This window comes from Kitasatospora fiedleri (genome assembly GCF_948472415.1).
Taxonomy (GTDB): domain Bacteria; phylum Actinomycetota; class Actinomycetes; order Streptomycetales; family Streptomycetaceae; genus Kitasatospora; species Kitasatospora fiedleri.
In genome coordinates, this window is sequence record NZ_OX419519.1 from 4,777,034 (window position 1) to 4,833,055 (window position 56,022).

The following is a 56,022-nucleotide window of genomic DNA, read 5'->3' on the forward strand; positions in this document are numbered from 1 at the left end:
CGGCGTCGACGATGATGTTGAAGAAGACGATCAGGGTGGCGGCCACCACCGTGACGCCGACCAGCAGCGACAGGTCGGAGTCGCGGAACGAGTGGATCGCCAGCTCGCCCAGGCCGTGCAGGCTGAAGGTCGTCTCGGTGATGATGGCGCCGCCGAGCAGCACGCCCAGGTCGATGCCGAAGACGGTGACGATGGTGCCCATCGCGCCGCGCCAGGCGTAGCGCATGAAGACCGAGGTGCCGGACATGCCCTTGGCCCGCGCCGTCCGCACGTAGTCCTCGGACAGCTGCTCGACCATCGAGGAGCGGGTCATGCGGGTGTAGTTGGCGGTCCAGATCAGCGACAGCACGATCCACGGCACCAGCAGGCCGCCGGCCCAGCCGATCGGGTCCTTGGTGAACGGCACGTAGGTCGGCAGGTCCAGCAGGTTGGTGCTGTAGCACAGCGCCCAGAGCGCGAGCGGACCGGCCACGTAGATCTGCATCGAGGAGGCCAGCAGCGAGAAGGAGCTGGCGACCTTGTCGGCGGCCTTGCCCTGCTTGTGGGCGGCCAGCATGCCGGTGCCGACGCCGACCAGCAGGAAGATGATCGCGGAGCCGACGGTCAGCGACAGGGTGGTCGGGAAGCGGTCCGCGAGGATGCCGCCGACCAGCTCCTTCTTGTCGAAGGAGTAACCGAAGCACGGGGCGCCGCAGTGGGTGCCGTTGAAGGTGCCGCCGGTGAAGATGGTGCTCAGCCAGTTCCAGTACTGGACCGGCCACGAGTGGTCGAAGCCCATGTCGTGCCTGATCAGGGCGAGGTTCTCGGGCGTGCAGGTCTTGCCGCAGTAGAGCCGCGCCGGGTCCGCCGGGATCGCGAAGAACAGCGCATACGTGATCATCGAGACGATCAGCAGGATGACGAGAGCGCCGAGGGTTCGGCGGACGAGGAATCGGAGCATCGGACGGGCTCTCCTGATCGGGGCGGGACACCGGCAGATCGTGCCGGTGTCCCGCCGTGAGCTACTGCTCGGTGACGACTACTACTTGACGTAGATGTTGAGCGGGGACTGCAGGCCGGCCAGGGTGTCGAAGGTGACGCCGCCCAGGCCCGAGCCGTAGAGGCTCAGCGAGCGCTGGTAGACGTCCGGGATCGACAGCGCCTTGTCCTGGAGCTTCTTGTCGAGCGCGGCCCAGGCCTTGCCCTGCTCCACCGGGTCGGCGATCTTCGCCGCGGCGTCGATCGCGGAGTTGATCTCCGGGTCGTTCACGTGGGCGTAGTTCGCGGCACCGTCGGCGATGGCGCGGCCGTCCCAGACCGGCTGCAGCGAGGTGTAACCGGTCGGCCAGTCGGCGCCCCAGCCGCCCCAGTACAGGTCGTACTCGTTGTTGACCAGGCCGATGGCGTCGTAGTAGGTCTTCGCGTCCAGCGGCTTCGGAACGAACTTGAAGCCGGCCTTCTCCAGCGCGTCGCGGATCGCCTCGGTGATCTTCTGCTGGAGCGGGGTGTTGTTGTACGCGTAGACGATGGTGGTGCCCACCGCGTTCGCCTCGGTCAGCAGCTGCTTGGCGGCGTCCGGGTCGCCCTGCGGCTTCTTGAGGATGCCGTACGGGTCGTAGGACTCGTAGCCCAGGACGGTCGGGCTCATGTACGAGGTGGCGTAGTCACCGTAGGAGGTGCCGCCGGACAGCTGGCGGGTCTGCTGGTGCGGGAACGCCTTGATCAGCGCCTCGCGGACCTTCTGGTCCTTGATGCGGGTGTTGTTGATGTAGTAGTAGTCGACGTACGGGGTCAGGCCCTCGAGGGTGCGGGGCTTGAGCTTCTCGTCCGCCTTGACCTGGTCGATGTACGACGGGTACACGGTGTTGTGGAACGAGAAGGTGGTCTTGTCGTCGCCGTTGTCCGCCATGAAGCGCTCGGTGGACTGCTGCGCCTGGACACCGAAGGTCATGTGCCACTTGTCCGGGTAGGCGTTCCGGATCGGGTCGGTGGCCGGGTCCCAGTTGGGGTTGCGCTCCAGGTCGAGCGAGCGGTCGGTGACGTGCTCGGTGATCTGGTACGGGCCGGAGGAGAACGGCTTCTTGTCGTACTCCTCCTTCGTGTCGTTGGCCTTCGGCACGATGCCGTAACCGGTCATCGCCAGCGTGAAGTTGGCGTCCGGGTGGACGTCCGCGAAGGTGATGACCACGGTCTTGGCGTCCGGGGTCTGGACGGCGTCCAGCTCCTTGCCGCCGTAGGGGCCCTCGTACGCCTCGCGGTACTTGTCGCCCGAGATCCAGGTCTGGATGTAGGTCGGGCCGGCCTTGATGAACGAGGCGTAGGTGCGCTCGATCGAGTACTTGATGTCGGCCGAGGTGATCGGGCTGCCGTCCTGCCACTTCACGCCGTCCTTCAGCGTGAACTTCCAGGTCTTGCCGCCGTCGGTGGTGGAGCCGGTGTCGGTGGCGAGGTCGCCGACGAGCTTCTGCGAACCGTCCGGGAGGGTCTTGTAGCCCGTCAGCTGGCGGGTGAACAGCAGCGAGACCTCGGCGTTGTAGTTCATGTAGATCTGCGCCGGGTCGAGGTGCGAGAAGTCGTCGCGGTCGATCATGTTGACCGTGCCGCCCTTCTTCGCGCCGTTCTCGGGGGCGGCCGGGCCCTTCGAGTCGTCGGCGGTGCCGACCGAGATCGAGGTGGCCTTGACCGGGGCCTTGGAGGCACCCGCCTTGCTGCCGTCGCTGTTGCTGTGGCCGCTGGAGCACGCCGTGGTGACGGTCAGGGCCCCGGCCACCAGAATGGCGGCGGCGAGCCGCGTCTTGCGAGAGCTCATCTTCATCCTGCCTGGAATAGTTGTACGGAATCTTCGTGGGTGTGCCCGGGGCCTGGCTTTCCCGTCCCCCGGAGTCTTGAGGGTCTGTCAGCGGTTGGTCTTCGGGTCGAACGCGTCCCGGACGGAGTCGCCGAGCAGGTTGAAGGCCAGAACGAACACCACCATGGCGAGGCCCGGGAAGAGCAGGAAGGTGACGTCGGTCCGGAGGAAGCCCGAGGCGTCGGCGATCATGCGGCCCCAGTCCGGGACCGGCTCGGACACACCGACACCGAGGTACGAGAGGCCCGCCTCGGCGGTGACGAACGCCGGCAGGGCGAGGGTGGACTGCACCAGGATCGGGGTCCACAGGTTGGGCAGGATCTCCTTGAAGATGATCCGCATCGGGGAGGCGCCGGTGACCTTGGCGGCCTCGATGAACTCGCGCTCGCGCAGGGACAGCGACACACCGCGCAGGATGCGGGCCAGGCCCATCCAGCCGAGCAGCGACAGCACGATGGTGACCGAGACGAACGGCAGCCACTCCGGCACGCCCTGGTCGGGCTTGACCAGCAGGCTGGTGACCACCGGCATGGTGGCGATCAGGAAGATCTGCGACGGGAACGACATCAGCACGTCGATGATCCGGCCGATGAAGTAGTCGAACTTGCCGCCGAGGTAGCCGGCCGCGATGCCCAGCGCGACACCGATCACGGTGGTCAGCAGCGAGGTGGCGACGGCGATGATCAGCGAGGTGCGGATGCCGTAGATCAGCAGGGTGAACACGTCGCGGCCGAGGCCCGGCTCCAGGCCGAACCAGAAGTCGCCGCTCATGCCGCCGTTGGGCCCGGTGGGCAGGCCGGAGTCGGTCAGCAGGCTGACGTCCTCCTGGCCGTAGTGGGTCTTCGGGTCCTTGCCGTACAGCATGGAGATGACCGGCGCGAGGATCGCCACCGCGACGAAGAACAGCACGACGCAGGCGCTCACCACCCCGGTGCGGTCACGGAGGAAGCGGCGCCACATCAGCTTCCCGGGAGAGAGGCCGCGGAAGCCCGGATCTGCGGGCGCGTCGGCCGTGGCGTTGTCCGCGAGGTCCGACGTCGGCCCGGGACGGGAGGTGTCCCCGTCCGTCGTGGCCCCAGTAGGCGTCGTCATGGTGCTAAAGCTCCCGACCGTGGTCCGTGCAGAAGCAAGGAGTAAGAACTTGGATGAATGGACTCTTGCAAGTCGTTTATCGAACGTCAAGAGTTCCTCAGTTGTCGACGGCCCATTTCCTCCTTCGTGCTGGAATGTCAACCACTTCGTAGTTCTCGAACTCTTGACACCGACTCGGCGAGACGGTCAAAACCGGACAAACGGCGTCAATGATCGTTCACATGTCCGTAACGATGCACGGCCGGCTCCGCTATCAGGACGTCGAGTTCGAGACCGTGTCCGGATGACGCGCGTAGAGCAAGTGTCCGGTTTGACGCCATTCACCGCAAATGGCGGGCGCAATTGAGTGTCCGATAATCGGACGCCGGTGTTTTCGGGCATGCCTCAGCGAATTCATGGGTAGGGGTCACCCAATTCGGGCGGCCCGCGGGGAACCGCCCGACTGGCATTTTCTCGCCATTGGCGGGACTTCGCCGCGGCGTTACCGCCGGCAGTTGTCGCTCCGTCCGCCCGGCGTTCTCGTGGACCGCGGCACCGGGCTCGGCGGGACCGGTCCGGCGGCCTCCCGGGCCCCGCCGCCGCCGACGGAGTCCGGGGTGGGACCGCGCGGACACGACGTGGGGCGCGGCGCCGCCGCCGTGGCGGTCAGGGCGCGCGGGAGGGAGCGGGGTCTCGGCACGCGGCACATCTTGCGTACCGGCGAACTGACTTGTCGACCTGCCGCGGATCAAGTATTGGTAACGCCGCGTGGCCGCGCGGTTGCGGCGCCCGGTTCGCCCTGTTCCGTGACGCCAGTGGCGAGGATTCGCCAGTGGGGCCGGGGCGCCCGTCCGGCGCCCCGGCCCCACCGGTGGATTGACGGCCCGTCAGGCCGGGATCTTGACCGTGCGGTCCTTGCCGGTCTTCGAGACGCCCTGCGCGATGGCGTCCGCCACGTCCTGCGCGGTGATCGCCGTCTGCTGGCCGTTGCGGGTGGTCTTCAGCTTGTCGAAGGTGGTGCCGACGGCGGCGGACAGCTTGTCCAGGTCCCACTTGAGGCCCACGGTGCCGGACGCGTCCGGGGCCAGCACCAGCGCCTTGGCGGCGGTGTTGCGGCCGAAGGCGAACTGCTTGGTGCCCGAGGTGACCGTGACGTTGCCGTTCAGCACCTGCTTGCCCAGGTCGTCGGCGGCGGCCTGGAGCACGTCCTGGCCGACCTTCGGCTGCGCGTCGGCGACCGGCAGCACCACCTCGGCGTCCGCCCGGCCGGCCGCCCGGCCGCGGTACGCCTGCTCGACCAGGTCGGCGGCGGCCGCCGAGTCCAGCGCCTTCCCGCCGGCGCCCGGGACGACCTCGGTGCCGCCCGCCTCGGTGAAGCGGACGTAGCCCTCCTGGAGGCTCTGCCCCGACTTGGCGCCCAGGTCGTCCAGGGCGGCCTTCAGCTTCGCCCGGTCGACCCGCACCACCGGTTCGACGGCCTTGGCACCGCCGGTCAGCGAACCCAGCACCTCGACCGGGTCGTAGCTGTGCTTGGTCAGCGCGTCCACGGTCGCCGTGGTGTCGAAGCTCAGCCCGGCGCTGGCCGGGTCCAGGGTGACCGACTGGTCGCCGATCTTCACCTTGAGCGGCTGCTGCCCGGCCTTGCCGACCGAGCCGTCCAGCGCGGTCACCGCCTGGTCGCGGGAGTCGCCGCCGATGTCGGTGCCCAGCACCGTGGTGCCCTTGGGGATGTCCGACTGGTTCATCATCAGGCCGGCGCCGTACGCCGCCGCGCCGAGGAACAGCACGCCGCCCAGACCGGTCACGAGCAGCTTCCTGCCGCGACCGCCCTTCTTCTTCGCGGCGGGCGCCGGCTCCTTCCGCTCGGCGGGCGGCCGGGGCTCGGCCGGGGCGTCCGGGGCCGGGGCCCGGGACGGTTCGCGCTTGGGCGTCGCGGCCCGCGAGCCGCCCGGGAACGGCTGCGCGGCGGGCAGGTCGGCGAACCGGCCGCCGCCCTCGCCGGCCGGGCGGGGCCGGGACTCCTCGGCGAACGGGTCGCCGCCGTCCGGGGACTTCAGGAACAGCTGGGTGGTCGGCGGGTCCGATATGCCGGCGCCCGGGGCCGGCTCGTCGCCGGTGACCGGGTCGAAGCCGCCGATCTGGGTGTCCTCCGGCTCCCCGGCGGCCTGCGGCGGCTCCGGGCGCTCGCCGCCGCGCGGCCCGGGGTCGGCGGTGGCGAACGGGTCGGCGGCGAACTGCTCGGCGGCGAACTGCTCGGTGGCGAACGGGTCGGCGGCGGCGAACGGGTCGGCGCCGGTCCGCGGCCGGCCCTGGCCGGGGTGCGGGGCCGCGAACGGGTCCTCGGCGGCGGCCGCGGACGGGCCCGGCTGCTGGGGCCGCTGCGACTGAGGCGGCTGCTGGGACTGCGGCTGCGGCTGGGACTGTGGCTGCGGCTGGGCGAACGGGTCCTGCGGGCCGCCCTGCCGGGCCTGCGGCTGCTGCCGCTCCGACCGCCGGGGCTGCTGCGCGGCGAACGGGTCCTGGGCGAACGGGTCCTGGGCCGCCTGGGCCGCCTGGTCCGGCGCGAACGGGTCCGGCGCGGCGGCGGTCCGGAAGGGGTCGCCCTGGTGCGGCAGCGGGTGGCCGCCGGTGCGCGAGGACGCCGCCGGGTCGGCCGGGGCGAACGGCGAGGCGGGCGCGCCGGACGGGCGCGGCGCGGGCTGCTGGGCGGCCTGCGGGGCGGCCTGCTGGCCCCCCGGGGCACCCTGGGCCGGCCCCGCCGGGGCGGCGGCGGCCGGGGCGGGCTCCGGACGGCCCTTCTGGCGCGGCTTGAACCACTCGCCGGTGGACTCCGACTCGGACGGCTTCGCCGCCTTCGCCGCGGACGGCTCCTGCCACTCCGGCGGCAGGGTCGGCGGGACGGCGGTGCGCGCCCCGCCGTCCATCACGCCGAGCACCGGGTCGCCGGCGCCGCCGCGGTGGCGCGGCCCGGGCGGCTCGGCGGGCGGCTCGTCCTTGACCTTGCTCTGCACCACGACCGGCGGGATCGGCCGCGAACCGGGGATGTTGATCCGCACCCGGGTGGTCAGCGTGGTCTCCGTGGTCTTCGGCGCGGCGGCCTCGTCGGAGCGCGGACCGGGAGCGGTCCGTCCGGCGGCCGGGTCCGCGCCGAGCCCACCGGGCAGGCCGGTGCCGTACGGCGGGGTGCCCGACGGGTACGCGTCGGGGCCGCCGCGGCGGGGCTGCGGATGGGCGTTGTCAGATTCGCGGCTGCTCAATGCTGCTCTGCTCCGGGTTCGCGGCCGGGCCGGCCGGGCCGTCCGCTGCGTATGGGGCGGGGACCGCCGGACGGCGGCCTGCGGCCGTGCGGCGGGCCGACCGGCCCCGGGGACATCGGCTGTTCACATGTCGGCTGCGGCGAGCGCCCCGCCACGCGAGTGGTGCCGAAGCTACCGTCCGACCCGGCCGGGCCGGACAGGGGGGTGGTCCGCCGGGGCACCACCTTACCGACAAGGCATCCGGGCCGGAGGACGACCGGGGCATCCCGGTGGCCCCCCGGCCCGCCGTGCGCTAGCGGCCGCCGTCCTTGACGGGCCGTCGGGGCTCCGGCGCCGGTACGCCGAACAGGAACCCGGAGCGGGTCGGCAGGGTCGCGCAGACCACGCCTAGCACCGCGCCGCCGAACAGGTACAGGTACGCGGACGGAGTGGCGGAGAGCACCAGGTCACCCTCCGGACGGGGCGCCAGCAGCACCGCCAGCACCACGAACCAGCCGCCCAGCGCGACGCCCGCGCCGAGCTTGGTGCCGGTCGCCCGCAGCCCCCCGTAGAACAGCCCGGCGCAGGCCGCCAGCGACAGGACCACGCCGAAGCCGCCCCACAGGGTCTGCACGAAAGCTCCGCACACCGACACCGCGGCGCCGAGCAGGAACAGCACGACGTACACCGCGATCCGGACGCCGCGCGGCGGCATCGGCTCGGCCAGCCGCTGCTCGCGGGTGCCGAGCAGGAACTGCGGGAGCCTCACCGCTCCACCCCCGCGAACAGGTCGGTCTCCGGGTCGCCGAGGCCGGGCGCGCCGCGCACCAGCTCGTAGTACTCGGTGGCCAGCAGCGGCTGCCCGAGGCCGTTGCTGAGCGCGAAGTGGCGTCCGTCCACCGTGATCTGGGTGGCGTGCGCCCGCATCGCGGCGGCCTTCGCCCCGGCGTGCGCCGCGTTGTCCAGCACCGTGGTGACCACCTTGTCGTCCACCACGCCGGGAATCTGTTCGACCGGGGCGGTGCCCTCGAACGGCGCCTCGGCGGCGGTCTCCGCGAGCGCGGCCTCGATCACCGAGCGGGGCACCCGGTTGTAGTAGACCTTGGCGATCCGCCAGGGCGCGCCCAGCTCCGGGCGGAAGTCCGGGTCGGCGGCCAGCTCGTAGCCGCGCAGCGCCACCCGGTGCGCCTGGATGTGGTCGGGGTGGCCGTAGCCGCCGTTCTCGTCGTACGTCACCAGCACCTGCGGCCGGACCTCGCGGACCACCCCGGCCAGCAGGCCGGCCGCCTCGTCCACGTCCGCCCGCCAGAAGCAGGACGGGTCGTCGTTGTCCGCGACGCCCATCATCCCGGAGTCCCGCCAGCGGCCCGGGCCGCCCAGGAAGCGGTGGTCGGTGACGCCCAACGCGCGCATCGCGGCGGCGAGTTCGCCGATCCGGTGGGCACCCAGGGCGTTGTCGCGGCCCTGCTCCAGGTGGGCCAGCTCCGGCGGGATCACCTCACCGCCCTCGCCCAGCGTGCAGGTCACCAGGGTGACCCGGACGCCCTCGGCCGCGTACCGGGCCATCGTGGAGCCGTTGTTGATCGACTCGTCGTCGGGGTGGGCGTGCACCAGCAGCAGCCCGCGCGAGTCGGCCGGGGGTACGGAGGTCATGCCCGGCAGCTTACGGCCAGGCCGCGGCCCGCCCGGAGGGGGACACCCCGGGCGGGCCGCGCACGATCCGGCGCTGCGCTAGAGGTCCAGGCCGTTGAGCATCCCGGCCAGGTTGGACGTCACCTGCTGGATCGTCGGCGCGATCGAGCTGGACGCCAGGTAGAAGCCGAGCAGCGAGCACACCAGCGCGTGGCTCAGCTTCAGGGTCGACCGGCGGACCAGCACCACGACCACCACCAGCATCAGCACGACGGCGGAGACGGACAAAGCCATGACGGCTCACACCCTTCCTCGGGTGCGCTGCCCCGGGGCGGGGCAGCGGGCGGAACGATGGTCCAGACATACCCGATGAGTGACGTCGGGGTGACGTTCCGTGAGGCGGCCCGGGGTGTCGCGCCGCCCGGTCCGGCCCGCGGCGCCCCCGGTCAGCGGCCCTCCGAACGGTCGTACGCCTCCTCCGGGCGGGCTGCGCCGTCCGGGTGATCACTGGCCGGCGGGGCCGTAGGGTCGGGCCCATGACGACCGAGAAGCCGCAGGACACCTTCCCCCGGCAGTACGCCCGCACCGGGCGGTTCACGGCGGGCGCGCCCCGCTCGTTCAGCGTCACCCCGGACGGCGCCGGGGTGCTGTTCCTGCGCGCCCGCGGCGACGGGCGGCACGGCAACCTGCTGTGGCGGCTGGACGTGGCCACCGGCGCCGAGCGGGTGCTCGCCGACCCCGGAGAGCTGCTCGGCGGCGGCGCGGAGGAGCTGTCCGCCGCCGAGCGGGCCCGCCGCGAGCGCAGCCGGGAGACCTCCGCCGGGATCGTCGGCTACACCCTGGACGCGGCCGGGCGCACCGCCGCCTTCGTGCTCTCCGGGCGGCTGTTCGCGGTCGACACCGACAGCGGCGCGACCCGCGAACTGCCCGCCGCCACCCCGCTGCTGGACCCGCGGCCGAGCCCGGACGGCACCAAGGTCGCCTACGCCACCCCCGGCGGCGAGCTGCGGGTGACCGCCGCCGACGGCAGCGGCGACCGGCTGCTGGCCGGGCCGGAGGCGGCCGGGGTCAGCTGGGGGCAGGCCGAGTTCATCGCCCAGGAGGAGATGGGCCGTGACCGCGGCCACTGGTGGGCCCCGGACGGGAGCGCGCTGCTGGCCGCCCGGGTCGACGACACCCCGGTGCGCCGCTGGTGGATCGCCGACCCGGCCAACCCCGGCCGCCCGCCGGTCGAGGTCGCCTACCCGGCGGCCGGCACGCCCAACGCCGAGGTCGGGCTCTGGCGGCTCGGCCTGGACGGCACCCGCACCGAGATCCGCTGGGACCGGGCGGCGTACCCGTACCTGGCCCGGGTGCACTGGTCGGCCGGCGGGCCGCCGCTGCTCCAGGTGCAGGCCCGCGACCAGCGCGAACAGCTGGTGCTGGAGGCCGACCCGGCCACCGGGGAGACCACGGTGCTGGTCACCGAGCGGGACGCGGACTGGCTGGAGCTGTTCGCCGGGTCACCGGTGCGCCGGGCCGACGGGCAGCCGGTGCGGATCACCGACCGGGACGGCGCACGGGTCCTGACCGTCGGCGAGCGGGCGCTCACCGACGCCGGGCTGCACGTGCGCGCGGTGCTCGGGACGGACGGCGAGCGGGTGCTGTTCACCGCCTCCGCCGGGGCCGCCGAGTTCGAGCGCCGCCCGCCAGGCTGGCTGGGCGTCTTCGAGGCCGGGCCGGACGGCGTCCGGGAGGTCGGCGAGGGCGCGCTCGGCGCGGTGCGCGGCGGCGGCACCACCGTGCTCACCACCGCCCACCCGGCGCGGCCCGGCACCACCGTCACCGTGCACCGCGCGGGCGCCGAACCGCTGGTGATCGCCTCGCACGCGGCCACCCCGCTGCTGGCGGCCCGGCCGGTGTTCCGGTTCGCCGGCGAGCGGCGCATCCCGTGCGCGGTGCTGCTGCCCACCGGCTACGACCCGGACGCGGACGGGAAGCTGCCCGTCCTGATGGACCCGTACGGCGGCCCGCACGGGCAGCGGGTGGTGCGGGCGCACAACCCGCACCTGGTGTCGCAGTGGTTCGCCGACCAGGGCTTCGCGGTGATCGTCGCGGACGGGCGCGGCACCCCCGGGCACAGCCCCGGCTGGGAGAAGTCGATCAGCCGGCGCACCGCCGAGGTCTCGGTCCGGGACCAGGTCGACGCGCTGCACGCGCTCGCCGAGCAGTTCCCGCTCGACCTGGGCCGGGTCGCGATCCGCGGCTGGTCCTACGGCGGCTACCTGGCCGCCGCCGCGGTGCTCCGCGAACCGGACGTCTTCCACGCCGCGGTGGCCGGCGCGCCCGTCACCGAGCACGACCTGTACGACACCCACTACACCGAGCGCTACTACGGCGACCCGCGCACCGAACCCGAGTCGTACCGGGCCAACTCGCTGGTGGAGCTGGCCCCTTCGCTGCGCCGGCCGCTGATGATCGTGCACGGCCTGGCCGACGACAACGTGGTGGTCGCACACAGCCTGCGGCTGTCCACCGCGCTGCTCGCGGCCGGGCGCCCGCACACCGTGCTGCCGCTGTCCGGGGTGACCCACATGACCCCGCAGGAGCAGGTCGCGGAGAACCTGCTGCTGCTCCAGGTGCGCTTCCTGAAGGACGCGCTCGGCCTGGCGTGACCGCCCGGTCCGTGACATCCGTCATGCGGAGGTCACGACGGCGCGCACTGCCGCGGACACCCCCGTCCCGGGGAGTCTGGAGGAGTCGGAGAGAACGGCTCTCGAAAGGACTTGGTTCGGATGACGACGGGAACGGGGGAGGTCGCGGCCTTCCGGAACGTCAGCAAGAGCTACGGCCGGGTGAAGGCGGTGAACGGCCTCGACCTGGTGCTGCGCCCGGGCGAGACGGTCGCCCTGCTCGGCCCCAACGGGGCGGGCAAGTCCAGCAGCCTCGACCTGCTGCTGGGCCTGCGCGAACCGGACAGCGGCACGGTCGAGCTGTTCGGCGGCACCCCGCGCGCGGCGATCGCGGCCGGCCGGGTCGGGGCGATGCTGCAGAGCGGCGGCCTGATGACGGACGTCAAGGTCCGCGAGATCGTCGAACTGGCCTGCAAGGTGCACCCCCGCGGCCACGGCGTCGACGAGGTGCTGACCACCGCCGGGATCACCGAGATCGCCGACCGGCGGGTCGACAAGCTCTCCGGCGGCCAGGAGCAGCGCGTCCGGTTCGCCCTCGCGGTGGCCGGCGCCAACGACCTGATCGTCCTGGACGAGCCCACCACCGGCATGGACGTCTCGGTCCGCCGCCAGTTCTGGGAGGCCATGCGGGCCCAGGCCGACGCCGGCCGCACCGTACTGTTCGCCACCCACTACCTGGAGGAGGCCGACTCCATCGCCGACCGGGTCCTGGTCCTGCACAAGGGCCGCCTGATCGCCGACGGCTCCTCCGCCGAGATCAAGGCCCGGGCCGGCGCCCGCCGGATCGGCTTCGAACTCCACCCCTCCGACGGCGGCGCCTTCGACGAGGCCGTGCTGCGCGCCCTGCCCGGCACCGTCGGCCTGGACGTCAGCACCCGCGCCGACGGCGTGCGCACCGTCCGGATTCGCTCCGCCGACGCCGACGCCGGCGTCGCCGCGCTCTACAAGGCGGGCCTGTACCCGCGCGGGTTGGAAGTCACCAGCCTCGGCCTGGAACAGGCCTTCCTCACCATCACCGGCGAGCAGGACCGCAACGAGAGCGAAGAGGAGAACGCGCGATGATCACCCTGGTCAGGCTGGAGATCCTGCGCACCCTGCGCAACAAGCGGTACCTGATGTTCACCGTGCTCTACCCGGCGCTGCTGTACGTCTTCTTCATCAGCGCCTACGGCAGCGGCGGCACGGTGGCCGGCGGAGTCTCGGTCAAGTCGTACTTCATGGTCTCGATGGCCACCTTCGGCGCGGTCGGCGCCGTGCTGACCGGCTCCGCGCAGCGGATCTCGCTGGAGCGCAAGAGCGGCTGGACCCGCCAGCTGCGGCTCACCGCCCTGCCCGGCCGGGCCTACACCCTGGGCAAGATCGCCGCCTGCGCGGCCACCACGCTCCCCGCCATCCTGGTGGTCTTCGTGATCGGCGCGATCGAGGGCGTCGACCTCACCGCCGCCCAGTGGCTCGGCCTGGGCGTCGCGCTCTGGCTCGGCAGCTTCGTCTTCGCCGCGCTCGGCGTCGCCCTCGGCTACGCCGCCCAGCCGGACGCGATCCAGCCGGTCGTGATGATCGTCTACATGCTGATGGCGCTGTTCGGCGGCACCTGGTTCCCGGTCAGCGACTCGCTGAAGACCTACGCCCGGTTCAACCCGGTCTACGACTACAACCAGCTGGCCTCGTTCATCCACGGCCAGGGCGTGGCCGGCCTCCCGATCGCCGCGCTCGCCGCCTTCCTCGCGGTCTTCACCGCCGCCGCGGCCTACCTGTACCGCAAGGACGCCCAGCAGGCATGATGGCACCCATGCAGACGCCCGCACCGGCCCGCCGTCCCGACCGCAACGGGGAGGACGGGCCGGACGGCCGTTGGACCACCTACCCCGGCGCGCCGGTGGACACCAAGCGCCAACTGATGGTCAAGCTCGCCTGGACCTCGGTGTGGGCGTTCTACCTGGCCTACCCGCTCCAGGACCTGGCGACCCGGCAGCACACCCGGTCGGCGACCGTCGCCGGCGCCGTCGCGCTGGCCGTCTTCCTGGCCGCCTACCTGACCGTCGTGATCGTCCGCAACCGCCGCGGCCACCCGGCCCGGCAGTACCTGCCGCTCGCCCTGATGGCCGCGATCGCCGTCGGCACCTCGTACACCCTCGGCGAGTCCTGGCTGACCCTGTTCACCTACACCTCGGTGTGCGCCGCGGTCACCTTCCCCGGCCGGCTCGGCATCGTCGGCGTCCTCGCCACCACCGCCGTCTTCGCCCTGGTCGGGCTGACCAGCCGCGCCGACGTCGAGACCATGGTCAGCATCGGCCTGCCCTGCGTGCTGGCCGGGCTCGCCATGCTCGGCATGCAGCGGCTGGTCACCACCATGCGGGAACTGCGCGAGGCCCGGGCCGCCGTCGCCCACCTCGCCGCCTCCGAAGAACGGCTGCGGCTGGCCCGCGACCTGCACGACCTGCTCGGCCACTCGCTCTCGCTGATCGCCATCAAGGGCGAACTCACCGGACGCCTGATGGACGCCGGCAAGACCGCCGACGCCCGCGCCCAGGTCGCCGACATCGAACAGGTCGCCCGGCAGTCGCTGGCCGACGTCCGCAGCGCCGTCAGCGGCTTCCGCCGCCCCACCCTGCCGGTCGAACTCGCCGCCGCCCGCACCGCGCTGGCCGCCAGCCAGGTCGCGCTCGACGCCGACCCCCGGCTCGCCGAGGACCACCCCGGCCTGGGCCCCGAGGAGTCCGGCGTGCTCGCCTGGGCGCTGCGCGAGGCCGTCACCAACGTGGTCCGGCACGGCGCCGGCGCCACCCGGTGCGGCGTCCACCTCGACGAGACCTGGGAGGAGGACGGCCGCTACGCCGTCCTGGAGGTCGTCGACAACGGCCCCGGCCCCGGCAAGTCCGCCGCCGGCAACGGCCTGTCCGGCCTCGGCGAGCGGCTGGCCCAGGTCGGCGGCCGGCTGGAGACCGCCGCCGCCAACCGCGGCAAGGGCTTCCGGCTGCGCGCCCTGGTCCCGCTGCGGCCCGGCCCCAGCGGGGAATAGGCTGCCCGACGTGACGGACGGAACGGATGCGCGACCGGTGCGGGTGCTGCTCGCCGAGGACCAGGGCATGGTGCGGGAGGCGCTCGCCGCGCTGCTCTCGCTGGAGGGCGACCTGGAGGTGGTCGCCCAGGTCGCGCGCGGCGACGAGGTGGCCGCGGCGGTGACCGCGCACCGGGTCGACGTCGCGGTGCTGGACATCGAGATGCCCGGCATGACCGGCATCGACGCCTGCGCGGAGGTCCGGAAGGTCCGGCCGGGCACGAAGGTCGTCATCGCCACCACCTTCGGCCGGCCCGGCTACCTGCGCCGGGCGATGGAGTCCGGGGCGGACGCCTTCCTGGTCAAGGACGCCCCCGCGGCGGAACTCGCCGAGGCCATCCGGCGGGTGCTGCGCGGCGAGAAGGTCATCGACCCGACGCTGGCCGCCGCGGCCCTCTCGGAGGGCGCCAACCCGCTCACCGGCCGCGAGCGCGACGTGCTCGCCGCCGCCGCGGACGGCGCGGTCAACGCGGACATCGCGGCCCGGCTGCACCTCTCCGAGGGGACGGTGCGCAACTACCTGTCGATGGCGATCCAGAAGACGGCCGCCCGCAACCGCGCGGAGGCGGTCCGGGTCGCCCGGGAGAAGGGCTGGCTGTAGGTCCGCCTCCGCCTTCGACCCCGCCCCGGGCCCGCGCCCGGCCGGAGCCGCTCAGTTGAGCCGGTGCCGGGCCGACCTCGCCTCCAGCCGGACCTTCGCCGCGCTCTCCGGATCGAAGGCGTCCAGGATCTTCGCGTAGTCCTCCATCTCGGCGGCGCCGCCCAGGAAGTCCCCGGTCTTGACCAGCAACTCGGCCCGCTCCAGGCGCAGTTGCGCGGGGTGGCGGGGCAGCAGCAGGGCCAGTTCGGCGGCCCAGAGCTGGGTGCGGGCGTGCTCGGGGCGGTCGGCGGCCCAGCGCCGGATGTTGCCCAGGACGCGCAGCACGGTGTCCAACGGCTGCGCCGGGGTGAGCAGTTCGGGGGAGAACGGGTGGCCGGAGGCGGCGACCAGGCGCTCCACGTCGGAGACGTCGAGCAGCCGGCCACCGTGGAACGGGTCGGCCAGCACGTACTCGTCGCCGCCGCCCGGATCGCCCACCGCGACGATGAAGTGGCCCGGCAGCGCGATGCCGTACACGGTCAGCCCGGCCCGGGCGGCCACCGCCTGCCAGACCAGCGAGAGCATGATCGGCAGCCCGCGGCGGCGGCGCAGCACCTCCGGCAGCAGCGAGGACTCCAGCCGGAGGTAGTCGGACTGCCGGCCGTGGAAGCGCTCGCGCCCGCCGAGCACCGCCGCGAGCAGCGCGGCGGTCTCCTCCGGGCCGCTCGGACGGCGCTCGGCGACCGCCTCGCGGATGGCCGCGGCGTGCCGGTCCAGGGCCGCCTGACAGGCCGTCAGGAGGGCGTCCGGGGACGGCTGTTCGGCACTGTCGCCGGGATCGCCGAGGGTGTGCTCGGCGGCGGCGAGCAGGCACAGCAGCACCGGGTCGGGGTGTTCGCCCCGGGCTTCGGTGCGGAAGCGGGTTCTGCTCTGCTCGGTCACTGCGGCCTTCGGTTCAGCAGCGGTCGTGGCTCACTACAGGTGGTGCACGCTACCGCTGGGGAAGGCGGGCGTAGTGGTAAGTGTGACTGGTCGCGAAGCCCAGCCGGTCGTACAGCGCGATCGCGCCCCCGTTGTCCGCCTCGACCTGCAGGTACCCGCCGGTGGCGCCCTCCTCGGCGGCCCGGGCGGCGAGCGCGGCCAGCACGGCGGTGGCCAGGCCGCGGCGGCGGGCGGCCGGGGCGACCTCGACCGCGCCGAAGCAGGCCCAGGCGCCGTCCACCACCAGCCGGCCGATGGCCAGCGGGGTGCCGTCCGGGCCGGGGACGCGGGCGAACCAGACCGAGGGGCCGCCGTGCATCACCGCGGTGGCGGCCGCCTCCAGGGCCGGGTCGCCGCCCACCCGGCGGTACAGCGCCAGCCACTCCGGCCCGGCGGTGCGGGCGAGCCGGACGTCCGCCGGGCGACCGGCCCGGGCCAGCCCGCCGAGCGGGGCGGTGCGCACCAGGGTCGGGGCGAGGGCCGCGCCGAGCCGGTCCAGCTCGGCGGCCAGGTCGGGCGGCGAGCCGGGGGAGACCACCTCGACGTACGCGGGCAGCGAACGGGCCGCGTACCAGTCGCGCACCCGGTCCAGCGCCGCGTCCAGCGGCAGGCCCGGGTCGCCCAGCGCCTGCACCGAGTTGGCCCGCCGGGTGAACCCGGCCGAGGCGCGCAGCGTCCACCCGCCCAACTGCTCCTGCTCGACGGCGGGCCAGCCGCGGGCGGCGATCCGCTGCAGCTCGACCGGGCCGGTCGCGGGCGCGGCCAGCCGCCGGGCCGGGAACGCCGGGACGGGCTTGCCGGCCACCAGCAGCCCGGCGGCGAAGCGCACCGGCGCGCCGCCGCGCGGCTCGACCGTCAACCCGTCGCCGTCCCACGAGGTGAGCACGCCGATCGCGTCGCGGAACACCGGACGCCCGTCCGCCACGCCGTCGACACGCCGGACCGACACCCGTCGTCCCACGTCAGACGGGCCTATCCGGACCTCCGGACGGGCCTCCCACGGCACCGGGCCGACCATGAACCGCACCTCCTGTGCATTTGCGTGCCCCGACCCGCGATACTAGGGGCGGGCATCGGCGACGCCGCGCGCAAAGCGCGACCGAGTAAACAGTAGGGCGGCAGCCCTTCCGAGGAGGAACGACAGCGTGACCTACGTCATCGCGCAGCCTTGTGTCGACGTCAAGGACAAGGCGTGCATCGAAGAGTGCCCCGTGGACTGCATCTACGAGGGCGAGCGCTCCCTCTACATCCACCCGGACGAGTGCGTGGACTGTGGCGCCTGCGAGCCGGTCTGTCCGGTCGAGGCGATCTTCTACGAGGACGACACCCCGGAGGAGTGGAAGGACTACTACAAGGCGAACGTCGAGTTCTTCGACGACCTGGGCTCGCCCGGCGGCGCCTCCAAGCTCGGCCTGATCGAGCGCGACCACCCGTTCATCGCCGCGCTGCCCCCGCAGAACGCCGACCACTGATCGGTGGCATCCACGCTGTGAGCACGAACGACAGCACGCACGCGCCGTTCCCGGGCCACCCGGGGGCGGCGCGCCGCGTCTCCGACCGCCTGCCGGTCTTCCCCTGGGACCGGCTCGAACCGTACAAGCGCACCGCCCTGGCGCACCCGGACGGGCTCTGCGACTTCTCCGTCGGCACCCCGGTGGACCCGGTGCCCGAACTGGTCCAGCGGGCGCTGGCCGCGCACACCGACACGCCCGGCTACCCCACCGTGTGGGGCCCGCTGTCGCTGCGCGACGCGATCGCCGGCTGGCTGGGCCGCCGCTGCGGCGCCGAGATCGGCCCCGAGGCGGTGCTCCCCACCGTCGGCTCCAAGGAACTGGTGGCCTGGCTGCCCGGCCAGCTCGGCCTCGGCCCCGGCGACCAGGTCGCCTACCCGAAGCTCGCCTACCCCACCTACGAGGTCGGCGCGCTGCTGTGCGGCGCCGAGCCGGTCGCGTACGAGGACGTCGACGAGCTGGACGGCTCGAAGGTCCGGCTGCTGTGGCTGAACTCGCCGTCCAACCCCACCGGACGGGTGCTGGACGCCGCCGAGCTGCGGCGCGCCGTCGAGTGGGCCCGGGAGCACCGGGCGCTGCTGGTCAGCGACGAGTGCTACCTCGAACTCGGCTGGGAGGCCGAGCCGGTGTCGGTGCTGCACCCGTCGGTCTGCGGCGGCTCGCACGAGGGCCTGCTGGCCGTGCACTCGCTCTCCAAGCGCTCCAACCTGGCCGGCTACCGGGCCTCCTTCGCGGCCGGCGACCCGGTGGTGGTCCGCGAGCTGCTGGAGGTCCGCAAGCACGGCGGCATGATCGTGCCCGCGCCGGTGCAGGCGGCCACCGCGGCCGCCCTCGCCGACGACGCGCACGTCGCCGAGCAGCGGGCCAGGTACGCCCAGCGGCGCAGCGCCCTGCGGGCCGCGCTGGAGGCGTACGGGTTCCGGATCGAGCACTCCGAGGCGAGCCTGTACCTGTGGGCGACCCAGGACCGGCCGTGCTGGGAGAGCGTGGCCGAACTCGCCGAGCTGGGCGTCCTGGTGGCCCCCGGCGACTTCTACGGCCCGGCCGGCGACCGGTTCGTGCGGGTGGCGTTCACCGCCACCGACGAGCGGGTGGCCTCGGCCGTGGAGCGGCTCAAGCGCTAGGCCCGGTCCGGCCGCGGGCACCGCGGCACGACGGACACGCGGGAGGGGGCGGAGCCGGCCGGCTCCGCCCCCTCCCGCGTGCGTGCGCCGGATCAGCCGATCGGCAGGCCGCCGCCCTGGATGCCGCCGAGCAGGCCGCCGACCGGGCCCAGCGCGCCGGTCAGGCCGCCCAGCGGGCTGTCGCCGCCCAGCGAGGGCACGCCGCCGAGGCGGTTGGCGGACTCGTGCTCGGTCAGGCCCGCCAGGGTGCCCGCGACCGGCAGCGACTGGACGGCGCCGGTGACCGGGCCGAGCTTGTCGGCGGCCGGCAGGCCCTGGGTGAGCTTGTCGGTGGGCAGGCCCCGGGCCACGGTGGACAGCGGGGTGCCGGTGACCTTCTGGGTGGCCGGGACGACCTTGTCGGTGACGGCCGGGGCGACCTTCTCCTCGACCGCCGGGGCGACCCTGTCGGTGAGGGTGTCGAGCGAACCGGTCAGCTGGCCGGCCTTGCCGAGCGGGCCGAGCTTGCCGAGCGCGTCGTCGGTGGAGGGCAGGTTGTGCGCGACGGTGTTGCCCGCCGCGTCGGCGGCCGCCGGGCCGCCCGCCGCCAGGGTCGCGGCGCCGGTGGTGCCGACCACGTGGCCCAGCTCGTGGGTGGCCCCCTGCACCGCGTCACCCGAGTTGGGGACGTCGGCCAGCTTGGTCACGCCGGCGCCCAGGTCGGTCTGCGGCACCACCTCGGTGGCGGAGGCGGCGCCCGCGGCCGCGAGCGGCGCCGCGGTGGCGGCGACGAGCAGCGCGGCCTGGGCGATCCGGCGCGTCAGGGGGAAGGACATGGTGCTCCTAAGAAGTGAGGTCGACGGTCCGCCGGGCGGCCGGCGCGGGGCCGGCCCGTCCGGCGGGCGACGTGTATGACCGCAAGAGCACCGGGAAGGTTTCGGCCGGTCAAGGTCAAGGGTTGGCAAAGATCGGACGATCCTTTTTCGGTCCGCGCGCACCCCCCGCCCCGGCGGCCGCCGGTGCAGAACCGTCACTTCCCTGCTGCGCCACGCCTCCGGGCCGGGGTGGCGCGCCGGACGCGGGACCGCCCGCCAGGAGGGCCGCCGTCAGCGGGAGTTGACCCGAATCACCCGGTGGGCGGTCACCCGCGCACCAGTGCGTCAACGCACCGTCGGACCGTCACTTCCCCTTGACCGGCTCGCCCAGCGTCACCAGCACCCGGTCCGACGGCGCGCCCGCCAGCGGCTTCCAGCCCTGCCCCGGCCTGTCCACCCGCCACACCCTGCCGTCGTATGCGACCTGGCCGATGCCCAGCGCGGCGGCCTGCGCCACCGACCAGTGCGCCAGCGCCCAGCCGGTCTGCCCCGCCCCGCCGGCGCCCGCCGTGCTCGCGGTCGGCTGCGGGGTGAGCGCCAGCACCTCGCGCGGGTCCTTGGCCGCCTTCTCGGCGCCCGCCACCGTCACCGCCTTGCCGAACTCCCGGCGCACCCGGTCCGACAGGTTCGCCGCGGTCGGGGCCGGCTCGGTCGGATCGGTCGGGACCGGCGCGGGCAGCGCGTGCACCACGCAGTCCAGCGCGGCCGGTTCGCGGCCGGTCAGCACCGAGGCCAGCAGCGCCGCGTTGTCCTCGTGCTTGGCGTACGCCTGCGGGTAGCCGCTGCGCTGCACCTGCTGGGCGGCGTCGGTCAGCGGCATCTGCGCGTACCCGTTCACCTTCACCAGCGCGTCCAGGAACTTGTCGGTCGAGTAGACCGGGTCCATGATCTGGTCGACGCTGCCCCAGCCCTGCGAGGGGCGCTGCTGGAACAGGCCCACCGAGTCCCGGTCGCCGCCCGCCAGGTTGTGCAGCTTCGACTCCTGGATGGCGGTCGCCAGCGAGATGGTCACCGCCCGCTCCGGCAGGCCCCGGGCCATCGCCACCGCCGTGATGGTGGCCGCGTTCGCCGCCTGCGGCAGCTCCAGCGTCCCCGAGCCGGCCGCGGTGGTGACCTTGCAGCCCTCGGCCGGGGGCGCGAGCTTGTCCCGGTTCAGCCACACCACCAGGCCGCCGACCACCGCCAGCGCCAGCACCCCGACCAGCACCCGCCGCCACGGCCGCCGCCGGCGCGGCGCCCCGTACCCGTCGTCGTACGCGGCGTCGTACCCGTCGTCGTACCCGTCGTCCGCGGCGTCGTACCCGGCGTCCTCGGCCACGGTGGCCCCTTTCCCTGGTGGTGCGGTCGCCGCGGTCCCGGCCCGGCGCGCGTGGTTCGCGGACACCGTAACCGCTCGGACGGCCGTACGGGTCCGCGCGGTTGCGCGGGCGCCCGCGCGGCGGTCCGGCGGCTCGGTAGGGTGGCCGCCATGAGCAGCCCGAACGAGCCCCTCGACCTGACCCTCGACGGCGGAGCGCTGACCGCCCGCCTGGTCGACTTCCCGTCCGTCAGCGGTGAGGAGACCGCCCTGGCGGACGCCGTCGAGGCCGCGCTCCGGGCCTTCCCGCACCTCACCGTCGACCGCCACGGCAACAACGTGGTCGCCCGCACCCACTTCGGCCGGGACGAGCGGGTGGTGCTCGCCGGCCACCTGGACACCGTGCCGATCGCCGACAACGTGCCCTCGCACGTCGAGGGTGACCTGCTCTACGGCTGCGGCACCTCCGACATGAAGTCCGGCGTCGCCGTGCAGCTGCGGCTCGCCGCCACGCTCACCGAGGCCAACCGGGACGTCACCTACGTCTTCTACGACTGCGAGGAGGTGGAGGCCACCCGCAACGGCCTCGGCCACCTGTTCGCGACCCACCCCGACTGGCTGGCCGGGGACTTCGCCGTCCTGATGGAGCCCAGCGGCGCCGTCGTCGAGGGCGGCTGCCAGGGCAGCCTGCGCGCCGACGTCACGCTCACCGGCGTCCGGGCCCACGCCGCCCGCGGCTGGCTCGGCGACAACGCCATCCACAAGGCCGCGGAGGTGCTGCGCCGGCTCGCCGAGTACCAGCCGCGCCGGGTGGAGATCGACGGCCTGGAGTACCGCGAGGGCCTCAACGCCACCCGGATCGACGGCGGCGTCGCCGGGAACGTCATCCCCGACGAGTGCACCATCCACGTCGCCTTCCGGTTCGCCCCCGACCGCACCCTGGAGCAGGCCGAGGAGCACCTGCGCGCGGTCTTCGAGGGCTACCGGCTCGACATCGCGGACGCCTCGCCCGCCGCGCTGCCCGGCCTCGGCCTGCCCGCCGCCCGGGCCTTCCTGGCCGCGGTCGGCGGCGAGCCCCGGGCCAAGTTCGGCTGGACCGACGTGGCCCGGTTCTCCGCGCACGGCGTCCCCGCCGTCAACTACGGCCCCGGCGACCCGAACCTGGCCCACAAGCGGGAGGAGCACTGCTCGCTGAGCGCGATCGCGGAGGTCGAGCAGCGGCTGCGGGACTGGCTGAGCCGGTAGCCGGTAGCCGGTAGCCGGTAGTCGGCGGGGCGGACGGGGAGCGGCGGGGGCCGAACGGGCGCCCGGTCGGTGGTCGTCCGGGTGGCCGGCGGGGGCCGAACGGGGGCCGCGCGAGCGGAGGTTCGTCCGACCCCCGCCTGCGCGACCACCGTTATTTACCTCGGATCGTGCCTCGTCAGGCGTAGTGTTCCGACATGACAGCCAACGGAGATGAACCCGTCCGCCGGCAGAAGAAGCCGTGGCCCGAGAAGCGCAAGGGCCCCGTCCTGCTGCGGCGCGACCAGGTCGAGACGAGCACGACGGACCAGCGGCTGCTGGACACCACCGGGCCGTCCGACTGGTTGCACACCGACCCGTGGCGGGTGCTGCGGATCACCTCGGAGTTCGTCGAGGGCTTCGGCGCCCTCGCCGAACTCCCCACCGCGATCAGCGTGTTCGGCTCCGCCCGGACGCCGGTCGGCTCGCCCGAGTACGAGGCAGGGGTGGAGATCGGCCGGGCACTGGCCGAGGCCGGCTACGCGGTGATCACCGGCGGCGGCCCCGGCGCGATGGAGGCCGCCAACAAGGGCGCCACCGAGGCTGGCGGGCTGAGCGTCGGCCTGGGCATCGAGCTGCCGTTCGAGCAGGGCCTGAACGAGTACGTCGACCTGGGCCTGAACTTCCGCTACTTCTTCGTCCGCAAGACGATGTTCGTGAAGTACGCCCAGGGCTTCGTGGTGCTCCCCGGCGGACTCGGCACCCTGGACGAGCTGTTCGAGGCGCTCACCCTGGTGCAGACGAAGAAGGTCACCCGGTTCCCGGTGGTCCTGTTCGGCAGCGCCTACTGGGGCGGCCTGGTGGAGTGGCTCAAGTCCACCCTGGTCGCCCAGGGCAAGGCCAACCCCGCCGACCTCGAACTGTTCTACGTCACCGACGACGTGTCCGAGGTGCTGAAGGCCCTGGACGCCGCGCGGGGGCCGAAGGGCACCCCCGCGTAGCGCGCGGGACGACGGGCCTTCAGGCCAGCCCCCGGCGGGCCACCGCCGGGGGGCGGGTGCCGCGGATCGAGGCCACCATGTCCAGCACCTGCCGGGTCTCGGCGACCTGGTGCACCCGGTAGACCCGGGCGCCCAGCCAGGCCGAGACCGCCGTGGTGGCCAGGGTGCCGAGCAGGCGCTCGTCCACCGGCTTGTCCAGGGTCTCGCCGACGAAGTCCTTGTTCGAGAGCGAGACCAGCACCGGGAAGCCGGTCGCGGTCATCTCCGGCAGACGGCGGGTCGCCTCCAGCGAGTGCCGGGTGTTCTTACCGAAGTCGTGCCCCGGGTCGATGATCAACCCGTCGCGGCGCACGCCCAGTTCGAGCGCCCGCTCGGCCAGGCCGACGGTCACCGCCAGGATGTCCGCCATCACGTCCTCGTACCCCACCCGGTGCGGGCGGGTGCGCGGCTCGGCGCCGCCCGCGTGCGTGCACACCAGGCCCGCGCCGTGCCGGGCCGCGACCTCGGCGAGCTTCGGGTCGAAGCCGCCCCAGGCGTCGTTCAGCAGGTCCGCGCCGACCTCGCAGACCGCCTCGCCGACCTCGTGCCGCCAGGTGTCCACGCTGATCACCGCGTCCGGGTGGCGCTTGCGCAGCTCCGCCACGAACGGCACCGTGCGGCGCAACTCCTCCTCCACGGTGACCTCCTCGCCCGGACCGGCCTTCACCCCGCCGATGTCCAGGATCGCGGCGCCCTCGGCCACCGCCCGGTCCGCGGCCGCGAAGGCCGCCTCGTCGGCGAAGGTCGCCCCCCGGTCGAAGAACGAGTCCGGGGTGCGGTTCACGATCGCCATGACGACCAGCTCGTCCGGGCCGAACTCCCGTGTGCCGAGGCGTAGTGCCACCGGTGTCTCCTCCTCAGCGCTCCCGGGTGCAATGATGGGCCCCGGCCTGTACCGGGACCATGATCCCACCGTAGCCCTCGCGGGCGGGCCGAAGCCGACCGGGAACTGCCGGGAACTGACGGAGGACAGCTCGTGTTCGTGGTGATCGTGATCGCGATGGCCCTGGTGGTCGGCGGCGCCGCAGTGGTGGCGCTGGGCGGCGGCGGAACACTGCCGGAGGCCGAGCACGACCGGCTCACGGTGCGCCTCCCGCAGGACCGCGCCCTCAGCCGCACCGACGTCGACGAGCTCCGCCTCCCGATGGCGCTGCGCGGCTACCGGATGGACGAGGTCGACGACGTGCTCGACCGCCTCGGCGCGGAACTCGCCCTCCGGGACGCCCGGATCGCCGAACTGGAGGCCGTCGGCGTGGTGCGCGGCTCGGTGGCGGCGGCCGAGGGCGCGGCGGGCGCGGCGGGTGCGGCGGGTGCGGCCGGGGAGCCGCTGCCGGGGCTGGAGGCGTTCACCACCGTCCTGGAGAAGGAGCCGCAGGGCCCGGCGGTCGGCGAGGTGACCGAGGCCGCCGAGACCGGCGAGACCGGCGAGACCGGCGAGGCCGGCGAGCAGGGCACCGACGTGGTCGCGGACGAGGACGGCGCCACCGCCGCCGAGCACAAGGGCGACCGCGCGTGACGGGTGCGGTCCTCGGGGCCGACGGGCTGCGGCGCTGCGGCTGGGGCGACTCGGCCGAGGACTACCGGGCCTACCACGACACCGAATGGGGCCGCCCGGTCCACGGCGACCTGGCCCTGTTCGAACGGATCTCGCTGGAGGCGTTCCAGTCCGGGCTGTCCTGGATCACCATCCTGCGCCGCCGGGAGGGCTTCCGGGCGGCCTTCCACGGCTTCGACCCCGCGGCGGTCGCCGAGTTCGGCGACGCGGACGTCGAACGGCTGCTGGCCGACACCGGGATCATTCGCAACCGGGCCAAGGTCCTGGCCACCATCGCCAACGCGCAGGCCGCCCGGACGCTGGCCGACGGCGAACTCGACGCCCTGATCTGGAGCCACGCCCCGGACGGCGACCGCCCCGCCCCGCCGACCCTGGCCGACGTACCGGCCGTGACACCGGAGTCCACGGCACTGGCGAAGTCCCTCAAGCGGGCCGGCTTCCGCTTCGTGGGCCCGACCACCGCGTACGCGCTGATGCAGGCGTGCGGCCTGGTCAACGACCACCTCGCGGACTGCCACGCCCGCTAGCCCCTACGCCCCGGGACCGCCCGGGCGGCCACGCCCCGCCGTGAGCGGATCTCACCGAGGGTGCCGTTCTCCTTCGCGCGGTTCCCCGCGCCCCTGGCGGGGTGCGGGGGGTGCGCGGGGCTGCTCTCTTAGTTCTGCGGGCCCCGCGGGGGCGGTCAGCGGCCGACGAAGGCGGGCTTCTCCTTGGCGAGGAAGGCGTCGACGGCGATGCGGTGGTCCTCGCTCTCGCCCGCGAGGGTCTGGAGTTCGTCCTCCTTGTCGAGCAGCTCGTCCAGGGAGTGGGAGGCGCCGTAGGCCAGGGACGCCTTGATCGCGCCGTAGGCGACCGTCGGGCCGTTGGCCAGGGTGAGGGCGAACTCGTGTGCGGCGGCGGCGAGTTCGGCGGCGGGCAGGACGCGGGTGGCGAGGCCGAGGGCGAGCGCCTCCTCGGCGCGGATGGTGCGCGGCAGCATCAGCAGCTCGGTGGCCCGGGCGTGGCCGACCAGGCGGGGGAGGGTCCAGGAGGCGCCGGAGTCGGCGGTGAGGGCGACGCCGGCGAAGGAGGTGTTGAAGCCCGCGGTGTCGGCGAGCAGCCGGAAGTCGCAGGCGAAGGCGAGCGAGGCCCCGGCGCCGGCGGCGATGCCGTTGACCGCGGCGACGGTGGGCTTGCGCATCCCGGCCAGGGCCCGGACCAGCGGGTTGTAGTGCTCGGCGACGGTGCGCAGCGCGCCCTCGCCGGTCTCGCGCTGGCGCTGGAGCAGTCCGACGTGCTCCTTGAGGTCCTGGCCGACGCAGAACGCCTTGTCGCCGGCGCCGGTGAGCAGCACGGCCCGGACCCCGGGGTCGGTCGCGGCGGTGGTGACGGCGTCCCGGAGGGCGACCTTGGTGGGGACGTCGAGGGCGTTCATGGCGGCGGCGCGGTCGATGGTGAGGACGGCGAGGGCGCCGTCGCGCTCGTAGCGCACGGTGTCGGACATGGTGAGGGCTCCCGGGTCGCGGTGGCTGTCGTGGGCCAGCATGCCGGAGCGCGGGCGGGCGGGGGAGTGTGAGGTGGCGCACCCCCGGCGGGCGTGTCGGACTGCGCGGGGATGCGGCTTTCGGCAGGTAATCGGGGCTTTTCGGCTGGTTGGAGAAGTTTGACGCAGAGAGTGATGTTGGTCATCCAGCCGTCGCATGCGGGATAATGGCTTCCGATCAATGCGTTCGATACCGGCGGTGGACGGACTGTCCGGTGCGTACCTGAACGGTTGCAGGAAGGGGAACGAGCATGGCGGCCATGAAGCCGCGGACGGGTGACGGCCCGCTGGAGGTCACCAAAGAGGGGCGGGGCATCATCATGCGAGTTCCGCTCGAAGGAGGCGGGCGCCTGGTGGTGGAGCTGACGCCCGACGAGGCGGACGCTCTGGGCGAGGCCCTCAAGAAGGCCTGCGGCTGATCTGCAGGTGGTGACCCCGCATCTCCCCGGGCGATCGGCGAGGTGCTCGACGGGCCCGGCTCCCCGCTGCGGGGGCCGGGCCCGTTCCGCATCGCCCGGGCCCTGCCGCCCCGGGCCCTGCCGCCCCGGACCGGTGCGGAACGGCCGTACCGGCCCGGTCAGCGCTTGACGGCGCAGAGCAGCCCGTCGGAGACCGGGAGCAGGGCGGGCAGCAGGATCTCGCTCTCCCGGATGTCGGCGACCAGGTCGCGCACGGCGCGGGTCTGCGGGTCGTCGAGTTCGGGCTCGGCCAGCCGGCCCTCCTGGAAGACGCCCTCGAAGCAGACCACGCCGCGCGGCCGCAGCAGCCGCACCGCCTCGGTCAGGTGCAGCCGGGAGTCGGCCGGGTCGCCGTCGCAGAAGACCAGGTCGTACTGGCCGTCGGCGAGCCGGGGCAGCACGTCCCGGGCCCGGCCGGGGATGCAGCGGACCCGGTTGCCGGTGAACCCGGCGGCCCGGTACGCCTCGCGGGCGTACTGCTGGCGCACCGGTTCGGAGTCGACGGTGGTGAGCACCCCGTCCGCGCGCATGCCGCGCAGCAGGTAGACGCCGGAGACGCCGGTGCCGGTGCCGACCTCGACCACCGCCTTGGCGTCGAGGGCGGCGGCGAGCAGCCGGAGCGCGGCGCCGCCGCTGGGGCCGATCGCGCGTATGCCGGTGCGGGCCGACTGGGCCCGGGCGTAGGTCAGCACCGCGTCCTCGCCGACGTAGGTGTCGGCGAGGGCCGCTCGCTGGGGCCCGAACTCGGTGATGGCTGCCTCTTCCGGAGCGCCGGTGCCGACCCAAGTCGACAAATTCCAGCGACAGACTACTGGCCGCCCGGGAACCGCGTTCGACGGCTGGCCGTTGGACTGCTACGGGCGGCCCGACCGCCCGGGGCGGTCGCTGTTCGACGGCTCTTATCCGGGCTTGACGGGTGAGGTGGATATGGTGGTGGCTCTGCTGGGCAGAAGAGCCGACCGAGGAGGTGTGGCCGAGGGCGACGTCCCTGTGCAGCGGCACTCCCGCGGCCTCACGTCGATCCGCACGCCGAAGCCCGTGATGAACCAGTCTGTGCACTCCCCCCTGGACAAGTCGACCGCAGCCGACGACACGGTGGCCGGGGCCGCCGGCACGCTCGCGTCCTTCGCGGAGGGGCCCGACGCGCAGAGCTGGACGCCGCCCAGCTGGGAGGAGATCGTCGAGGCGCACAGCGCCCGGGTCTACCGCCTGGCGTACCGGCTGACGGGCAACCAGCACGACGCCGAGGACCTCACCCAGGAGGTCTTCGTCCGGGTCTTCCGCTCGCTCTCCACCTACACCCCCGGCACCTTCGAGGGCTGGCTGCACCGGATCACCACCAACCTGTTCCTGGACATGGTGCGCCGCCGCCAGCGGATTCGCTTCGACGCCCTCGGCGAGGACGCGGCGGAGCGCCTGGCCAGCCGCGAGCCCAGCCCCGCCCAGCACTTCAGCGACACCCACTTCGACGCGGACGTCCAGCAGGCGCTGGACACCCTCGCCCCGGAGTTCCGCGCCGCCGTGGTGCTCTGCGACATCGAGGGCCTCTCCTACGAGGAGATCGCCGCCACCCTCGGGGTGAAGCTCGGCACCGTCCGCAGCCGAATCCACCGCGGCCGCTCGCACCTGCGGGCGGCCCTCAAGCACCGGGCGCCGAACGCCGCCGCGGGCCGTTCGCGCCGGGGCGGCTCCGCCGAGCCCGTGCCGGTCGGCGCCGAGCAGGCAGTCAGCGACCGGAGGGGGTCATGAGCGATCGCGCCCCCGAGCGCGCGGACGCCACCGGCCGCTCGCGCTGGGCGCCGCTGCGCCGCGCCGAACAGCCGGCCCCGCCCGGGCCCGAACCGCGTCCGTCGGCGGTCCGCCCGGTCGAACCGGCCGCCGAGGAGCACCACCTGGGCGAGCGGCTGTCCGGCTACCTGGACGGCGAGCTGGGCCACGACGCCCGCGAGCGGGTCCAGGCCCACCTGGCGACCTGTCCGGACTGCCTGGCCGAGGCCGAGCAGGCCCGGTCGGTCAAGCGCGCGCTGAGCGAAGCCGGCACGCCCGGCCCGTCGGCCGCCCTGATGGCCCGGCTGATGGCCGTCGCCGCGCTGCCCGAGGACCAGGCCGGTCCGGACGGGCCGACCGGCGGCGCCGGTGGGTCCGGCGGTTCCGGCGGCGTGTTCGGCGGCAGCCGGCTCACCGGCGGCTCCTTCGGCCGCGGCGCGGGCTTCGGCGGCGGCGCGCTCGGCGCGGACGCCCCGATACCCGGCATCGACCCGCGGGCCGGCCTGTTCGGCACCCGCCCGTCCGCCCTGCCGGGCCGCGAGCCGGACGCCGACCTGCGCCCGCTGGCCGCCGGGCTCGGCGAACTCCCGGTCTCCCGCCCGGCCGCCCGCGGCCGCCGACTGGTGTTCGCCGCCGCCGGGGCGTTCTCGGTCGCCGCCGTCACCCTCGGCGGGGTCGGCAGCGTCACCGCCGGCCAGAGCCCCAGCCGCCAGCCCACCAGCGTCACCCCGGTCGGCGGGGCGGTCGTCCCGGTCAACGCCCAGCAGCCGGTGGACGTGCAGGAGTACCTGCTGCGCGCCCGCTACCAGCTCAGCACGCCCACGCCCACCGGTGACCCGAGGCAACTCCTGCGCTAGCCTGCCTTCACCGGCACGCCGTCGACGCCGGTCACCCGGGTGGTCTTTACCACGGTTTCATCCACCGGGGGCCGGGGGAACGGCCGCCCGCGTTTACCCTTGTGATTCAGCGATGTCGGGTGCTGGGAGTTCAGGTGTTCGGAGACATAGGCGGACTGGAGGTCGTGACGGTCATCGTCATGGCCATCGTGATCTTCGGCCCGGACAAGCTCCCCAAGCTGATCCAGGACACGATGGGCTTCATCCGCAAGGTCCGCTCCTTCGCGGACAGCGCGAAGGAGGACATCCGCAGCGAACTCGGGCCGGAGTTCCAGAACTTCGACTTCGAGGACCTCAACCCGAAGACCTTCGTCCGCAAGCAGCTGCTCGGCGACGGCGACGACCCGCTGGGCCTCAAGGACCTCAAGGACAGCGTCGACCTCAAGTCCGCGCTGAACGGCGACCCCGCCCCGACGCCCACCGCCTCGGTCGACTTCGCCAAGAGCGCCACCGCCGGTGCCGGCCCGGCCCTGGCCGTCGGGGAGCGCCCCCCGTTCGATCCCGACGCGACCTGACACCGCCCGCGCCCGGCTACCCCCTCCGGCCCTTCCGACGCCCCGTCCCACTCCGGTAGGACGGGGCATCGCCGTCCGCGCCGCTATCGTGTCCACTGCCCCTCCCGGACGGCGGACCTGTGGGTTCCGTCACGCCTGGCCGTGTCCGGCCCGGTTCTTCCGGCCGGAAGGGCCCGGGTGCGCGACCATGGAGCGCCCGGGGAGCACAGCTGAGGAGGCCCGCAGTGGACGTCACGCACCGTACGGGGAGCATCGCCGCCGCCCGCCGCGCCATCGACCCGCTGGCCGGCTACCGCGCCGCCGACTTCCCCTGGTACGGCCTGGACGAGGGCTGGACCGGCCGCCGCTGGCTCGGCCAGGTCGGCACCGGCCAGCGCGGCACCGAGCCGGGCCCCCCGACTACGGCACCCTCGGCCACGGCGACGAGCCCGCCCGCGGCCCCGAACCGCGCGACGCCCGCCGCTTCGCGGTGGTCGTCACCGTCGCCCGCCGCGAGGTCCGCCGCAGCGCCGACGACACCGGCACCCTGGAGGCCACCTCCGCCTCCTCCGCCGCCTGGCTGGCCGGCTCCGGCCTGCTCACCGCCACCTGGCCCGGCAACCTCGACCGCACCCTGCGGCAGAACTGGCTCGACCAGCAGTCCGCCCTCGCCTGGGACCTGGCCGACGACCTCGACGGCCCCGCCTGGTCCTCGCTCACCCTCCCGGTCAACGGCCTCCCGCAGCCCTTCCGCTACCGCGAGTCCGAACACGGCTGGGTCCTGGCCGGCGAGGCCCCCGGCGTGCTGATCGGCGCCTACGGCCGCTCGGTGTCCGCGTACGGCGTCGGCTTCACCGCCGTCGCCGACCTGGGGACGTACAACGGCAAGTAGGCTCCGGCCGGCCCCGCGGAGCAGCGGCAGGAGCCGTCGTCCGGCCGGCTGATCCAGCCGCCCCCGCACTCCGGCACCGGAGCCGGAGCCGGCACCACCGCCCGGTGACTCCCGGGGAGCGGCAGCGTGGCGGCGAGCACCGCGATCCAGCCGCGGCGGCTGCCGGACCGGGTGGCGAGCACCCCGGCCGCCGGCACCGGCAGCACGCCCGGGGCCGGCACCGCCGCCGTCCGTCCACACCCTGTGGACAGTCCCGCCCGCCCGACTGATCGACCGACCAACCGACCGGTTCCGGAGCCGCACCGTGCAGATATCCTTCGCCACCGCCCCCGGCCACCCCGGCCGACCGAACGAGGACCTCGTCCTGGCCGGCCCCGACACCGTCCTGGTCCTCGACGGCGCGGGCCTCCCCGACGGCACCGCGACCGGCTGCGCGCACGGCGTCCCCTGGTTCGTCCGCACCCTCGGCACCGAACTGCTCCACCGCACCCTGGACGGCACCCGACCCCTGGCGGACTGCCTGGCCGACGCGCTCGCCGCCATCGCCCGGCGCCACGGCCCCGCCTGCGACCTCGCCCACCCCATGACACCCACCGCCGCCGTCGCCCTGCTGCGCCGCACCGAGGACCGCGCCCAGTGGCTGGTGCTCGCCGACTCCACCGTCCTGCTCGACCTCCCCGACGGCCTGCGCGCCGTCTCCGACCACCGCGTCGGCGAGGTGACCGACCGTCAACTCCGTGACCTCGCCCACCGCCTGGACGGCCTCCCCGCCGCCGACCGCCGCACCCTCCTCGCCGACGCCCAACGCCAGGCCATGAACACCCCCGACGGCTACTGGGTGGCCGGCCCCGACCCCGCCGCCGCCCACCACGCCCTCACCGGCACCGCCCCCTGGCCCGACCTCCGCTCCGCCGCCCTCCTCACCGACGGCGCCGCCCGCCCCGTCGACGACTTCGCCACCACCGACTGGCCCACCCTCCTCACCCTCCTCCAGGACACCGGCCCCCAGTCCCTCATCGACCACACCCGCACCCTCGAACACACCGACCCCCACCACACCCGCTGGCCCCGCACCAAGACCCACGACGACGCCACCGCCGCCCTCCTCCGCCGCCCGCACCAGACCAAGGAGACAGCCAGCCAATGGACCAGTACGAAAGCCACGTCGGCGCAGCCAGGCAACTGCTGACCGAATCCCACCGCCGCCGCAACGGCCACTTCACCCCCGAACAGGCCGCCGCCTTCGCCCAGGTGGAAGCCCTCCTCGCCATCGCCGCCGCCATCCGCACCCACCCCACCACCTCCATCACCCACGCCGCCGCCCAAACCGCCGCCATCACCGCGACCCCGCCCACCCACGCCCCGCAATGACCGCCCCGACGTGCCCCCACCGACGCACCGCCCGACAACGACGAGATGACTGCGGACCACCCCCCCGACGGTCAGGGCAGTGGCCGGCGGAGGCGCGACGGGCCGGAGAACCCGACCGTCAGCACTTGTCCCACTCAAGCGGTCGGCGTTCTGACCAGGCATTTCTTATCCCTGGACGGCCTGCTGGGCCGTTGTGGGGCTGTCCGTCTCTCGATACCGCTTACGTGGCTCGACGGGCTCGCCGAGAGTCATGCGCCCCTGACAACGTCACTTACGGAGAGGTCCACAGTGGCCGGGTCGCCCAGGATGTCCACGATCACCTGCACGCGGCTCCGGTCGTGGTCCACGGCGCGCACCGGTCCGAAGTAGCCGACGAACGGGTCGTCCGTGATCGTGACCCACCGCTCGACTCCGTCACCGAAGACGTGATCGATAGTCGCAGCCTCCGCTTCGTACTGCTCGGCATCAGGTGGGGGCTGGCGCGGAGCGTGAAGCCAGGGTCGTGGTGCCCGAGGTACTGAGCGAAGGAGCCGTCAGGGCCGAGGGCCTGTCCGCGCAGTGCGACCTCACCGACCCGAACAACCCGTCCAGCACGGTCGCCATCGTGCGCGAGCACCACGGGCGGTTGGACTGCCTCACCTTCGCTGACTCCCCGATCGTGGTTCGCACACGCGGTGGCGAGGCGACGACCGTGCTCGATGACCGGACGTTCCACCTGCCCGCCTACGACCACGACTCCCTGAGCCTCCTGCGCACCACGGACGAAGGCTTCTGGGTCGCCAGCACCAAGCCGGAAGCCGCGGACCGGGCCGTGACGGCGAGCTTCCCCCTGGCGGACGTCGAGAGCTTCGGCATGGTCACCGACGGCGTCTCGCGGCTCGTTGAGCGCTACGGCTGGAGCTGGGAGCGGTTGCTGGACACGCTCGCCAAGCAGGGCCCCGAACAGGCCGTCCAGGCCATCCGCGACGCCGAGTTGGCCACCGAGCCGGGTACCTTCCGGGGCAAGCGCCACGATGACGTGACAGCCGTCTACGGCCAGCCCGAGCCCGGCGGGGAGTGGATCAAAAGGCAGAGGTAGTAGAGCTGTTACGAGTTTCGCTACTTCATCAAGGCGCGCACAGCGCGCCAGCGCGCGGCCTGGCCGCTTGCCGACGCTCCGGATCTTCGCCCCGCTCCAGTGGCGCCCGACCGCGCCGGCGGACGGACGGCAGAAGAGGGCTGAGCCCAGAACCCCGCCGTGGCTGGGGGCGGGCGGCTCCACGGTTTTACCCACCTGCCAGGACCGGGCCCAGCACCGAGCAAGAACGGGGGGCCACTCGGCCAAATTGCGGTCAGGCCCAAAAGCCCTGACCGAGTCGCAACAGCTTACGGCCCCCCGATCATGCTCGACCCCAGATCAGGCAGGACACCGGCCAAAACCGCTCCACCGCCCGCAGCTTAAGCCAGCGGCTTCGATGCTCGTTAATTCACGATTTTGGTGGAAGTTTGGAGATGCTTTCATGCGCGAACCAGAGTCGCTTCAATGCCATAAGGACCGTCATGATGAGGTGGCTGAATAGAAACGTCAGGAACCCTACCCATATTGCGCCCAGTGGATCCGTGGATTTATGGGTGGCGGCGGCTGAAACAACTGAGACGATTAGGGCTAGCCCAACTGTTACGGACCATCCGATATTTGAAAACAGTTCCCGAACCTGCCGAATTGCAAGGTGATCGGGCTCGAGCCCTTCGTCTCTCCTGACCTTCAGGCTTAGGGTGAATACATTGGTGAGTAGGCCAAATAGAAGGCCTGTAAAGATTCCAACTCCACCAATGAACTGCGAAACGTTGGTGAGATGGAAGTGTCCAGTTTTCGCGGCAATTCCGCAGGCGATTGCCAAGCCAGCGGGAATGACCAAGAACGCAATGTAGTCCGATGCCATGGGCTTTCCGGTGATTGCGTTACTGTAGGTTTTAAAGTTTGCGCGTGCAATGTCCCAGACGCTCCACTTGGCGCTCACGCTATTCCCTCCAGGCTTGGCGTCTCGGTCTACGCCTGCCAGTCCCCCCGGCCGACGCCCATCAGGTCTAGTGAAGCACCTACCTCTGACAGAACCTCTCGGCGAAACGTCTCGTCACTAGGGGATGATCCCGACGGAGATTCGATCGGGTACATGAAGCGAGGAAATTCTCTTCCGACGATAATTGTCCGAGACTTCCCCTCTCGCATGATCTCAAGGTGTACCTCGGATGGCTCAGGGAGGCCCTCCACGGAAAAAACTGTTCCGGGCGGGAGCTTCTTTTCGAGGGCTCGATCAATCCAGGTTTTTGCTAGACGCATGCCGCGACCGCTCTTGGCGGTAAATTCCATTGTCCGGACTCCGACCGCATTGTCAGTGTCTTGAACCTGGACGACATACTTGATTTCTCGAAGTTGCGACTGCTCGATGAACTCGTTCCAGGCGTCAGTGTTCTGAAGGGGCATTTTTTCAAGGATCAGCCCCTCGCTTTCATACTCTTTCCGAAACCATTCACTCAGTGAATTCCACAGGGAAGTCATTGAGGATGTGTTTCCGACCGTCTCGGTTGCCCAAATTGCACTAAAACCAGAGCGGGGAACAATAATTCCTTGCCGCAAGGGGTAAGCGGGGGCATCGTCGCTACTGATAGGGTAGGCGTTGCTTCCTGTTGATGTATCTACCACCTGGCCAGTGGATCCAAAGTGCCCAGACTCAACGGTAGGCCAGATTATCCGCCCGGTGGTTTCGATCCCCATCAAGCGAATGTAGTGCTCGCTCCGATCGATTTTAATTCCCGTGGTACCCATCTCGTTTTCCATAAATTTCTGGATCACTTCGATTAGGTCGTGCTTGCTGGGGTTGAACTCGGAGACGAGCCTGAAAGAATCTTTCTTGCGGAGCGGCCGGATCTTAATCTCGTACAAGCAGAACTGGTAGTTTGGCACGCTTTCCTCCGCATCCGTGGCCCTGGGCCGATTATAGAGAGGTGGCACCTCCTCGTATAGCTCGGCGCATCTACCTAATTGCAGCATGGACATGATCGCATTCTGTGGCTTGCCGTGCCACGGCGATGTCATGTTGGTTGGGGAGGGGAAGGAACGCGGGCACCACCAGTGAACAGAGTGGCAACTGCCACTTAGGCTACCGAGCTGGCGCTGATTCTCCCGCCCAACGCCAACGGCCCCGGTGTTTTAGTCCCGGGGCCGTGTGTGGGCCGTATGAGGTCAACCAGCGCCAACCAATATTGACAGTTGGTGACGGCAAACGGGCTGGTCAGCGGGTCGGGAGAGTATCCCGCTGCTGGCCAGCCCGTTGCTCGATCAGAACTTGTTCTTCGGGGTCAGCCCCAGGGAGAGGCCCGAGAGGCCGCGCTGGCGGCCGGAGAGTTTGCCGGCGATGGTGCGGAGGGCGGAGCCGGCGGGGGAGTCGGGGTCGGTGAGGACGACCGGGCGGCCGTCGTCGCCGCCCTCGCGGAGGCGGATGTCGATGGGGATGGAGCCGAGGACGGGGACGGTGGCGCCGACGGTGCGGGTGAGGGCGTCGGCGACGGTCTGGCCGCCGCCGGTGCCGAAGACGTCGATCATCTCGTCGCAGTGCGGGCAGGGCATGCCGGACATGTTCTCGATGACGCCGACGATCTTCTGGTGGGTCTGGAGGGCGATGGTGCCGGCCCGTTCGGCGACCTCGGCGGCGGCCATCTGGGGGGTGGTGACGATCAGGATCTCGGCGTTCGGGACGAGCTGGGCGACCGAGATGGCGATGTCGCCGGTGCCGGGGGGCAGGTCGAGCAGGAGGACGTCGAGGTCGCCCCAGTAGACGTCGGCGAGGAACTGCTGGAGGGCGCGGTGCAGCATCGGGCCGCGCCACACCACGGGGGCGTTGCCCGGGGTGAACATGCCGATCGAGATGACCTTCACGCCGTTCGCCGACGGCGGCATGATCATGTCCTGGACCTGGGTCGGCCGGCCCTCGACGCCCAGCATCCGGGGCACGCTGTGGCCGTAGATGTCGGCGTCCACCACGGCGACCTTCAGCCCGTCCGCGGCCAGCGCCGCCGCCAGGTTGACCGTCACCGAGGACTTGCCGACGCCGCCCTTGCCGGAGGCCACCGCGTAGACCCGGGTCAGGGTGCCGGGCTTGGCGAACGGGATCTCCCGCTCCGGGGCGCCGCCGCGCAGCAGCTGGGAGAGCTCGCGGCGCTGCTCCTCGCTCATCACGTCGAGCTCGACGGCGACCGAGGAGACCCCCGGCACCGCGGAGACCGCGTCGGTGACCCGCTGGGTGATCGTCTCGCGCATCGGACAGCCGGAGACGGTGAGGTACACCGCGACCTTCACCGCGCCGCCGTCGCCGATCTCGACGGACTTCACCATGCCGATCTCGGTGATCGGGCGGTTGATCTCCGGGTCGTGGACGTTCGCCAGGGCTTCCCGGACGGACTGCTCCGTCACCCCGGTCGCCACCTCTGTCTCGTTGGCCATGTGTTGATGGTACGGCGCGGCGCCCGGCCCCCGACTCGTCGGTAGCGTGCCGCCGGTCACAGCGTGTCGGCGGACTCCCGGCGCTCGTCGATCTCCTTGAGCAGCGCCTGAAGTTCGGAGCGGATGCCGCCCAGTTCGGAGCTGATGAAGGCGCGCGTGGCGACCTCGCCCAGGCCCTGGCGCAGCGCCGCGACCTCGCGGGTCAGGTACTCGGTGTCGGCGATGTTCCGGTCGCTGCGGGCCCGGTCCTGCTCCATGTTGACCCGGTCGCGGTCGTCCTGCCGGTTCTGCGCGAGCAGGATCAGCGGGGCCGCGTACGAGGCCTGGAGGGAGAGCATCAGGGTGAGGAAGATGAACGGGTAGTCGTCGAAGCGGACGGACACCGGGAGCAGGGTGTTCCACACCACCCAGGCGATGATCACCACCGTCATCCAGACGATGAACCGCCCGGTGCCCAGGAAGCGCGCGATCCGCTCGGAGAGCTTGCCGAACGCCTCCGGGTCCCAGGCCGGCAGCCGGATCAGCCCGGGCCGGCCGGTGCGCGGCTGGTCGAGCCGGGAGCGCGGCCCGCCGCCCGTCGAGGGCCGCTCCTCGCGGCGGCCGCGCTGCTCGCGGGCCCGCAGTTCGCGCAGCTGGCGCAGTTCGCGCAGCTCGCCCTGGATGCGCTGGCCCGAGGTGCTGTCGCCCTGGCGCTTGCGGTCAGCGTCCACCGTGCACCTCGCTCGTCTCCGTGTCGGTGCCGTGCGCCGCGTCGATGCCGTGCGCCGTGCCCTCGCGCCAGTCCTCCGGCAGCAGGTGGTCCAGCACGTCGTCCACGGTGACGGCGCCCAGCAGCCGGTCCTCCTCGTCGACCACCGGCGCCGCCACCAGGTTGTACGTGGCCAGGTAGGAGGTGATCAGCGGCAGCGGGGTGTTCGGCGGCAGCGGGTCCAGGTCGTCGTCCACCATCGAGCCGACCAGCGTGTACGGGGGTTCGCGCAGCAGCCGCTGGAAGTGCACGGTGCCCAGGTACGTCCCGGTCGGTGTCTCGTTCGGCGGGCGGCACACGTACACCTGGGCGGCCAGCGCCGGCTTGGTGTCCGAGATCCGCACCCGGGCCAGTGCCTCGGCCACCGAGGCGTCCGGTTCCAGCACGATCGGCTCGGTGGTCATCAGCCCGCCCGCGGTGTCCTCCTCGTACGAGAGCAGCCGGCGCATCTCCTCCGCCTCGGCGGGCTCCATCAGCCGCAGCAGGCGCTCGGCGTCCGCCTCGGGCAGTTCGGAGAGCAGGTCGGCGGCGTCGTCCGGGTCCATGGTCTCCAGGATGTCGGCGGCGCGCTCCTCCTTGAGCTTGCCGATGATCTCCACCTGGTCGTCCTCCGGCAGCTCCTCCAGGACGTCGGCCAGCCGGTCGTCGTCGAGGGCGGCGGCCACCTCGGCCCGGCGCTTCGCCGACAGGTGGTGCATGACGTTCGCCAGGTCCGCCGGGCGGAGCTGCTCGAAGGTGGCCAGCAGGTTGGCCGCGCCCTGGCCCTCCTCGGTCAGCGAGAAGCCTGTCACAGCCGACCAGTCGAGCAGCAGCTGCTCGCCCTTCGCCTTCCGCAGCCGTCCGGCCGGCCGGCCCGCCTGGACGAACACCTTGTCGATCTCCCACTCGCGCAGCCGGGTCTGCACCATCGCCACGTCCAGGACGGTCACCTCGTCGGTGGTCTTGGTCCGGGTCACGGTGCGGTCGAGCAGCTCGGCCAGCACCAGCGTCTCGGACGGCCGCTGCTCGAACCGGCGCATGTTCAGCAGTCCGGTGGAGAGCACCTGTCCCGACTCCAGGCTGGTCACCCTGGTCATCGGCAGGAAGATCCGCCGCCGCCCGATCACCTCCACCACCAGCCCCAGCACGCGGGGCGGCCGCCCGCCCAGCCGCAACGAGACCACCACGTCCCGGACCCGCCCCACCTGGTCCCCGTTCGGGTCGAACACCGCGACACCGGAGAGGTGGGAGATGAACACCCGGCTGCCAGGCCCCGCCATACGAGACTCCCTCCGGGGAAGCGGACACAATCCCCCAAATCTAGCCGGGCGGGGGAGGGGAGGCCGTCAGACGCGAGCGGGAGGGGGCGAAACCGGACGGGGCGCGGGGAGCGAGCGGCGGGTGTCAGCGCCCGCGCCGCTTGAGGAGCAGCTTGGGCAGCCCCGCCGGGACCGGCCGCCGGGTGGTCGCGGCGGTGGGCAGCGGCGCGGCGGCGAGGTCGTCGTCGGGGAGCGGGGCGAGCGGCGCGTCGACGGGGGTGAGGCGCAGGACGTGGCACTCGCGGGCCCAGCGCTCGCCGATGGTGTCGGTGTCGGGGGCGTTCAGGCGCTTGCCCTTGAGCTCCTCGACGGCGCCGTCCCAGGCGGGGGTGCCGGGGTCGAGGCGGGTGACGGTGGCGGTGAGGGCGACCAGGCGGCCCCACTTGTCCTTGCTGCGCAGCGTGATCGCGGCGGAGGTGCCGGCGGCGAGCCCGTGCAGGGGCTGTTCGGAGCCGTCGCCGACCACGACGACCGCGCCGTCGTGCCAGGCGTGCCAGAGCGGGCGGGCGTGCGACTGTCCGGCGGGCCGGACCCAGAGCAGTCCGGACTTCTTGGCGGCTTCCTCCACCAGGGCCCGGTCGAGGAAGTCCGTCGGGCTCGCGGTCGTCGTACGCTCCATGCCGCACAGCGTACGGCCTGGGCCCGCGGCGGCCGGTCCCATCCCCCGGACGACAGTGCCGTCAGCGCCGGACAGCCCTTACCGTAGAGGCCGTCCACCCCGTCGCCCGAAGGAGCGCCGTGACCGCCGCCGTCAGCACCACCGCCCCCGCCGCACCCCCGGCGCCGGGAGAGCGGCGGCACCTGCCGCGCACCGACCTGCTGCTGCTGGCGGTGTCGATCGCGGGCATCTCGCTCTCCGCGCCGCTGATCAGCGCGACGGCCGCGCCCGCGCTGGCCATCGCGTTCTGGCGCAACGGCATGTCGGTGGCGGTGCTGGGCCCGTACGCGCTGTGGCGGCACCGGGCCGAGCTGCGCGGTATCCCGCGGCGGGCGCTGCTGCTGGCGGTGGCGGCGGGCGTGCTGCTGGCGCTGCACTTCGCGCTGTGGATGCCCAGCCTGCGGATGACCTCGGTCGCGTCGTCCACGGCGCTGGTGACCACCACCCCGCTGTGGACGATCCTGCTGATGCGGCTGTCCGGGGTGCGGGCGCCGCGGCTGGTCTGGCTGGGCGCGGGCGTGGCGTTCGCGGGCGTGCTGGTGCTGACCGGCGTCGACCTGACGGTCTCGGCCCGGGCCCTGCTGGGCGACTCCCTGGCGCTGGCGGCGGGCGCGGCGGCGGCCGGGTACATGCTGCTGGGCGCGGAGGTGCGGCGGACCGTCTCGACCACCGCGTACACCCTGGTCTGCTACGCGACCTGCGCGCTCGCGCTGCTGGCGGCCTGCCTGCTGACCGGCACCCGGCTGGGCGGCTGGCCGGCCGGCGCGTGGTGGCAGATCTTCCTGCTGATGGTGACGGCGCAGCTGCTCGGCCACTCGCTGAGCAACCGGGTGGTGCGCACCCTGGGCCCGTCGGTCACCTCGACGGCGATCCTGCTGGAGACCCCGGGCGCGGCGCTGATCGCCGCGGTCTGGCTGGGCCAGTGGCCGCCGGTCGCCGCCTACCCGGCGGTGGGGCTGATCCTGCTGGGCCTGGTGCTGGTGGCCCGGGCGGAGCGCCGCTGACGCCCCGCCCGGCCGCCCGCCGCCGTCACAGCCAGCCGTTGCGGCGGAAGCCCCGGTACATGCCGACGCAGATCACCACGATCGCGCCGAGCACGGTCGGGTAGCCGTAGGTCGACTTGAGCTCCGGCATGTGCTCGAAGTTCATCCCGTACACGCCGGTGATCATGGTGGGGACGGCGAAGATCGCGGCCCAGGCGGTGATCTTGCGCATGTCCTCGTTCTGGGCGACCGAGACCTGCGCCAGGTTGGCCTGGAGCAGCGAGTTGAGCAGCTCGTCGAAGCCGTGCACCTGCTCGCTGACCCGGGCCAGGTGGTCGGCGACGTCCCGGAAGTACTTCTGCATCTCCGGGTCGACCAGCCGCCCGGTGGGCTCGGCGAGCTGGAGCATCGGCCGCAGCAGCGGGGTGACGGCGCGCTTGAACTCCAGCACCTCGCGCTTGAGCTGGTACACCCGGCCGACGTCGGCGCCGCGCCCGCCCTTGTTGGCGAACACGTCGAACTCGATCTCGTCGACGTCGTTCTGCAGCCGGTCGGCGACCAGCAGGTAGTTGTCCACCACGTGGTCGGCGATGGCGTGCAGCACCGCGGCCGGGCCCTTGGCGAGCAGGCCGGTGCCCTCGTCGTCGGCCTCCAGGCGGTGCCGCAGGGTGCGCAGCGAGGAGTGCGCGCCGTGCCGGACGGTGATCACGAAGTCCTGGCCGGCGAAGACCATCAGCTCGCCGGTCTCGACCACCTCGCTGGTCGGGGTGAGCTGCTCGTGCTCGACGTAGCGGACGGTCTTGAACACCGCGAACAGCATGCCGTCGTACCGCTCGACCTTGGGGCGCTGGTGCGCGTGCACCGCGTCCTCCACGGCCAGCGGGTGCAGGCCGAAGCGCTGCGCGATGCCCTCGAACTCGGCCTCGGTCGGCTCGTGCAGGCCGATCCAGCTGAACGAGCCGGGGCCCATCTGCTGCGCGGCCTTCACCTGCCGGGCGGCCTCGCGCGGGCTGCACGTCTCGGTGGCCCGCTTGCCCTGGTGGTAGACGGCGCAGTCCACCACGGCGGACGGGGTGTCGCCGGGCTTCGACTCGAACGAGTCGCCGACCCGGCGGCGGGCTGGACGGACGACGGCGGCGCGCAGGTTGTGCATCATCGACATGGCACGGGCTCCCTAGGGCCGGACCGGCGCGCCCCGGGACGTACCGGGGGAACGCGACGGCGGAAAACACCGGTGGACACGCCGGGGCTGAAGAAGTGTCAGAAAGCCGTTCGCTGGGCGGGTTTCGTCGGATCAGGCCCGGGGAAGGTGCTCTCTCGGCCGCGCGCGACGCTGCGGGGACCTGGTCAGCCGCGGGGGCGGCGGGCCGGGGCGGGCCGGAGAGAGCTGCCGGTACTGCATGGTCGACTGCTGTCCACCGTGACCACCTCCTCCACGCCGGGGCCCGCGCGGGGGCCTTCGCGGCCCCGGTTCGCGTTCACGAGGCCGACCGCTCACATTAACAGCTCTTCCCGGAGCCGCGCCCGGCATTCGCCGTCCCCCGGGTAAAGGTCGCGCCAAGGTTCCGGACGGCGCGCCCGCGCTAAGGTCGCCGCATGGCGCACGACTTCCCGCACTTCGGCGACTTCTCGCAACCGGACGGCCACGCCGGCCCGACCCGGCAGACCGTCCTCACCCTGGTCGAGGCCCGGTTGACCGGCACCTTCGGCGAACCCACCGGCCGGGCCGCCGTCACCTTCGTCGGCGCGGACCGGATCGAGGTGCTGCGGTTCGGCCCCGACCCGGACGGCCTGGTCCGGTACGCCACGCTCGGCATGGCCGCCGCCCCGATGGCCGACCCGACCGCCCCCGTCGCCGACCCGGTGCGCGGCCCGCGCGCCGAACTGGTGCTGACCGTGCGCGGCGGCCGCGACGAGGCGCACCGGGCGCTCGCCGTCTTCGCCGCCAGCCCACAGGTCGAGGGCCTGGTGGTGGCCCCCGGCGGCTCGCTCGACCTGGGCTCCCCGCTGTGGACCGGCGCCCCGTTCACCTCGGTGCTGGCCGCCGAACCCGGCGGCCTGGTCGAGGACCTCGAACTCCCCGCCCCGGCCGACCCGGTGCGCTTCCTCCCGCTGCTGCCGATGACCCCCAACGAGGCCGCCTTCAAACGCGTCCAGGGCGCCGAAGCACTCCAGGACCGCTGGCTCAAGCACGGCACCGACCTGCGCGACCCGAACCGCCGCGGCGTCCCGCTGGACTGACGACCGCCGGCGGACGGCAGGCAGTGGGCGTCAGCCGGGCGGTCTTGCGGCCGAGGCGATCGCCGCCCTGCGGCTGCTGCGGGTGAAGCCGCAGATGATGCAGCTTGACCTGCTGCACAAGTTGCCTCACATTGGAACCATGAGCAGCCTCAGCGGAAAGGCCGTGGCCCGCAAGTCCGTGCCGGTGACAGCCGAAGACACCCGCACCGTCGAACTCCTGAGAGAACCGGCAGGCGCCTACCGGGCGGCGATGGCCGAGATCCTCGGCGTCGAGCTCTCGGCCAACCCCTCCGAGGCGGAGGTCCTCCAGGCCTTGATCGAGGCCGGTCGCATCGCCGTGGAGGAAAAGGTCATGGCCAGCGGCTATGCCGCGCTCGCCGCAGCCCGGGACGACGACGACCGCGAACACGACCGCGCCATGCGCAACCGGCGCCGAGGATCGAGCGAGGACTAGAAGCACATGACCGAGATCGTGCCGGTCCGCGGCGTCGTCTACCGGGCCGACGCGGGCTACGGCCTCAAGCCGTTCCTCGTCGTCTCGAACAACGCCCGTAACCAGAAGCTCGACAGCTGCCTTGCCGTCAGGCTCACCACCACGCCGAAGCCCGAGCTGCCCAGCATCGTCAAGCTCGGCTCGGCCGACGGCGCTCTGGTCGGTTCCGTCCTGTGCGATGACATCGTCGCCCTGTACCGCGACGAACTCCGCGAGGCCCTCGGCGCGCTCAGCAACACCACCATGATGAAAGTCGCCGCGGGCCTTCGCGCAGCCCTCGCTCTCTGAGTCGGCGGGGGTCAGCCGGTGATCGGGGCCGCCCCCGTGGCCTGGGCGAGCAGTTCCCCGTACGCGGCCGGGTCGGTGGTGTGCTCGCCCAGGCGGACGGTCTTGCGGGTGCCGTGGTAGTCGCTGGAGCCGGTGGTGAAGAGGCCCAACTCGGCCGCCAGGGCGCGCAGTCGGGCCCGGGTCGGCTCGTCGTGGTCGACGTGGTCGACCTCCAGGCCGCCCAGGCCGGCCGCCGCCAGCTCGGCGATCACCGCGTCCGACACCGTCCGCCCGCGCTTGACCGCCCCCGGGTGCGCGAACACCGGCACCCCGCCCGCCGCCCGCACCAGCCGGACCGCCGCCACCGGGTCGGTCTCGTGCTTGCGGACGTCCGCCCGCCCGCCGTTGGCCAGCCACTCGGGTGTGAACGCGTCCGAGACGCTCGCCACCACGCCCGCCTCCACCAGCGCCGAGGCGATGTGCGGACGGCCCACCGAGCCCTCGCCCGCGATCCGCTCCACCTGCTCCCAGCCGATCGGCGCGCCCAGCTCCCGGCAGCGCTCCACGATCGCCCGCCCGCGCCGGAACCGGTCGGTGCGCACCAGCTCCCGCTCGGCCGCGAAGGCCGGCTCCGCCGGGTCGAACAGGTACGCCAGCAGGTGCATGCTGATCCCGTCCACCTGGCAGGACAGCTCCGCGCCCGGCACCAGCACCAGCCCCGTCCCGGCCACCGCGGCCGCCGCCGCCCCGTACCCGGCCACCGTGTCGTGGTCGGTCAGCGCCACCACGTCCAGCCCGGCGGCCACCGCGTTGGCCACCAGCTCGGCGGGGAGTCGGTGCCGTCCGAGGCATTGCTGTGGGCGTGCAGATCGATACGCATGCCGCCCAGGATAGGGAGCGGCCCCAGGGCCCGTCTTCAAACCCCCGTCGCAGCCCCGCGGCGTCCGGTGCGTGCTCCCGGCGTGCCGGGTGGAAGGTCGCGTACGGGATGTACTTGGCCTTTCGCCCGGTGCGGCGAGAGGGCGTGCCAGGCGTCGTGGGGCAGACGGGGGTTTGAAGACGGACCCTAGCCCAGCAGGCGCGGGGTGAGCGCCCCGCAGGGCAGCAGGCCCAGTTCGGCGCCCGCGTCGCGCAGGTCGGTCAGCACCAGCTCGTCGTGCATCAGCAGCGCCGACTGCTCGGGCCAGGCGATCGCCCACAGCCACAGGCCGCGCGCCTCGCCGACGTACACCGCGCGGTCGTCCGGCGCGCCCGGGACGTGGAACATCGGGGTGGGGCGGCCCGCCGCCATCAGCTTGGCGTCGGCCGGCTTGTACAGCGCCACCGAATCGCCCGGGTCCGGCCCGTCCAGCCCGGCGTACCGGGCGCCCAGGCCGATGCCCGGCTCCTCGGCCACCAGCACCAGCTCGCCGAACCCGCCGAGCGGCGCCGGGCCGGAGCAGGCGACGGCGGTGGCCCGGGCTCCCGACAGGTCGTCCCCCGCGTGCGCGATCCCGGTGAACAGCCAGCCCACCGGCAGCGGCCAGGGCAGCCAGACGGGCACCTGCGAGCGGTTCACCGCGACGTTCAGCGCCTCGATGCTCGGGGGCAGCACCGGCTGCATCGGGTGCACGGCACCGTGCAGATCGCACTGCCAGGTGTCGGAGAAGAGACCTGGGGCGCGGACCCGACCGGCGCACCTCGGGCAGCTTGGCTCGCCCCTCATAACCGACAACGGTCCTCCCTCCGGACAGCTGCGTCAAGGACGATCACCCGTAAGGAGTGCGTCACGAGCCGCCCCCGGCAACGGCCCGGGTCCGGCTCAGGTGATGTCCCGGGCGGGGCGCCGTCAAACCCCCGCAGGTCGCGGACCCCGAACAGACTGACGCCCCGTCATCCCAGGGGTCTCCTGCGGTGACGGGGCGTCAGTCGGGTATCGGAACGTCGGACGACTCGGAGGTCGGTCCGCGTCCGCTCACACGGCCTTGCACGGCCGGATGTACAGGCGTTCGCCGGTCTGTGCGGCGGCCTTCAGGTACTCGGAGACGGTCTCCGCGTCGGCGATCAGCCGATCGCTCTCCGTTCCCGCGTGATCCAGGCGGAGGATCTCGAAACGCATGGGCCTCTCCCTTCCCGTCCTCGGGCTCCGAGGCGGACTCGGCCGACGGTCGGCCATCAGACGGTGGCTCGTCGGCGTTGGCTGGGTCGGACGTCCGGCAGGTGCGGTCACCCGTCGCTCCCCCCACTCTCAAGCAGGACTCGATCAGCGGCACTTTCCCTTGCGGCACTGGAGGGAGGCTGTGATGCCTCGATGACTCATCGTGCCGCGACGCTGCTTCCCGGCGGTTGCCCGCCGGTAAATCCGTGGTTTCGGCAGCCGGAGGAGGGTGCGGCGGCCGGAGGGTGTTGATCCCGGACGAAATCAAATATTACCCGAGCTAACGATTCTTGTCGCGCGAAAACCGGGGCCGACTTCTGAATGGCTGTCAGGAGACCCGCCCGTGACCCGGACCCGGCCGGAGGAACCGGCCGGTCACCGCCCCGCCGCCGCGGCCCCGCTCAGGCGGACCAGAACGCGGCCAGCGCCGCCGCCGTCTCGGCCGGTCGCTCCGCGTTCGGGGAGTGCCCCGCTCCGGCCACCGTCCGCCGCACCGCGCCCAGCCGCCGGGCCATCCGCGACTGCTCCTCGACCGGCCAGGCGTAGTCCCGCTCGCCGGACAGCACCAGCTTCGGCAGCGCCGCCGCCGCCAGCTCGTCCACCCGGTCCGGCGCCGCGACCAGGTGCGCCGCCGCCGCCCGCAGCGCCTGCGGGCGGTTCGCCAGCCAGCGGCGGTGCAGGAAGTCCGCGATCTCCGGGTCCAGCGGCGGCACCCGCTCGCCCTCCAGCTGCCGCATCACCTGCCAGATCGACTCCAGGTCCATCGAGTCCAGCGCCGTCAGCAGCAGCCCGGTCCGGGCCGCCTCCGCCGCGTCGATCGCCCCCGGCCCGGTCGACACCAGCGCCAACGAAGCCCACGGCAGCTCCTCCGGGGCCGCCAGCACCGCCTCCCGGACCACCTGGCCCCCGAACGAGTGCCCCAGCAGGTGCACCGGCCCCCGCACCCCCAGACCGGCCGTCACCGCCCGCACGTCCGCCCCCAGGGCCTGAACCGCGTACGCCGCCGGGTCGTCCGGGCCGCCGGACTCGTACTGGCCGCGCTGGTCCACCGCGACCGTCCGGAACCCCGCCTCCGCGAGCGGCTCCAGCAGCGCGATGAAGTCCTCCTTGCTGCCGGTGAACCCCGGCACCAGCACCGCCGTTCCCCGCACCGCCCCCGCCGGCTCGCCCCACAGCGCGGCCAACCCCGCCACCCGGACCGCCCGCACGCACGACGGCAACTTCAAGAACGGCGGCGTACTCATCCGCTGCGGCCCCTCATCTCCGGCTCACCCGACACCGGGCTCAGCCTACGGCGGCGGGACGGCGACGGGCGCGAGGGAAACCCACAGGGCGCGGGAACGCCGCAGGGGAGGGGCGACCTGTGCGGCCGGCCCTCCCCTGCGGGGTGGTGCGGTTGCTTCCCGACTACTTCTCGACGGCCTTACGGGTCCGGCGCGGGGCCGGGATCTCCTCGGCGGTGGTGGCCGTGGCCTTCTTGACGGCCCGCTTCCGGGGAGCCGGAGCCTCTTCGGCGGCGGGGACCGCCTCGACGGCGGCGACGGCCTTCTTCACGGTCCGCTTGCGCGGCGCCGGGGCGGCGGCCTCCTCGGCCGTGGCGGCCGTGGCCTTCTTGACGGCCCGCTTGCGCAGCGCCGGTGCCTCCTCGGCGGCGGGGGCCGCCTCGACGGCGGCAGCCGCCTTCTTGGTGGTGCGCTTGCGCGGCGCCGGGGCGTCCGTCTCCTCGGTGACGGCGGCGACGGCCTTCTTGGCGGCCCGCTTCCGGGGAGCCGGGGCTTCCTCGGCGGCGGGGGCCTCGACGGCGGCGGCAGCCGCCTTCTTGGTGACCCGCTTGCGCGGGGCCGGAGCCTCCTCGACGACGGCCGGGGCCTCGGTGGTGACCGGGGTCTCGGCGGTGGCCGGGGTGTCGACGGTGGTGGTGGCCTTGCGCACGGCCCGACGGCGCGCGGTCGGGGCGGCTGCCACCTCGGCGGCGGGCGCCTCGACGGCGGCCGGAGCCGCGACCGGAGCCGCGGCAGGGGCCTGGGGCTCGATGGTGGTGGTCGCCTTGCGCACGGCCCGGCGACGCGGGGCCGGGGCGGCTGCCACCTCGGCGGCCGGGGCCTCGGTGGTGACCGGGGTCTCGGCGGTGGCCGGGGTGTCGACGGTGGTGGTGGCCTTGCGCACGGCCCGACGGCGCGCGGTCGGGGCGGCTGCCACCTCGGCGGCGGGCGCCTCGACGGCGGCCGGGGCCGCGACCGGAGCAGCGACGGCGGCCGGGGCCGCCACCGGGGTCTCGGCGGGGGCCCGCTTGGCGGTCCGCTTGCGCGCGGCCGGGGCGGTGGCCGACTCCTCGGGGGAGCTCACCAGGGAGGTGATCGGCTTGCGGACGGCCCGCTGCTGCGGCTTCCGGGAGCGGATCACGGGCTCGGCGGCGACCGGCGCCTCGACGGCGGCGGGTGCCTCCGCGGTGGCGGGCGCCGCGGCGACGACGGTGGTCTCGCCCACCGGCTCCGCCCGGTGGGTGCGCTTGCGCGGCGTGCGGGCGGGCGCCTCGACGGCGGCGGCCTCGACGGCCGGGGCCACCGGAGCGGCCACGGCCTCGGCGGTCTCCACCGCCACCTCCGCCGCTGCCGCCACGGTCTCCGCGGACGCGGGCGCGGACGTGCCGCCCCGGCGGTTGCGGTTGCGGCGGCGCGAGCCGCGGCCCTCCGCCGGGACGGCCGCGGGGCCGGTGCCGGTGGCGGCGGGCTGCTGCTGCTCGACGGCCTGGGTCTCGGGGGCCACGGTGCCGACGGCGTCGACCGCGCCGCTGCCACCACGGGTGCGGCGGCGCTCGCGGGAGCGGCGGGACGGCCGCTCGGCGGGAGCCGGGGTCTCGGGGGCGGCGCTCCGCCCACCGCGGACGTCCCGGCCCTCCCGACTGTCCCGAGCGTCCCGGCCGTCCTTGGCGTCCCGCCCGCCGCGACCGCGCTGGCCGCGTCCGCCGGTCTCGCCGAGGTCCTCGACCTCCTCGGCGGCCAGGCCGGCCCGGGTGCGCTCGGAGCGCGGCAGGACGCCCTTGGTGCCGGGGGCGATGCGCAGCAGCTCGTACAGGTGCGGCGAGCTGGAGTAGGTCTCCTCCGGGTCGTTGAACGGCAGGTCCAGCGCCTTGTTGATGAGCTGCCAGCGCGGGATGTCGTCCCAGTCGACCAGGGTGACGGCGGTGCCCGAGGCGCCGGCCCGGCCGGTGCGGCCGATCCGGTGCAGGTAGGTCTTCTCGTCGTCGGTGCACTGGTAGTTGATGACGTGCGTGACGCCCTCGACGTCGATGCCGCGGGCGGCGACGTCGGTGCAGACCAGGACGTCGACCTTGCCGTTGCGGAAGGCGCGCAGCGCCTGCTCGCGGGCGCCCTGGCCGAGGTCGCCGTGCACCGCGCCGGCCGCGAAGCCGCGCTTGGTGAGCTGCTCGGCGACGTCGGCGGCCGTGCGCTTGGTGCGGCAGAAGATCATCGCCAGGCCGCGGCCGTCGGCCTGGAGGATTCGGGAGACCATCTCGACCTTGTCGAGCGAGTGCGCACGGAAGATGTGCTGCTCGATGTTGGCGACGGTGGTGCCGGTGTCGTCCGGCGCGGCGGCCCGGATGTGGGTGGGCTGGCTCATGTACCGGCGGGCCAGCGAGATGACCTGGCCGGGCATGGTGGCCGAGAAGAGCAGGGTCTGCCGCTTGGCGGGCAGCATGGTGATGATCTTCTCGACGTCCGGCAGGAAGCCGAGGTCGAGCATCTCGTCGGCCTCGTCCAGGACCAGCGCGCGGACCTTGGACAGGTCGAGCTTGCGCTGCCCGGCCAGGTCGAGCAGGCGGCCGGGGGTGCCGACCACGATGTCGACGCCCTTCTTCAGGGCCTCGACCTGCGGCTCGTACGCGCGGCCGCCGTAGACGGCCAGGACGCGGACGTCGCGGACCTTGCCGGCGGTCTGGAGGTCGTTGGTGACCTGGGTGCACAGCTCGCGGGTGGGCACCACGATGAGCGCCTGCGGGCCGTCGGAGAGCTGCTCGGCGGTGGCCCGGCCGGCGGCGACGTCGGCCTTGACCACGACCCGCTCGATCAGCGGGAGGCCGAAGCCGAGTGTCTTGCCGGTGCCGGTCTTGGCCTGGCCGATGACGTCGTGGCCGCTCAGCGCGACCGGCAGGGTCATCTCCTGGATCGGGAAGGGGTGGACGATGCCGACGGCCTCCAGGGCCTCGACGGTCTCCGGGAGGATGCCGAGGTCCCGGAAGGTCTGCTTGACGGGTTCAGTGGTGGTGGACAGGGTGCTGCCTCTTCCGTGTGGAGGGCCGAGTTCGACGCGTCCTGCCGTGCCCGGGCAGCCCCGTGCGGGGCGTGACGGGCGGGCGGCGCGGGGAGGGCGTCCCGGTGACGGGTCGTGCGGCGCGCTGTCGGCGCGATCCGCGGTGGCCCTCGCTCGGCCTGATGCGGTGCCTGGGCCCGAGGCTCGGGCCAGGTCGGAGCCGATCGGGTCTCCGACCGGGCATCCGCGTACGTGAGCGCCGGGTGCTGCACCGGGCGGCGGGACGCCGCCGGGCGCGACTGGGAGCGGCCTGCCGTTGGACGGACGGACCGCGCCGGTTCACACCTGGCCTCACCACCTACCATACAGTCAAGCGACGACTCGAACACGTGACGGCGGCTACTCCGACCGGCCGCGCCCGAGTGGCGGGGCGCCCGGCGGGCGGATTCGGCGGGCGGGCGGGAGCACTAAGGTCGTCGGCATGGAGACTCAGGAACCCGGTGCGGGCCCCACCGACTCGATCGGGCCCTGGGCGGCCCGGGCCGCCGACCCGCAGTACCGGGCGGCCGTGCTGGACCTGCTCGGCGCCCTCGCGTACGGCGAGCTGAGCGCCTTCGAGCGGCTGGCCGAGGACGCCAAGTTCGCGCCCGGCATCACCGAGAAGGCCGCGCTGGCCCGGATGGCCTCCGCCGAGTACCAGCACTTCCAGCTGCTGCACGACCGGCTGGCCGAGGTCGGCGCCGACCCGGTCGCGGTGATGGAGCCGTTCGTCGAGCCGCTGGAGAACTTCCACCGGATGACCGCCCCGTCCGACTGGCTGGAGGGCCTGGTCAAGGCGTACGTCGGCGACGCGATCGCCACCGACTTCTACCGCGAGGTGGCCGTCCGGCTCGACGACGACACCCGGGACCTGGTGCTGCGGGTGATGTCCGACACCGGGCACGCCGAGTTCGCGGTCGAGCGGGTGCGGCAGGCGATCGCCGAGGACCGGCGGGTCGGCGGGCGGCTGGCGCTGTGGGGGCGGCGGCTGATGGGCGAGGCGCTCAGCCAGGCGCAGCGGGTGGTCGCCGAGCGCGACGCGCTGTCCAACCTGCTGGTCGGCGGGGCCGAGGTGCGCGGCTTCGACCTGGTCGAGGTCGGCAAGATGTTCAACCGGATCACCGAGACCCACACCAAGCGGATGGCGGCGCTGGGCCTGGCCTCCTGAGCGGACGGCGCCCCCGGCCGCTCAGCCGTGCCGGTGCCGGCCGCCGCGGGGCAGCAGGTCCGGCCGGGCCGGCAGCGACACCAGCAGCACCGCGGCCACGGCGGAGAGCAGCAGCTGCACCGGCGGCAGCTGCCCGTCCATCACGTAGCCGCTGATCCGGCCGGCCAGCAGCGCGGCCACCAGCGCGGTGCCGACGGGCAGCGCGCGGGGGCCCGGGAACAGCTCGGGCCGGACCACGAGGGCGCCGAAGCCCACGGCCAGTCCGATCAGCGCGAACGCGGTCGTCTCCCACACGGCTGCCTCCCGGGGCGTTCGATGCTGCGGCAGCACTCCGCCTACCCGCCCCCGCCCGCCGGTACGCACAGCACGGCGCCCCGTCCCCCGGGCGGGGGACGGGGCGCCGTGACGCGGGCTCAGAGCGTGCCGAAACCGACCTTGCGGACGGACGGCTCGCCGATCTCGACGTACGCGAGCCGCTCGGAGGGCACCAGCACCCGGCGGCCGCGCTCGTCGAGCAGGGTGAACAGCTTGCTGGTGCCGTCCAGGGCCTTGGCGACCGCGTCCGCGACCTCTTCGGCAGATTGCGCGCTCTCCAGGACGATCTCCCGGTTCGCGTTCTGCACCCCGATCTTGACCTCCACGGCTTCCGTCCCTCCGGTAGCTGGCCGCGCGCCCCCGACCGCGGTTCGCGGTGGGCGCGCCCTACGGGCATCACCTTAAGGCAGCGACCCGGCCGGGGGGCGAAGGTCGGGGGCCGGTCCGCTCAGGGCCGAATCCGCGGTCAGTCGGACTGCTCGGCCGAACCGTCCGGGGAACCCTCCTGGGCGGGGTGCATCGGGAAGCCCTTCAGGCCGCGCCAGGCCAGGCTGGCGACCAGCCGGACGGCCTCCTCGCGCGGGATCTCGCCGTCCTGGGTGAGCCAGTACCGGGCGGTGATCTGGGCCAGGCCGCAGACGCCGACCGCGAGCAGCTTGGCCTCGGCCTCGGGCAGGTCGGTGTCCTCGGCGATCACCTTGGAGACCAGGGTCGCGCTCAGGTCGGTGGCCCGGTCGACCCGCTCGCGCACCGCCGGGTCGTTGGTCAGGTCCGACTCGAAGACCAGCCGGAACGCGCCGGACTCGCTGGAGACGTAGTGGAAGTACGCCTCCATGGTGGCGGCGACCCGCTGCTTGTTGTCGTTGGTCGCCTCCAGGGCGGCCCGGGTGCCGTCGACCAGCGCGTCGCAGTGCTTGTCGAGCAGCGCGAGGTAGAGCTCCAGCTTGCCCGGGAAGTGCTGGTAGAGCACCGGCTTGCTGACGCCGGCCCGCTCGGCGATGTCGTCCATGGCGGCGGCGTGGTAGCCCTGGGCGACGAACACCTCCTGGGCGGCTCCGAGCAGTTGTTCACGGCGGGCGCTTCGCGGCAGGCGGGCACCGCGCGGGCGCTCCTGCGCCTCTTGGATGGCCGTCACGGCGCTCCTCACTTCTCACTTCACGGTCCGCGGTGGGACTGGACAGGTGATTGATTCTACTTTTCGGTAACCCTCGCGTGCGCGGGTGAAGCCGAGTAAAGCGCACAACCGCCCTTGTCGGGAGCCCACAATACGACCCGGACCTGGACTGTCCACAGGTCGAGACGGGCTCGTGACGGGGGCAGTACGGCCCCGTGACCGGCCGTGGTGACCGGTCTCCGTCACTACCATCGTGCTCCATGAGCGCCTCCCAGCACCCCCTCGCCGCCCTGGAGCCGCACCGCACCGTCCAGGTGCCCGGAGCGGAGCTGGCCGTCAGCCGCCACTGCGAACCCCGGGAGGGCCTGCCGCCCGCCCTGTTCGTGCACGGGCTCGGCGGCTCCGCCGACAACTGGCTCGAACTCCTCGACCAACTCGCCGACGACGTCGACGGCGAGGCCGTGGACCTGCCCGGCTTCGGCCACTCCGCCCCGCCGCTGGACGGCAACCTGACCCTCTCCGGGCACGTCCGGGCGGTCATCGGGTACCTGGAGGAGACCGGGCGCGGGCCGGTCCACCTGCTCGGCAACTCGCTCGGCGGCGCGGTCGCCGTCCGGCTCGCCGCGCTCCGGCCCGACCTGGTGCGCAGCCTCACCCTGATCTCCCCGGCGCTGCCCGAGCTGCCCCCGCAGCGCACCGCCTGGTCCACCGGCCTGCTGGCGCTGCCCGGCGTCGCCGAGCTGATCCGCCGCCGCAGCCGCGGCGCCGACCCGGAGAGCGCCACCGCCGACCTGCTGCGCCTGGTCTACGGCGACCCGGCCGGCATCCCCGCCCACCGCCGGGCCCGGGCGGTCGACGAGTACCGCCGCCGCGCCGAGCTCCCGTACTCCCTGGGCGCGCTGACCGGGTCCGCGCGCGGCATCGTCAGCGCCTACACCGAGCGCGGCGGCCAGGCGCTGTGGCGGCAGGCCGAGCAGGTCACCGCGCCGGTCCTGCTGGTCTACGGGCTCAAGGACAAGCTGGTCTCCTACCGCTCCGCCCGGCGGGCCTGCGCCGCGTTCCGGGACGCCCGGCTGCTGGTGCTGCCCGACTCCGGGCACGTCGCGATGCTGGAGCACCCCGAGCCGGTCGCCCGCGCGGTGCGGGAGCTGCTCGCGGAGGCCGACGGGCGCGGCTGAGCGCCGACCGGCGGGGCCGGGCCCGGCGCACGCGGGGCGCACCGGGCGCGCGGAACGCGGCGGAAGGCCGAAAACGGAACGGGGACGCGCGAGGTCACGGGCGTTCACTCGATGGTGTGGCAAGCCGGGCCGGGCCCCTAGGGGGCTCGGCCCGGCGCTCTACCGTCGTGTTGTCGGACCGAACAGGTGTGGGGGGCGAGACGGCGAGGGCGGCGGCCGCGGGGAGCGGACACCGGCCGGACGGCCGTCGAGCACGGACGCACTCCCCTGTGTCGTAGGGCCGTGAACCCAGTCGAAACGCTCTGCTCTGGAGGCGTCGTGCGCATCGCTCTGCTCACCGAGGGCACCCTCACCACCGCACAGCGTGATGGAGGGGGCTGGTGCGGCCGCCTGGTCGACGGCCTGCCCGAGCACGAGTTCCGGCTCTACCGGCTGCTGCCCGCCGACCGCCAGGCCCCGCCCAGCGGCGTCCGCGGCCTGCACGGCGTCCACGAACTGCCGATGTGGGGCCGCCGCCCCGCCGGGCGCGGACCGACCGCGCTGCGCCGCCGGTCGTACCTCAAGGCGTACAAGGAGCTCGTCCGCGCCCTGGTGATGCCCGGCGAGCGGGCCGGGTTCGGGCCCGCGCTGTACCGGCTGGCCGCGCTCGGCCGGGAGGACGAGGCGCTGCCCGCGTTCCTCGCCTCCGGCCACGCGCACCGCGTCCTGGAGCGGACCTGGCGGATGCCCGGCGCCGACACCGCCGGCGGCCAGCCGCTGGTCTGCGACGTGCTGGTCGCCGCCGACCTGCTGGAGCAGTGCCTGCGGCCGCTGTCCGCGCCCTGGTACGGCACCGGCCCGGCCGGGCTCGGCGGCGCCGACCTGTGCCACGTGGTCGGCGGCGGACCGGCCGCGCTGCCCGCGCTGGTCGCCCGCGAACTGCACGGCGTCCCGTTCGTGGTCACCGAGCACGGCCTGCACCTGCGCGAGCAGTACCGCGGCTACCGCAGCGCCCCCTACCGCTGGCCGGTGCGGGCCCTGCTGCTGTCCTTCTTCCGGCAGCTCACCGAGGAGACCTACCGGCAGGCCGCCGTGCTCACCCCCGGCAGCGAGTACGACCGGCGGTGGCAGCAGCGCTGCGGCGGCGACCCGGCCCGCACCCGGATCGTCCACGAGGGCACCACCGCCACCACCCGGCCCGCCGCCGGGGCCGAGCCCGCGGCGCCGACGCTGGTCTGGGCCGGCGCGCTGGAGCCCGGCCGCGACCCCGAACTGATGCTGCACGCCTTCGCCCGGGTCCGGGCCGAACTGCCCGCCGCCAGACTCCGGATGTACGGCGAGGAGGGCGCGCCCGGCTACCTCGCGCACTGCACCGCGATCGCCGGACGGCTCGGCATCGCGGACGCCGTCGAGTTCGCCGGACGGCCCGGGACGTCCGCCGAGGCGTGGGAGTCCGGCAGCGCCGTGGTGTTCAGCGCGCTCGCCCAGCGCAGCCCCCGCCCGCTCGCCGACGCCATGCTCAGCGGCCGGGCGGTGGTCGCCACCGAGGTCGGCGTCGCCCGCGAGGTGCTCGGCCCCACCGGACTGCTGGTGCCGCCGCGCAGCCCGCGCGCCCTCGCCGCGGCTTGCCTGGCCCTGCTCACCGACCACGAACGGCGTTCCCGGCTCGGCCTGGCCGGCCGGCTGCGGGCGCAGGAACGCTTCGCCGTGGAACCCGTGGTCGGCGCGTTCCGCGAGGTCTACCTCGACCTGGTCTCCCGCTACCCCGCCTTCCCGGCCCGCCCCGGCGCCCCGGTCCGGCCGTTCGCCCGCCCCGCCGAGTACTGGGTGGCCGGGGCGGCCGGCGGGGAGACCCCGCTGCCGACCGTGCCGGTGGTGCCGACCCCGGCCGAGCGGTCCGCGCGGCCCGAGCGACCCGCGCGGGCCGCCGCCGGACCCGCCCTCGCGGAGGCACTGTGACCGGCACACCCGCCGACCCGGTCCGCGAACTCCTGGACACCAACCGGGACTTGTGCGAGCAGGCGGTCGACCCGCTGGAGATCGCCGCCGCCCTGGAGGACTCCGGCCTGGCCGCCGACGGCGCCACCCGCTACCGGCACGCCGACGTGTTCGGCCTCGCCGAGGAGCTGTACGCCCGGGTCCCCCGCCGCCCGCCCGTCCGCGAACCGCTCCCGCCCGCCGCACCGCTGCGCACCCTGCCGCTCACCGCCCTGCGCACCGCCGCCGCCCACCTGCTGCCGCTGCTGCCCGCGACCGCGCTCGGCGGGGTGCCCGGCGGGGCGCTGGCGGTGCTGCTCGGCGCGGGCGCGGGGGCCGCGCTGGCGGAGCGGCCGGACGGCGGGCGGGGACGGCGGAAGGGGTGGGGCCGGGGACGGGGTGGCCGGGGTGGCCGGGGCCCGGACGACGACGGCCCGGACGACGGACAGGGCCTGACCGGTCGGGAGTGGGGCGGCGGCGAGCCGGACCGGGAGCCGGCGCGGGGCGCCTTCCCGTGGGCCGCGCTCGGGCAGGGCGCCGGGACCGGACTGCTGCTGGCGCTGCTCGCCGCCGCCGCGCCCGGGATCGCGCCCGCCGCCGCGTTCGGCGCGGCGGGGGCCGGCGGGGCGGCGGCCTG

54 protein-coding genes and 2 pseudogenes (2 of these 56 only partly in view) are annotated in these 56,022 nt (G+C 73.6%); 27 read left to right on the plus strand and 29 right to left on the minus strand.

The genetic code is table 11. The features are described from left to right. From QMQ26_RS22090 to QMQ26_RS22120, 7 genes are all read right to left on the minus strand, one after another. Positions 1-940, minus strand: the 5' portion of a protein-coding gene (locus tag QMQ26_RS22090) for an ABC transporter permease (protein ID WP_100836500.1). The gene continues 38 nt to the left of window position 1, outside the view; 940 of the gene's 978 nt are visible here — the first part of the coding sequence; it begins with the start codon at positions 938-940; the stop codon falls past the left edge of the window. Between the two features lie 81 nt (positions 941-1,021). Then, the gene (locus tag QMQ26_RS22095) at positions 1,022-2,788 is read right to left on the minus strand and encodes an ABC transporter substrate-binding protein (RefSeq protein ID WP_282202456.1); all 1,767 of its coding nucleotides are present in this window, start codon (positions 2,786-2,788) and stop codon (positions 1,022-1,024) included. Between the two features lie 87 nt (positions 2,789-2,875). After that, positions 2,876-3,919 carry an ABC transporter permease gene (locus QMQ26_RS22100; protein WP_100836498.1) on the minus strand — a complete coding sequence of 348 codons (1,044 nt, stop codon included), beginning with the start codon at positions 3,917-3,919 and terminating at the stop codon, positions 2,876-2,878. A gap of 866 nt (positions 3,920-4,785) precedes the next feature. Continuing rightward, positions 4,786-7,155: a peptidoglycan binding domain-containing protein gene (locus QMQ26_RS22105; RefSeq protein ID WP_282202457.1), complete on the minus strand. Its 2,370-nt coding sequence runs from the start codon at positions 7,153-7,155 to the stop codon at positions 4,786-4,788. A gap of 292 nt (positions 7,156-7,447) precedes the next feature. Next, entirely contained in the window at positions 7,448-7,903 is a 456-nt protein-coding gene (locus QMQ26_RS22110) for a DUF6113 family protein (protein WP_282202458.1), read from the minus strand. Continuing rightward, a complete protein-coding gene (mshB, locus tag QMQ26_RS22115; protein WP_282202459.1) occupies positions 7,900-8,787 on the minus strand; it encodes an N-acetyl-1-D-myo-inositol-2-amino-2-deoxy-alpha-D-glucopyranoside deacetylase in 888 nt (295 codons plus the stop codon). The genes QMQ26_RS22110 and mshB overlap by 4 nt, the downstream gene beginning before the upstream one ends. Before the next feature lie 78 nt (positions 8,788-8,865). Next, positions 8,866-9,060, minus strand: coding sequence for a DUF2304 family protein (locus tag QMQ26_RS22120; protein WP_100836494.1), 195 nt, complete (start codon positions 9,058-9,060; stop codon positions 8,866-8,868). 242 nt (positions 9,061-9,302) lie between these two features. Here QMQ26_RS22120 and QMQ26_RS22125 point away from each other — a divergent pair, with 242 nt between their 5' ends. The 5 genes from QMQ26_RS22125 to QMQ26_RS22145 all read left to right on the plus strand — a co-directional run bounded on the left by QMQ26_RS22125 (position 9,303) and on the right by QMQ26_RS22145 (position 15,097). Then, positions 9,303-11,420, plus strand: a complete 2,118-nt coding sequence (locus tag QMQ26_RS22125; protein ID WP_282202460.1) for a S9 family peptidase — start codon at positions 9,303-9,305, stop codon at positions 11,418-11,420. A gap of 120 nt (positions 11,421-11,540) precedes the next feature. Then, the gene (locus QMQ26_RS22130; RefSeq protein WP_282202461.1) at positions 11,541-12,500 is read left to right on the plus strand and encodes an ABC transporter ATP-binding protein; all 960 of its coding nucleotides are present in this window, start codon (positions 11,541-11,543) and stop codon (positions 12,498-12,500) included. Next, positions 12,497-13,219, plus strand: a complete 723-nt coding sequence (locus QMQ26_RS22135; RefSeq protein ID WP_100836491.1) for an ABC transporter permease — start codon at positions 12,497-12,499, stop codon at positions 13,217-13,219. The genes QMQ26_RS22130 and QMQ26_RS22135 overlap by 4 nt, the downstream gene beginning before the upstream one ends. Before the next feature lie 8 nt (positions 13,220-13,227). After that, entirely contained in the window at positions 13,228-14,457 is a 1,230-nt protein-coding gene (locus tag QMQ26_RS22140; protein ID WP_282202462.1) for a sensor histidine kinase, read from the plus strand. A gap of 67 nt (positions 14,458-14,524) precedes the next feature. After that, entirely contained in the window at positions 14,525-15,097 is a 573-nt protein-coding gene (locus QMQ26_RS22145; RefSeq protein ID WP_404814194.1) for a response regulator transcription factor, read from the plus strand. Between the two features lie 51 nt (positions 15,098-15,148). Here the strand turns inward: QMQ26_RS22145 and QMQ26_RS22150 are convergent, their stop codons facing one another. Continuing rightward, positions 15,149-16,018: a transglutaminase family protein gene (locus QMQ26_RS22150; protein WP_100836489.1), complete on the minus strand. Its 870-nt coding sequence runs from the start codon at positions 16,016-16,018 to the stop codon at positions 15,149-15,151. Positions 16,019-16,067: 49 nt separating this feature from the next. Continuing rightward, positions 16,068-17,075 (minus strand): GNAT family N-acetyltransferase, encoded by a 1,008-nt coding sequence (locus QMQ26_RS22155; protein WP_100836488.1) that lies wholly within the window; start codon positions 17,073-17,075, stop codon positions 16,068-16,070. Positions 17,076-17,202: 127 nt separating this feature from the next. On the opposite strand from QMQ26_RS22155, the gene fdxA reads away from it, so the two are divergent. Beyond that, positions 17,203-17,529 (plus strand): ferredoxin, encoded by a 327-nt coding sequence (fdxA, locus tag QMQ26_RS22160; RefSeq protein ID WP_030061559.1) that lies wholly within the window; start codon positions 17,203-17,205, stop codon positions 17,527-17,529. A 17-nt stretch (positions 17,530-17,546) separates the two neighbouring features. Further along, complete coding sequence (gene dapC / locus QMQ26_RS22165) at positions 17,547-18,692, plus strand: succinyldiaminopimelate transaminase (RefSeq protein ID WP_100836487.1); 1,146 nt, start codon at positions 17,547-17,549, stop codon at positions 18,690-18,692. Positions 18,693-18,784: 92 nt separating this feature from the next. Here the strand turns inward: dapC and QMQ26_RS38320 are convergent, their stop codons facing one another. Then, positions 18,785-19,507, minus strand: coding sequence for a hypothetical protein (locus tag QMQ26_RS38320; protein ID WP_404813936.1), 723 nt, complete (start codon positions 19,505-19,507; stop codon positions 18,785-18,787). 343 nt (positions 19,508-19,850) lie between these two features. Continuing rightward, positions 19,851-20,864, minus strand: coding sequence for a hypothetical protein (locus tag QMQ26_RS22175; protein WP_282202463.1), 1,014 nt, complete (start codon positions 20,862-20,864; stop codon positions 19,851-19,853). Positions 20,865-21,014: 150 nt separating this feature from the next. Here QMQ26_RS22175 and dapE point away from each other — a divergent pair, with 150 nt between their 5' ends. Together dapE and QMQ26_RS22185 are read left to right on the plus strand one after the other, a co-directional pair. Further along, positions 21,015-22,088 carry a succinyl-diaminopimelate desuccinylase gene (dapE, locus tag QMQ26_RS22180; RefSeq protein WP_282202464.1) on the plus strand — a complete coding sequence of 358 codons (1,074 nt, stop codon included), beginning with the start codon at positions 21,015-21,017 and terminating at the stop codon, positions 22,086-22,088. A gap of 194 nt (positions 22,089-22,282) precedes the next feature. After that, positions 22,283-23,065, plus strand: a complete 783-nt coding sequence (locus QMQ26_RS22185; RefSeq protein ID WP_282202465.1) for an LOG family protein — start codon at positions 22,283-22,285, stop codon at positions 23,063-23,065. Positions 23,066-23,084: 19 nt separating this feature from the next. Here QMQ26_RS22185 and folP read toward each other — a convergent pair whose 3' ends face one another. Next, positions 23,085-23,897 carry a dihydropteroate synthase gene (gene folP / locus QMQ26_RS22190; protein ID WP_282206589.1) on the minus strand — a complete coding sequence of 271 codons (813 nt, stop codon included), beginning with the start codon at positions 23,895-23,897 and terminating at the stop codon, positions 23,085-23,087. Positions 23,898-24,080: 183 nt separating this feature from the next. Here folP and QMQ26_RS22195 point away from each other — a divergent pair, with 183 nt between their 5' ends. After that, positions 24,081-24,620 carry a DivIVA domain-containing protein gene (locus QMQ26_RS22195; protein WP_282202466.1) on the plus strand — a complete coding sequence of 180 codons (540 nt, stop codon included), beginning with the start codon at positions 24,081-24,083 and terminating at the stop codon, positions 24,618-24,620. Then, positions 24,617-25,186, plus strand: coding sequence for a DNA-3-methyladenine glycosylase I (locus QMQ26_RS22200; protein WP_100836482.1), 570 nt, complete (start codon positions 24,617-24,619; stop codon positions 25,184-25,186). The genes QMQ26_RS22195 and QMQ26_RS22200 overlap by 4 nt, the downstream gene beginning before the upstream one ends. Before the next feature lie 155 nt (positions 25,187-25,341). Here QMQ26_RS22200 and QMQ26_RS22205 read toward each other — a convergent pair whose 3' ends face one another. Further along, complete coding sequence (locus QMQ26_RS22205; RefSeq protein ID WP_282202467.1) at positions 25,342-26,142, minus strand: enoyl-CoA hydratase/isomerase family protein; 801 nt, start codon at positions 26,140-26,142, stop codon at positions 25,342-25,344. A 290-nt stretch (positions 26,143-26,432) separates the two neighbouring features. Here QMQ26_RS22205 and QMQ26_RS22210 point away from each other — a divergent pair, with 290 nt between their 5' ends. Continuing rightward, a complete protein-coding gene (locus QMQ26_RS22210) occupies positions 26,433-26,600 on the plus strand; it encodes a DUF3117 domain-containing protein (RefSeq protein WP_014137929.1) in 168 nt (55 codons plus the stop codon). A 158-nt stretch (positions 26,601-26,758) separates the two neighbouring features. On the opposite strand, the gene QMQ26_RS22215 is transcribed toward QMQ26_RS22210, so the two are convergent. Then, a complete protein-coding gene (locus QMQ26_RS22215; protein WP_404813937.1) occupies positions 26,759-27,433 on the minus strand; it encodes an O-methyltransferase in 675 nt (224 codons plus the stop codon). A 247-nt stretch (positions 27,434-27,680) separates the two neighbouring features. On the opposite strand from QMQ26_RS22215, the gene sigE reads away from it, so the two are divergent. From sigE to QMQ26_RS22250, 7 genes and pseudogenes are all read left to right on the plus strand, one after another. Further along, on the plus strand, positions 27,681-28,388 hold the full coding sequence (sigE, locus tag QMQ26_RS22220; protein ID WP_111554281.1) for an RNA polymerase sigma factor SigE: 708 nt from the start codon (positions 27,681-27,683) through the stop codon (positions 28,386-28,388). After that, positions 28,385-29,263 carry an anti-sigma factor family protein gene (locus tag QMQ26_RS22225; RefSeq protein WP_282202469.1) on the plus strand — a complete coding sequence of 293 codons (879 nt, stop codon included), beginning with the start codon at positions 28,385-28,387 and terminating at the stop codon, positions 29,261-29,263. The genes sigE and QMQ26_RS22225 overlap by 4 nt, the downstream gene beginning before the upstream one ends. A 134-nt stretch (positions 29,264-29,397) precedes the next feature. Continuing rightward, the gene (locus QMQ26_RS22230; RefSeq protein WP_100836479.1) at positions 29,398-29,817 is read left to right on the plus strand and encodes a sec-independent translocase; all 420 of its coding nucleotides are present in this window, start codon (positions 29,398-29,400) and stop codon (positions 29,815-29,817) included. Between the two features lie 224 nt (positions 29,818-30,041). Beyond that, positions 30,042-30,688, plus strand: a pseudogene (locus QMQ26_RS22235) (hypothetical protein). 304 nt (positions 30,689-30,992) lie between these two features. Beyond that, positions 30,993-31,877 carry a protein phosphatase 2C domain-containing protein gene (locus QMQ26_RS22240; protein ID WP_282202470.1) on the plus strand — a complete coding sequence of 295 codons (885 nt, stop codon included), beginning with the start codon at positions 30,993-30,995 and terminating at the stop codon, positions 31,875-31,877. Beyond that, on the plus strand, positions 31,832-32,059 hold the full coding sequence (locus QMQ26_RS22245) for a hypothetical protein (protein ID WP_282202471.1): 228 nt from the start codon (positions 31,832-31,834) through the stop codon (positions 32,057-32,059). Before QMQ26_RS22240 ends, QMQ26_RS22245 begins: the two co-directional genes overlap by 46 nt. 505 nt (positions 32,060-32,564) lie before the next feature. Continuing rightward, on the plus strand, positions 32,565-33,137 hold the full coding sequence (locus QMQ26_RS22250; RefSeq protein ID WP_282202472.1) for a protein phosphatase 2C domain-containing protein: 573 nt from the start codon (positions 32,565-32,567) through the stop codon (positions 33,135-33,137). 388 nt (positions 33,138-33,525) lie between these two features. Here QMQ26_RS22250 and QMQ26_RS22255 read toward each other — a convergent pair whose 3' ends face one another. The 6 genes from QMQ26_RS22255 to QMQ26_RS22280 form a co-directional block, all read right to left on the minus strand. Further along, positions 33,526-34,059 (minus strand): hypothetical protein, encoded by a 534-nt coding sequence (locus QMQ26_RS22255; protein ID WP_282202473.1) that lies wholly within the window; start codon positions 34,057-34,059, stop codon positions 33,526-33,528. A 29-nt stretch (positions 34,060-34,088) separates the two neighbouring features. Continuing rightward, the gene (locus QMQ26_RS22260) at positions 34,089-35,096 is read right to left on the minus strand and encodes a hypothetical protein (RefSeq protein ID WP_282202474.1); all 1,008 of its coding nucleotides are present in this window, start codon (positions 35,094-35,096) and stop codon (positions 34,089-34,091) included. A gap of 282 nt (positions 35,097-35,378) precedes the next feature. Then, positions 35,379-36,539, minus strand: a complete 1,161-nt coding sequence (locus tag QMQ26_RS22265) for an Mrp/NBP35 family ATP-binding protein (protein WP_282202475.1) — start codon at positions 36,537-36,539, stop codon at positions 35,379-35,381. A gap of 56 nt (positions 36,540-36,595) precedes the next feature. Next, on the minus strand, positions 36,596-37,162 hold the full coding sequence (locus QMQ26_RS22270; protein WP_282206590.1) for a DUF1003 domain-containing protein: 567 nt from the start codon (positions 37,160-37,162) through the stop codon (positions 36,596-36,598). 76 nt (positions 37,163-37,238) lie between these two features. Then, on the minus strand, positions 37,239-38,546 hold the full coding sequence (locus QMQ26_RS22275; RefSeq protein WP_100836473.1) for a magnesium transporter MgtE N-terminal domain-containing protein: 1,308 nt from the start codon (positions 38,544-38,546) through the stop codon (positions 37,239-37,241). 124 nt (positions 38,547-38,670) lie between these two features. Further along, a complete protein-coding gene (locus QMQ26_RS22280; protein WP_282202476.1) occupies positions 38,671-39,204 on the minus strand; it encodes a pyridoxamine 5'-phosphate oxidase family protein in 534 nt (177 codons plus the stop codon). A 119-nt stretch (positions 39,205-39,323) separates the two neighbouring features. Between QMQ26_RS22280 and QMQ26_RS22285 the strand changes: the two genes are divergently transcribed. Then, a complete protein-coding gene (locus tag QMQ26_RS22285) occupies positions 39,324-40,247 on the plus strand; it encodes a DMT family transporter (RefSeq protein ID WP_100836471.1) in 924 nt (307 codons plus the stop codon). A gap of 25 nt (positions 40,248-40,272) precedes the next feature. Here QMQ26_RS22285 and QMQ26_RS22290 read toward each other — a convergent pair whose 3' ends face one another. Beyond that, positions 40,273-41,388 carry a magnesium and cobalt transport protein CorA gene (locus QMQ26_RS22290; RefSeq protein WP_282202477.1) on the minus strand — a complete coding sequence of 372 codons (1,116 nt, stop codon included), beginning with the start codon at positions 41,386-41,388 and terminating at the stop codon, positions 40,273-40,275. Between the two features lie 434 nt (positions 41,389-41,822). On the opposite strand from QMQ26_RS22290, the gene QMQ26_RS22295 reads away from it, so the two are divergent. The 3 genes from QMQ26_RS22295 (at position 41,823) to QMQ26_RS22305 (ending at position 43,248) form a co-directional block, all read left to right on the plus strand. Then, complete coding sequence (locus QMQ26_RS22295; protein ID WP_282202478.1) at positions 41,823-42,467, plus strand: suppressor of fused domain protein; 645 nt, start codon at positions 41,823-41,825, stop codon at positions 42,465-42,467. Between the two features lie 139 nt (positions 42,468-42,606). Beyond that, positions 42,607-42,921 (plus strand): hypothetical protein, encoded by a 315-nt coding sequence (locus tag QMQ26_RS22300; protein ID WP_282202479.1) that lies wholly within the window; start codon positions 42,607-42,609, stop codon positions 42,919-42,921. 6 nt (positions 42,922-42,927) lie between these two features. Continuing rightward, on the plus strand, positions 42,928-43,248 hold the full coding sequence (locus tag QMQ26_RS22305; RefSeq protein ID WP_282202480.1) for a type II toxin-antitoxin system PemK/MazF family toxin: 321 nt from the start codon (positions 42,928-42,930) through the stop codon (positions 43,246-43,248). Between the two features lie 11 nt (positions 43,249-43,259). Here the strand turns inward: QMQ26_RS22305 and QMQ26_RS22310 are convergent. The 5 genes and pseudogenes from QMQ26_RS22310 to QMQ26_RS22330 form a co-directional block, all read right to left on the minus strand. Next, a pseudogene (locus QMQ26_RS22310) lies at positions 43,260-44,107 on the minus strand (PHP domain-containing protein). Between the two features lie 186 nt (positions 44,108-44,293). Next, positions 44,294-44,932: a DUF6758 family protein gene (locus QMQ26_RS22315; protein WP_100836468.1), complete on the minus strand. Its 639-nt coding sequence runs from the start codon at positions 44,930-44,932 to the stop codon at positions 44,294-44,296. Between the two features lie 249 nt (positions 44,933-45,181). After that, positions 45,182-45,325, minus strand: a complete 144-nt coding sequence (locus QMQ26_RS22320; RefSeq protein ID WP_199528104.1) for a hypothetical protein — start codon at positions 45,323-45,325, stop codon at positions 45,182-45,184. Between the two features lie 440 nt (positions 45,326-45,765). Further along, a complete protein-coding gene (locus tag QMQ26_RS22325) occupies positions 45,766-46,608 on the minus strand; it encodes an alpha/beta fold hydrolase (protein WP_282202481.1) in 843 nt (280 codons plus the stop codon). 163 nt (positions 46,609-46,771) lie between these two features. Then, positions 46,772-49,522, minus strand: coding sequence for a DEAD/DEAH box helicase (locus QMQ26_RS22330; protein ID WP_282202482.1), 2,751 nt, complete (start codon positions 49,520-49,522; stop codon positions 46,772-46,774). A 574-nt stretch (positions 49,523-50,096) separates the two neighbouring features. Between QMQ26_RS22330 and QMQ26_RS22335 the strand changes: the two genes are divergently transcribed. Then, positions 50,097-50,822 (plus strand): ferritin-like fold-containing protein, encoded by a 726-nt coding sequence (locus QMQ26_RS22335; RefSeq protein WP_100836465.1) that lies wholly within the window; start codon positions 50,097-50,099, stop codon positions 50,820-50,822. Positions 50,823-50,843: 21 nt separating this feature from the next. Here the strand turns inward: QMQ26_RS22335 and QMQ26_RS22340 are convergent, their stop codons facing one another. From QMQ26_RS22340 to QMQ26_RS22350, 3 genes are all read right to left on the minus strand, one after another. Next, positions 50,844-51,116: a hypothetical protein gene (locus tag QMQ26_RS22340; RefSeq protein WP_100836464.1), complete on the minus strand. Its 273-nt coding sequence runs from the start codon at positions 51,114-51,116 to the stop codon at positions 50,844-50,846. 119 nt (positions 51,117-51,235) lie between these two features. Then, complete coding sequence (locus tag QMQ26_RS22345; protein ID WP_100836463.1) at positions 51,236-51,463, minus strand: DUF3107 domain-containing protein; 228 nt, start codon at positions 51,461-51,463, stop codon at positions 51,236-51,238. A gap of 140 nt (positions 51,464-51,603) precedes the next feature. Then, a complete protein-coding gene (locus tag QMQ26_RS22350) occupies positions 51,604-52,272 on the minus strand; it encodes a TetR/AcrR family transcriptional regulator (protein ID WP_100836462.1) in 669 nt (222 codons plus the stop codon). 239 nt (positions 52,273-52,511) lie between these two features. Between QMQ26_RS22350 and QMQ26_RS22355 the strand changes: the two genes are divergently transcribed. The 3 genes from QMQ26_RS22355 to QMQ26_RS22365 all read left to right on the plus strand — a co-directional run. Continuing rightward, positions 52,512-53,429, plus strand: coding sequence for an alpha/beta fold hydrolase (locus tag QMQ26_RS22355; RefSeq protein ID WP_100836461.1), 918 nt, complete (start codon positions 52,512-52,514; stop codon positions 53,427-53,429). Positions 53,430-53,747: 318 nt separating this feature from the next. Then, positions 53,748-55,367, plus strand: a complete 1,620-nt coding sequence (locus QMQ26_RS22360) for a DUF3492 domain-containing protein (RefSeq protein WP_282202483.1) — start codon at positions 53,748-53,750, stop codon at positions 55,365-55,367. Then, positions 55,364-56,022, plus strand: the 5' portion of a protein-coding gene (locus QMQ26_RS22365) for a hypothetical protein (protein WP_282202484.1). 406 nt of this gene lie beyond the right edge of the window; 659 of the gene's 1,065 nt are visible here — the first part of the coding sequence; the start codon lies at positions 55,364-55,366; its stop codon lies off the right edge, out of view. The genes QMQ26_RS22360 and QMQ26_RS22365 overlap by 4 nt, the downstream gene beginning before the upstream one ends.

Excerpts from the sequence above, each read along its gene's own strand:
- QMQ26_RS22095 (WP_282202456.1), bottom strand. The coding sequence starts at position 2,788 with ATGAGCTCTCGCAAGACGCGGCTCGCCGCCGCCATTCTGGTGGCCGGG.
- QMQ26_RS22335 (WP_100836465.1), top strand. The coding sequence starts at position 50,097 with ATGGAGACTCAGGAACCCGGTGCGGGCCCCACCGACTCGATCGGGCCC.
- QMQ26_RS22135 (WP_100836491.1), top strand. The coding sequence starts at position 12,497 with ATGATCACCCTGGTCAGGCTGGAGATCCTGCGCACCCTGCGCAACAAG.
- QMQ26_RS22355 (WP_100836461.1), top strand. The coding sequence starts at position 52,512 with ATGAGCGCCTCCCAGCACCCCCTCGCCGCCCTGGAGCCGCACCGCACC.
- QMQ26_RS22325 (WP_282202481.1), bottom strand. The coding sequence starts at position 46,608 with ATGAGTACGCCGCCGTTCTTGAAGTTGCCGTCGTGCGTGCGGGCGGTC.
- QMQ26_RS22120 (WP_100836494.1), bottom strand. The coding sequence starts at position 9,060 with ATGGCTTTGTCCGTCTCCGCCGTCGTGCTGATGCTGGTGGTGGTCGTG.
- QMQ26_RS22100 (WP_100836498.1), bottom strand. The coding sequence starts at position 3,919 with ATGACGACGCCTACTGGGGCCACGACGGACGGGGACACCTCCCGTCCC.
- QMQ26_RS22275 (WP_100836473.1), bottom strand. The coding sequence starts at position 38,546 with ATGGCGGGGCCTGGCAGCCGGGTGTTCATCTCCCACCTCTCCGGTGTC.
- QMQ26_RS22225 (WP_282202469.1), top strand. The coding sequence starts at position 28,385 with ATGAGCGATCGCGCCCCCGAGCGCGCGGACGCCACCGGCCGCTCGCGC.
- QMQ26_RS22210 (WP_014137929.1), top strand. The coding sequence starts at position 26,433 with ATGGCGGCCATGAAGCCGCGGACGGGTGACGGCCCGCTGGAGGTCACC.
- dapE (WP_282202464.1), top strand. The coding sequence starts at position 21,015 with ATGAGCAGCCCGAACGAGCCCCTCGACCTGACCCTCGACGGCGGAGCG.
- QMQ26_RS22155 (WP_100836488.1), bottom strand. The coding sequence starts at position 17,075 with ATGGTCGGCCCGGTGCCGTGGGAGGCCCGTCCGGAGGTCCGGATAGGC.
- folP (WP_282206589.1), bottom strand. The coding sequence starts at position 23,897 with ATGGCGATCGTGAACCGCACCCCGGACTCGTTCTTCGACCGGGGGGCG.
- QMQ26_RS22205 (WP_282202467.1), bottom strand. The coding sequence starts at position 26,142 with ATGTCCGACACCGTGCGCTACGAGCGCGACGGCGCCCTCGCCGTCCTC.
- QMQ26_RS22130 (WP_282202461.1), top strand. The coding sequence starts at position 11,541 with ATGACGACGGGAACGGGGGAGGTCGCGGCCTTCCGGAACGTCAGCAAG.
- QMQ26_RS22145 (WP_404814194.1), top strand. The coding sequence starts at position 14,525 with ATGGTGCGGGAGGCGCTCGCCGCGCTGCTCTCGCTGGAGGGCGACCTG.
- QMQ26_RS22305 (WP_282202480.1), top strand. The coding sequence starts at position 42,928 with ATGACCGAGATCGTGCCGGTCCGCGGCGTCGTCTACCGGGCCGACGCG.
- QMQ26_RS22300 (WP_282202479.1), top strand. The coding sequence starts at position 42,607 with ATGAGCAGCCTCAGCGGAAAGGCCGTGGCCCGCAAGTCCGTGCCGGTG.
- QMQ26_RS22290 (WP_282202477.1), bottom strand. The coding sequence starts at position 41,388 with ATGTCGATGATGCACAACCTGCGCGCCGCCGTCGTCCGTCCAGCCCGC.
- mshB (WP_282202459.1), bottom strand. The coding sequence starts at position 8,787 with ATGACCTCCGTACCCCCGGCCGACTCGCGCGGGCTGCTGCTGGTGCAC.
- QMQ26_RS22320 (WP_199528104.1), bottom strand. The coding sequence starts at position 45,325 with ATGCGTTTCGAGATCCTCCGCCTGGATCACGCGGGAACGGAGAGCGAT.
- sigE (WP_111554281.1), top strand. The coding sequence starts at position 27,681 with ATGAACCAGTCTGTGCACTCCCCCCTGGACAAGTCGACCGCAGCCGAC.
- QMQ26_RS22185 (WP_282202465.1), top strand. The coding sequence starts at position 22,283 with ATGACAGCCAACGGAGATGAACCCGTCCGCCGGCAGAAGAAGCCGTGG.
- QMQ26_RS22330 (WP_282202482.1), bottom strand. The coding sequence starts at position 49,522 with ATGACCCTGCCGGTCGCGCTGAGCGGCCACGACGTCATCGGCCAGGCC.
- QMQ26_RS22245 (WP_282202471.1), top strand. The coding sequence starts at position 31,832 with ATGGACCAGTACGAAAGCCACGTCGGCGCAGCCAGGCAACTGCTGACC.
- QMQ26_RS22280 (WP_282202476.1), bottom strand. The coding sequence starts at position 39,204 with ATGGAGCGTACGACGACCGCGAGCCCGACGGACTTCCTCGACCGGGCC.
- QMQ26_RS22265 (WP_282202475.1), bottom strand. The coding sequence starts at position 36,539 with ATGGCCAACGAGACAGAGGTGGCGACCGGGGTGACGGAGCAGTCCGTC.
- QMQ26_RS22140 (WP_282202462.1), top strand. The coding sequence starts at position 13,228 with ATGCAGACGCCCGCACCGGCCCGCCGTCCCGACCGCAACGGGGAGGAC.
- QMQ26_RS38320 (WP_404813936.1), bottom strand. The coding sequence starts at position 19,507 with ATGTCCTTCCCCCTGACGCGCCGGATCGCCCAGGCCGCGCTGCTCGTC.
- QMQ26_RS22315 (WP_100836468.1), bottom strand. The coding sequence starts at position 44,932 with ATGAGGGGCGAGCCAAGCTGCCCGAGGTGCGCCGGTCGGGTCCGCGCC.
- QMQ26_RS22295 (WP_282202478.1), top strand. The coding sequence starts at position 41,823 with ATGGCGCACGACTTCCCGCACTTCGGCGACTTCTCGCAACCGGACGGC.
- QMQ26_RS22125 (WP_282202460.1), top strand. The coding sequence starts at position 9,303 with ATGACGACCGAGAAGCCGCAGGACACCTTCCCCCGGCAGTACGCCCGC.
- QMQ26_RS22260 (WP_282202474.1), bottom strand. The coding sequence starts at position 35,096 with ATGTCCATGCTGCAATTAGGTAGATGCGCCGAGCTATACGAGGAGGTG.